Origin of the sequence: Bacteroides caecigallinarum, assembly GCF_016902295.1 — a bacterium.
GTDB lineage: Bacteria > Bacteroidota > Bacteroidia > Bacteroidales > Bacteroidaceae > Phocaeicola > Phocaeicola caecigallinarum_A.
In genome coordinates this window covers 57,672-109,648 of record NZ_JACJLQ010000006.1, presented here as the reverse complement: position 1 = coordinate 109,648, position 51,977 = coordinate 57,672, and the positions used below count along the sequence as shown (strand labels likewise).

General features: G+C 37.1%; 49 protein-coding genes and 2 pseudogenes (1 of these 51 only partly in view). 43 read left to right on the top strand and 8 right to left on the bottom strand.

All coding sequences use genetic code 11. The features are described from left to right. Positions 1 to 121: 121 nt before the first annotated feature. From H6A27_RS03325 to H6A27_RS03235, 19 genes are all read left to right on the top strand, one after another. Positions 122 to 565 carry a hypothetical protein gene (locus tag H6A27_RS03325; protein WP_204507665.1) on the top strand — a complete coding sequence of 148 codons (444 nt, stop codon included), beginning with the start codon at positions 122 to 124 and terminating at the stop codon, positions 563 to 565. Positions 566 to 636: 71 nt separating this feature from the next. Next, complete coding sequence (locus H6A27_RS03320) at positions 637 to 882, top strand: hypothetical protein (protein WP_204507664.1); 246 nt, start codon at positions 637 to 639, stop codon at positions 880 to 882. Positions 883 to 1,066: 184 nt separating this feature from the next. After that, complete coding sequence (locus H6A27_RS03315; protein ID WP_204507663.1) at positions 1,067 to 2,215, top strand: DUF3696 domain-containing protein; 1,149 nt, start codon at positions 1,067 to 1,069, stop codon at positions 2,213 to 2,215. Continuing rightward, entirely contained in the window at positions 2,212 to 3,147 is a 936-nt protein-coding gene (locus tag H6A27_RS03310) for a hypothetical protein (RefSeq protein WP_204507662.1), read from the top strand. Before H6A27_RS03315 ends, H6A27_RS03310 begins: the two co-directional genes overlap by 4 nt. 2 nt (positions 3,148 to 3,149) lie before the next feature. Then, positions 3,150 to 4,655, top strand: coding sequence for a DUF262 domain-containing protein (locus tag H6A27_RS03305; RefSeq protein ID WP_204507661.1), 1,506 nt, complete (start codon positions 3,150 to 3,152; stop codon positions 4,653 to 4,655). Positions 4,656 to 4,765: 110 nt separating this feature from the next. Further along, a complete protein-coding gene (locus tag H6A27_RS03300) occupies positions 4,766 to 5,374 on the top strand; it encodes a hypothetical protein (protein WP_239469551.1) in 609 nt (202 codons plus the stop codon). A 291-nt stretch (positions 5,375 to 5,665) separates the two neighbouring features. Further along, positions 5,666 to 6,709, top strand: coding sequence for a dual-specificity RNA methyltransferase RlmN (rlmN, locus tag H6A27_RS03295; protein ID WP_204507669.1), 1,044 nt, complete (start codon positions 5,666 to 5,668; stop codon positions 6,707 to 6,709). Positions 6,710 to 6,729: 20 nt separating this feature from the next. Continuing rightward, positions 6,730 to 7,785, top strand: coding sequence for a DUF4837 family protein (locus H6A27_RS03290; protein WP_204507660.1), 1,056 nt, complete (start codon positions 6,730 to 6,732; stop codon positions 7,783 to 7,785). 27 nt (positions 7,786 to 7,812) lie between these two features. Next, a complete protein-coding gene (pdxA, locus tag H6A27_RS03285; protein ID WP_204507659.1) occupies positions 7,813 to 8,907 on the top strand; it encodes a 4-hydroxythreonine-4-phosphate dehydrogenase PdxA in 1,095 nt (364 codons plus the stop codon). Next, positions 8,897 to 9,889 (top strand): lysylphosphatidylglycerol synthase transmembrane domain-containing protein, encoded by a 993-nt coding sequence (locus H6A27_RS03280; protein WP_204507658.1) that lies wholly within the window; start codon positions 8,897 to 8,899, stop codon positions 9,887 to 9,889. The genes pdxA and H6A27_RS03280 overlap by 11 nt, the downstream gene beginning before the upstream one ends. Before the next feature lie 7 nt (positions 9,890 to 9,896). Next, positions 9,897 to 10,832: a CDP-alcohol phosphatidyltransferase family protein gene (locus tag H6A27_RS03275; protein ID WP_204507657.1), complete on the top strand. Its 936-nt coding sequence runs from the start codon at positions 9,897 to 9,899 to the stop codon at positions 10,830 to 10,832. After that, positions 10,829 to 11,536: an IspD/TarI family cytidylyltransferase gene (locus H6A27_RS03270; protein WP_204507656.1), complete on the top strand. Its 708-nt coding sequence runs from the start codon at positions 10,829 to 10,831 to the stop codon at positions 11,534 to 11,536. The genes H6A27_RS03275 and H6A27_RS03270 overlap by 4 nt, the downstream gene beginning before the upstream one ends. 38 nt (positions 11,537 to 11,574) lie before the next feature. Beyond that, on the top strand, positions 11,575 to 12,267 hold the full coding sequence (locus H6A27_RS03265) for a CDP-alcohol phosphatidyltransferase family protein (RefSeq protein WP_204401121.1): 693 nt from the start codon (positions 11,575 to 11,577) through the stop codon (positions 12,265 to 12,267). A 101-nt stretch (positions 12,268 to 12,368) separates the two neighbouring features. Continuing rightward, the gene (locus H6A27_RS03260; RefSeq protein ID WP_204507655.1) at positions 12,369 to 14,999 is read left to right on the top strand and encodes a DUF5686 and carboxypeptidase-like regulatory domain-containing protein; all 2,631 of its coding nucleotides are present in this window, start codon (positions 12,369 to 12,371) and stop codon (positions 14,997 to 14,999) included. A gap of 69 nt (positions 15,000 to 15,068) precedes the next feature. Then, positions 15,069 to 16,397, top strand: coding sequence for a sigma-54 interaction domain-containing protein (locus H6A27_RS03255; RefSeq protein WP_204507654.1), 1,329 nt, complete (start codon positions 15,069 to 15,071; stop codon positions 16,395 to 16,397). Position 16,398: 1 nt separating this feature from the next. Continuing rightward, positions 16,399 to 16,914 carry an LPS assembly lipoprotein LptE gene (gene lptE, locus H6A27_RS03250; protein ID WP_394800027.1) on the top strand — a complete coding sequence of 172 codons (516 nt, stop codon included), beginning with the start codon at positions 16,399 to 16,401 and terminating at the stop codon, positions 16,912 to 16,914. A gap of 12 nt (positions 16,915 to 16,926) precedes the next feature. Further along, positions 16,927 to 17,754, top strand: coding sequence for a tetratricopeptide repeat protein (locus tag H6A27_RS03245; RefSeq protein WP_204507653.1), 828 nt, complete (start codon positions 16,927 to 16,929; stop codon positions 17,752 to 17,754). Positions 17,755 to 17,760: 6 nt separating this feature from the next. Then, complete coding sequence (secG, locus tag H6A27_RS03240) at positions 17,761 to 18,123, top strand: preprotein translocase subunit SecG (RefSeq protein WP_204401131.1); 363 nt, start codon at positions 17,761 to 17,763, stop codon at positions 18,121 to 18,123. 78 nt (positions 18,124 to 18,201) lie between these two features. Further along, positions 18,202 to 19,383 carry a DUF418 domain-containing protein gene (locus tag H6A27_RS03235; RefSeq protein WP_204507652.1) on the top strand — a complete coding sequence of 394 codons (1,182 nt, stop codon included), beginning with the start codon at positions 18,202 to 18,204 and terminating at the stop codon, positions 19,381 to 19,383. Positions 19,384 to 19,474: 91 nt separating this feature from the next. Here H6A27_RS03235 and H6A27_RS03230 read toward each other — a convergent pair whose 3' ends face one another. Continuing rightward, positions 19,475 to 21,214: a glutamine--tRNA ligase/YqeY domain fusion protein gene (locus H6A27_RS03230; protein WP_204507651.1), complete on the bottom strand. Its 1,740-nt coding sequence runs from the start codon at positions 21,212 to 21,214 to the stop codon at positions 19,475 to 19,477. Positions 21,215 to 21,734: 520 nt separating this feature from the next. On the opposite strand from H6A27_RS03230, the gene H6A27_RS03225 reads away from it, so the two are divergent. From H6A27_RS03225 to H6A27_RS03215, 3 genes are read left to right on the top strand one after another with little or no spacing between them, the layout of a single operon-like run. Beyond that, positions 21,735 to 23,009: a replication-associated recombination protein A gene (locus tag H6A27_RS03225; RefSeq protein ID WP_204507650.1), complete on the top strand. Its 1,275-nt coding sequence runs from the start codon at positions 21,735 to 21,737 to the stop codon at positions 23,007 to 23,009. A gap of 29 nt (positions 23,010 to 23,038) precedes the next feature. Then, complete coding sequence (locus H6A27_RS03220; RefSeq protein ID WP_204507649.1) at positions 23,039 to 23,998, top strand: D-2-hydroxyacid dehydrogenase; 960 nt, start codon at positions 23,039 to 23,041, stop codon at positions 23,996 to 23,998. Between the two features lie 2 nt (positions 23,999 to 24,000). Further along, complete coding sequence (locus tag H6A27_RS03215) at positions 24,001 to 24,465, top strand: C-GCAxxG-C-C family protein (protein WP_204401141.1); 465 nt, start codon at positions 24,001 to 24,003, stop codon at positions 24,463 to 24,465. A 216-nt stretch (positions 24,466 to 24,681) separates the two neighbouring features. Here H6A27_RS03215 and H6A27_RS03210 read toward each other — a convergent pair whose 3' ends face one another. The 6 genes from H6A27_RS03210 to H6A27_RS03185 all read right to left on the bottom strand — a co-directional run bounded on the left by H6A27_RS03210 (position 24,682) and on the right by H6A27_RS03185 (position 31,295). Next, positions 24,682 to 25,410, bottom strand: a complete 729-nt coding sequence (locus H6A27_RS03210; RefSeq protein WP_204507648.1) for a LytR/AlgR family response regulator transcription factor — start codon at positions 25,408 to 25,410, stop codon at positions 24,682 to 24,684. 7 nt (positions 25,411 to 25,417) lie between these two features. Then, on the bottom strand, positions 25,418 to 26,473 hold the full coding sequence (locus H6A27_RS03205; RefSeq protein ID WP_204507647.1) for a sensor histidine kinase: 1,056 nt from the start codon (positions 26,471 to 26,473) through the stop codon (positions 25,418 to 25,420). Positions 26,474 to 26,693: 220 nt separating this feature from the next. Further along, complete coding sequence (locus H6A27_RS03200) at positions 26,694 to 27,914, bottom strand: ABC transporter permease (protein ID WP_204401147.1); 1,221 nt, start codon at positions 27,912 to 27,914, stop codon at positions 26,694 to 26,696. Between the two features lie 26 nt (positions 27,915 to 27,940). Beyond that, a complete protein-coding gene (locus tag H6A27_RS03195) occupies positions 27,941 to 28,687 on the bottom strand; it encodes an ABC transporter ATP-binding protein (RefSeq protein ID WP_204401149.1) in 747 nt (248 codons plus the stop codon). A gap of 25 nt (positions 28,688 to 28,712) precedes the next feature. After that, on the bottom strand, positions 28,713 to 29,927 hold the full coding sequence (locus tag H6A27_RS03190; RefSeq protein WP_204401151.1) for an efflux RND transporter periplasmic adaptor subunit: 1,215 nt from the start codon (positions 29,925 to 29,927) through the stop codon (positions 28,713 to 28,715). 24 nt (positions 29,928 to 29,951) lie between these two features. Beyond that, entirely contained in the window at positions 29,952 to 31,295 is a 1,344-nt protein-coding gene (locus tag H6A27_RS03185; protein ID WP_204507646.1) for a TolC family protein, read from the bottom strand. Positions 31,296 to 31,454: 159 nt separating this feature from the next. On the opposite strand from H6A27_RS03185, the gene H6A27_RS03180 reads away from it, so the two are divergent. The 3 genes from H6A27_RS03180 to cydB are packed head-to-tail and all read left to right on the top strand — an operon-like array spanning position 31,455 to position 34,400. Beyond that, complete coding sequence (locus tag H6A27_RS03180; RefSeq protein ID WP_204507645.1) at positions 31,455 to 31,676, top strand: DUF4492 domain-containing protein; 222 nt, start codon at positions 31,455 to 31,457, stop codon at positions 31,674 to 31,676. A 32-nt stretch (positions 31,677 to 31,708) separates the two neighbouring features. After that, complete coding sequence (locus H6A27_RS03175) at positions 31,709 to 33,211, top strand: cytochrome ubiquinol oxidase subunit I (RefSeq protein ID WP_204507644.1); 1,503 nt, start codon at positions 31,709 to 31,711, stop codon at positions 33,209 to 33,211. Between the two features lie 37 nt (positions 33,212 to 33,248). After that, positions 33,249 to 34,400 carry a cytochrome d ubiquinol oxidase subunit II gene (gene cydB / locus H6A27_RS03170; RefSeq protein WP_204507643.1) on the top strand — a complete coding sequence of 384 codons (1,152 nt, stop codon included), beginning with the start codon at positions 33,249 to 33,251 and terminating at the stop codon, positions 34,398 to 34,400. 102 nt (positions 34,401 to 34,502) lie between these two features. On the opposite strand, the gene trxA is transcribed toward cydB, so the two are convergent. After that, a complete protein-coding gene (gene trxA, locus H6A27_RS03165) occupies positions 34,503 to 34,862 on the bottom strand; it encodes a thioredoxin (protein WP_204401161.1) in 360 nt (119 codons plus the stop codon). A 77-nt stretch (positions 34,863 to 34,939) separates the two neighbouring features. Between trxA and H6A27_RS03160 the strand changes: the two genes are divergently transcribed. The 18 genes and pseudogenes from H6A27_RS03160 to H6A27_RS03075 form a co-directional block, all read left to right on the top strand. Next, a complete protein-coding gene (locus H6A27_RS03160; RefSeq protein ID WP_204507642.1) occupies positions 34,940 to 35,605 on the top strand; it encodes a LysR substrate-binding domain-containing protein in 666 nt (221 codons plus the stop codon). A gap of 299 nt (positions 35,606 to 35,904) precedes the next feature. After that, a complete protein-coding gene (locus H6A27_RS03155; protein WP_204507641.1) occupies positions 35,905 to 37,113 on the top strand; it encodes a tyrosine-type recombinase/integrase in 1,209 nt (402 codons plus the stop codon). Between the two features lie 623 nt (positions 37,114 to 37,736). Beyond that, positions 37,737 to 38,306, top strand: a complete 570-nt coding sequence (locus tag H6A27_RS03150; protein ID WP_338083591.1) for a transcription termination/antitermination NusG family protein — start codon at positions 37,737 to 37,739, stop codon at positions 38,304 to 38,306. A gap of 10 nt (positions 38,307 to 38,316) precedes the next feature. After that, on the top strand, positions 38,317 to 38,754 hold the full coding sequence (locus H6A27_RS03145; protein ID WP_204507639.1) for a BT0820 family HAD-type phosphatase: 438 nt from the start codon (positions 38,317 to 38,319) through the stop codon (positions 38,752 to 38,754). A gap of 109 nt (positions 38,755 to 38,863) precedes the next feature. Beyond that, on the top strand, positions 38,864 to 40,408 hold the full coding sequence (locus H6A27_RS03140) for a lipopolysaccharide biosynthesis protein (protein WP_204507638.1): 1,545 nt from the start codon (positions 38,864 to 38,866) through the stop codon (positions 40,406 to 40,408). Between the two features lie 74 nt (positions 40,409 to 40,482). After that, a complete protein-coding gene (locus H6A27_RS03135) occupies positions 40,483 to 41,583 on the top strand; it encodes a Coenzyme F420 hydrogenase/dehydrogenase, beta subunit C-terminal domain (protein ID WP_204507637.1) in 1,101 nt (366 codons plus the stop codon). Then, positions 41,583 to 42,752 carry a polysaccharide pyruvyl transferase family protein gene (locus tag H6A27_RS03130; protein ID WP_204507636.1) on the top strand — a complete coding sequence of 390 codons (1,170 nt, stop codon included), beginning with the start codon at positions 41,583 to 41,585 and terminating at the stop codon, positions 42,750 to 42,752. Before H6A27_RS03135 ends, H6A27_RS03130 begins: the two co-directional genes overlap by 1 nt. A 75-nt stretch (positions 42,753 to 42,827) precedes the next feature. Next, positions 42,828 to 43,676 (top strand): glycosyltransferase family 2 protein, encoded by an 849-nt coding sequence (locus H6A27_RS03125; protein WP_420867839.1) that lies wholly within the window; start codon positions 42,828 to 42,830, stop codon positions 43,674 to 43,676. Then, entirely contained in the window at positions 43,667 to 44,635 is a 969-nt protein-coding gene (locus H6A27_RS03120; RefSeq protein ID WP_204507634.1) for a glycosyltransferase family 2 protein, read from the top strand. Before H6A27_RS03125 ends, H6A27_RS03120 begins: the two co-directional genes overlap by 10 nt. Beyond that, positions 44,632 to 45,564 (top strand): glycosyltransferase family 8 protein, encoded by a 933-nt coding sequence (locus H6A27_RS03115; protein WP_204507633.1) that lies wholly within the window; start codon positions 44,632 to 44,634, stop codon positions 45,562 to 45,564. The genes H6A27_RS03120 and H6A27_RS03115 overlap by 4 nt, the downstream gene beginning before the upstream one ends. Positions 45,565 to 45,633: 69 nt before the next feature. After that, on the top strand, positions 45,634 to 46,626 hold the full coding sequence (locus H6A27_RS03110) for a hypothetical protein (RefSeq protein WP_204507632.1): 993 nt from the start codon (positions 45,634 to 45,636) through the stop codon (positions 46,624 to 46,626). Between the two features lie 503 nt (positions 46,627 to 47,129). Beyond that, positions 47,130 to 47,228, top strand: a pseudogene (locus H6A27_RS03105) (IS66 family insertion sequence element accessory protein TnpB); the annotation flags it as partial. Between the two features lie 5 nt (positions 47,229 to 47,233). Beyond that, positions 47,234 to 47,626: pseudogene (locus H6A27_RS03100) on the top strand (hypothetical protein); the annotation flags it as partial. An 80-nt stretch (positions 47,627 to 47,706) separates the two neighbouring features. Next, positions 47,707 to 48,609: a glycosyltransferase family 2 protein gene (locus H6A27_RS03095; RefSeq protein ID WP_204507631.1), complete on the top strand. Its 903-nt coding sequence runs from the start codon at positions 47,707 to 47,709 to the stop codon at positions 48,607 to 48,609. Between the two features lie 31 nt (positions 48,610 to 48,640). After that, positions 48,641 to 49,615: a glycosyltransferase gene (locus tag H6A27_RS03090; protein ID WP_204507630.1), complete on the top strand. Its 975-nt coding sequence runs from the start codon at positions 48,641 to 48,643 to the stop codon at positions 49,613 to 49,615. A gap of 35 nt (positions 49,616 to 49,650) precedes the next feature. Then, on the top strand, positions 49,651 to 50,679 hold the full coding sequence (locus H6A27_RS03085; RefSeq protein ID WP_204507629.1) for a glycosyltransferase family 2 protein: 1,029 nt from the start codon (positions 49,651 to 49,653) through the stop codon (positions 50,677 to 50,679). Continuing rightward, positions 50,672 to 51,652, top strand: coding sequence for a glycosyltransferase family 2 protein (locus H6A27_RS03080; RefSeq protein ID WP_204507628.1), 981 nt, complete (start codon positions 50,672 to 50,674; stop codon positions 51,650 to 51,652). The genes H6A27_RS03085 and H6A27_RS03080 overlap by 8 nt, the downstream gene beginning before the upstream one ends. A gap of 108 nt (positions 51,653 to 51,760) precedes the next feature. Continuing rightward, positions 51,761 to 51,977: the 5' end (the start) of a hypothetical protein gene (locus H6A27_RS03075; protein WP_204507627.1), read on the top strand. Its footprint extends 986 nt past the window's final position; the window shows 217 of its 1,203 coding nt (coding positions 1-217); it begins with the start codon at positions 51,761 to 51,763; its stop codon lies beyond the right edge, outside the window.

Here is a 51,977-nt window from a genome sequence, read left to right as displayed (position 1 = left end):
GAAATGAACGGATATACTCCGTTTTTCAGGCACTTTTCAAGGCCATTTTAGCAATAATTGTGGGTGGATTAAGCCGTTCTGAGTGGGTGGGTATGCTCCGTTTTCGGCAGTAGTTGATTATGTGCCGGGTAGACCACTTAAGGTTAGTCTCTCCCGTAAACGTAATATTGATGAGATATTGACAGATGCGGTAGAAATTAAACCTGACCCTATTGTCGCACATCGTTCTAATGGTCCGCAAAAAGCAAAGAAGGAGGATATTGCCCCAAAGACTCTGTTACGTGTTACAATGCCGGATGGTACTGTAATAGAGAATGCGAAAGCAAAGGATACTTTTGTTGAAGTAATTTGCCGTTTAGGAATCGAACGGGTTCGACAGCTTGGCTTGAAGTTTTGTAAAGTGCCAATCATATCTAACACAAGGGATGCGAAATATGGAAAAGCACAAGTACCGGTAGATGGAGGGTGGCTTATACTGACTCACAGTTCAACTAATGACAAGAAAAAACAACTTGACAAAATAGCCAAAGCGTTGAAAATAAAGATGAAAGTTGAAATAGTGTAACCGGTAAATTACTTTGATAATTCTCATTTCCAAAATCGGGAATAGAAGAAGTGATAAAATGCGATTTGGAAATGAGAACTACTAATGATGATATAGTGGAAAGCTGTTATCCCGGATATCCGTTCTCTAATGATGAAGCAAGACTGGAATGTCTGTTCAAATTATATGAGAAGATGACAAAAACAAAACCCGATAGCTTGAAATTGTTCAGAGGCTACCGGGATTCAACAATGCAAATATATGAAATAATAATTGATAAACAAACAATTATACAATCAAACAAGCTTTTGCAAGGCATTTGCAACACCGGTCAGTGAACGCATAACGAACGGTTAGTGAACATAGAGTGAACAGATTTGATTACAACATTCAACCAAAATCAGGAAAAGGCATTATGATTGATTTTGACAAACAATTGAATTTATTTCCCGAAGTTATTATTTTAATGAAGAATTTCGCTAATTTTGTATTTAGATGTTTGATACATAATGTAAAAGGAGTATGAGTCAGATAAAAAAAATATCATTTAGAAATTACAAGGCTTTTGGTGGTGAACTTACTGAAATTGATATTAAGCCGATTACATTGTTTATAGGTAAAAACAGTAGTGGCAAGAGTTCGATACTTAAATTGATTTCTGTTTTGGGAAGTTTGACATCGGAATATGCTATCGGACCTATGATATTGGGGAATAAAGATGTGTCATTGGGTGGAAGATATGAGGATATTTTCCATAATAACCAAATGACGGATTTTTCTATAGGTGTAGAGTTCGAGAATGGTATTAAGGTTAATGTCTCATATTATATTGATAAAGGAAATCTTTATGTGTATAGATATTCTATTGAGAATGAGGAAAATAACAAAATAGAAACATTAGGAACACCGGATAAGGTATTTAATGGACTTGTACATGAGGAAAGTTTGAAGTCTCTGAATATATCGAAGGTTGGTCTGGCTTTTAACACTGCATATATTGGTCCGTTGAGAGTGCAACCTGAGAGAAATATTCAGCTTTCTTCTGATCAGGCTGTTGTAAATGTTTGCTATAATGGTTCTAATACTTATTCTTTGTTATTGAAATCTTATTTAAGTGATAAAAAAACATTGTTTAATAATGTGTCATCATGGCTGGAGAAAAATCTGGAAGGCCAGGCAATTAATTTTGAACGAAACAGCCCTACGTCCGGTACATATAGCTTGTATATCAAACATGGTGATGCAAAAGTTAATATAGCGGATGTTGGACAGGGTTTACCTCAAGTCCTACCAATTATAACGCAATCTTTTGTAGAAGATAAAGTTGATATTATTCTTGTAGAACAACCTGTCTTGCATTTGCATCCTGCGGCTCATGCAGCAGTGGCATACAGACTGGCTGATATGGTCAAGAAATATAACCGTAAATGTGTTATAGAAACTCATTCGGAGAATGTTTTGCTTGCTATACGAAATTTAGTGGCAGACAGCGAGTCTGATTTGAAGCCGGAAGATGTTGTTATATATTTTGTTGATACTGATGATGATAATGAGGCTTATTTACAGACGATAACCATAGATGAAGATGGGCAATTGTCAACGTGGCCGGAAGGTATTTTCAGTGAAAGTTTTGATTTATTGGCACAAATTATGCAACATAGGAAAAAATGATAGCACATATAACAAGCGATTATGCAACCCGTTGTGATAGTAAATGGCTGTCACGTATATGTTGCAGGATAATAGAAAATGGTCATTATATATCATGCGACGTTACTACACAGGAATATCTTCTTGAAGTAGTAGATAAAGAGGGTAGCAGTTGGGAGAAAGAACTGATTCGTAGAAGCAAACCCTTTGATTTTACAAGGGAGGAGCAGATATATATGACAACTCTATCTTTGGGTGATTTTACAGATAAACAATGTGAGGTTCTATTTGGAGAAAAATCTTTATTGATTTTAGAGAATGCTGTTTATGAATGGAGTGTGTATAAACATATCATAGATACATATAAGCACGACAAGCAGCATCCTAATCTGATTAAAAAGCTTTTATTGGCAATCAATAATAATCGGTTGCTTCCATATCATGGAGGTGGATGGACACAACATCAGCAGCATATCGAACTGCAGGAGGCATCTCCTTATTTAGGAGTAGGTCGGCATAAGATATGTGCATTGCTTGATAGTGATTCCGTATCAGAGAAATGTATTCCTAATGATAGAGCAAAATTGTACTGTTTTTTATGTGGTGAGGATAGTGAATCTTTTGGAGGATATGAACTTGATAAAATTTATACATTAAACCAACCTTTATATGTCTGGCACATGTGGTATAAAAGATGTATTGAGAACTATTTCCCAAATGAAGCATACGAAGAAGCAAAAATGAATACTTCTAATATAACGGAAACTGGTGTTGATAGGGATTATCTGAAAATAAGTGAGAAAATAGCTGGCTATAGTAAGGATAAATTACCGTCATTGACTTCTAAAATGTCACGTAAGAAATATGAAAGCGGGCTTAAGCACTTTTATGTAAATGGCGAAGATTTGTCTGAATTACAGCTATTCTTATTGAAACTTGTTCGTATTATATAGTTATGGCAGAGATAAGCATAAAACCGGAACGTGAATATTTGCACGAGATTGTAACAAAAATAAAAAAAGGAATTTATGGTGTACCTTCTTTTCAGCGCAGTTTTGTCTGGCGTAAAGAGCAGGTATTGGATTTGTTTGACAGTATCCAACATGGTTATCCTATAGGTTCTATATTATTATGGAAGCCTGAACCGAAACAGTTTCCATTGAAATCACGTGATATTATTACTGATGAAATAGATGAAGAAAGCAAACCGGAATATTATATTCTTGACGGAAGGCAGCGTCTGACTTCGTTTTATTGTAGTGTTTTGCATTATGATGACAAAAAAGATATATTCAATATCTGCTATAATCTTGAAAAAGAATGTTTTGAATATGTCAAGAAGCCTCAATTGCATATCTTGAAAGTGTCTGATTTGTATGATACATTTCTTATGCTTGAGAAACTGCAGCAGATAATGGACTATTATAAAAATGATCAGGATAAAGCTCAGACTTATGTTAACAGAGCACGTAAGATAAACAGTGTATTGCAAAGTTATCAGATTGGAGAAATGCTTTTGGAAAATTGTGATATAAATGAAGCTAGTACTGTATTTTCACGTTTGAACTCAAAGGGAACTGATATTTCAAAAGTATCAATGCTACAGGCCGTATTTTATAAAAGCAAGGAGGATGTATTAATATCTGACAGTATTAATGAATTTATAAATTCGCTTGCGGTATATGGCTTTGAAACATTGAAGTCGGATGATATTCTTAATTGTTGCTATAGATATGTTGGCAAGAATTTTTATGATACACAACTTTTAAAGGATTTGGATAAGTTGGATTTTACACCTCATTGGAATGAAATAAAGGAGGATATATCTAATACAGTAAAATTCTTGCATGATGAATGCTATGTGATTTCCAGCAAGTTATTGCCTTATGTGAAGCAATTGATAGCTTTGGCAGGATTCTTTAAAGAGCATAAAAATCCAACATACGAACAGAGACAGGAATTGAAGAAATGGTTTTTTTATACTACATATAATCAGTCATTTCTTAATGGCTCTCTGACAATAGTCAGAACTCTTTTCAGAAGGTTTGAACGATTTATTGTTGGTGATGAGAAAACTGCCATAGAGTATGAATCTATTGAAATAGGGAGTGATTCTTTGAATTTTAGGTATGCTACTGGTTCCGCTTTATCGAATTTCATGGTTCTTTCTCTTGTTTATAAATACATTTCATTAAATCCAAATGCTGATATTGTTTTTTGTGACCCAATTAAGATGTATAGAAATGACCCGAGAGGTGTCATTCCTTATTTCAGAACAGAAGACAGAATAAAAGTGATAAATTTGCAATCGGCAGATTCTCATTTTTATGAGTCGTATGCGATATCGCAAGAAATGATAAAGAATGTAAATGACAAAGAATGTTTTTGTAAACTCCGAGAGAAAATAATTTTGGAAATAGAACGAGAACTATTAAAATATGTAGGTCTGGAATGTTCATGAGAATTGAAATGTTTTTAAAATTAGAAGCTTGGGGAATTAGGATTGTAAATGTTGATGAATAATTTTTATTTGCAATACCGATGATATAATGTAATAGAAATTAAAATATCATGAAATCAAAACAGATCCTTAGAAGAATGAACGAAAGGGAGTTGCTGGAACAAGCATACTACCTGGTTATAAGTTTCCCTTTTCATGAAGAAATGTGTAAATATACCGATTCTTTATTTGGAGAATTGTGTGAGGATAAATATCCTTTGGTTTCGAAGGGAATGTGGACCGGTATAATAGAACTAAGGTCGCATAATCTTTTAAACTGGCCTGAGGAATATGGAAATATTCTTTTTCAGGCTAAGGTGAGTGATAGTGGCACTTATTTCCTTCTCGGCAAAGACAATAAAGCGTTATGTAGAATTTCGGGTTATGTTCCCAACAGGCTTATTCCGGATGCTGACGGATGTGGGGATTACATAAGGTTGAGAATAAAGAGTAATGGAACGATAGAAAATTGGCCGGATGTTCCTGATTTTTCTGAATTCATTGATGGTGCTATGGTTGTTGACAGGATTGATGGTAACATAAAGGAAGAACCTGTATTTAATGTCTGTATGGATTTGACGTATGACGAGCTGATGGATAAGCTATTTCGACTGCCTAAACATTTACAAATGGAGATTGGAAAGGCTTTGATAGAGAATGCATCGGGGAATAATCTATAGATTCTTGTGTATGCTTTGCAAACATGTTTAAAACCTTTTGCAAAAGGTTTGAAATACCGCTCAGCCGACGCTTAACGAACGGTTAGTGAACTGTTTAAATATCTTCTATCGGTTTGAATATTGAAGCAAAATGCCTTTGCTTTATTATTGCATGTATTATATCAGGTCTATTGGTCATTTCGTCGGATAATATTGTTCATTATGTCGGTAATTAGTCATTATTAGGATAATTATAGATGGTTTATCCTATTTTTTGGCTAACTTTGTACGCTAAATGTATATAACTGAATGATGACTGATATAAAATCACCGCTTTTGGGTAAAACTTTGAATGAACTTCAATCTGTGGTTTTGGATTTGGGTATGCCAAAGTTTACCGCAAAACAGATTGCATCTTGGCTGTACGAGAAGAAAGTTTCCTCAATAGATGAAATGACAAACCTGTCACTGAAAAACCGTGAGCTATTGTCGCGGAAATATGAGGTTGGGGCAACTCCTCCTGTACACGAAATGCGTTCCGTAGATGGAACTGTGAAATATTTATTCCGTACCCCGGAAAATGATTATATTGAGGCTGTTTATATACCTGACGATGACAGGGCGACATTGTGTGTGTCATCACAAGTGGGATGCAAGATGAACTGTAAGTTTTGTATGACGGGCAAGCAGGGATATACCAACAGTCTGACAGCCGCGCAGATTCTTAATCAGATATATTCCATTCCTGAGAGGGATACATTGACAAATGTAGTGTTCATGGGTATGGGTGAGCCTTTTGATAATCTGAATGAAGTACTTAGGGCTTTGGAAATTCTCACTGCTGATTATGGGTATGCGTGGAGCCCGAAAAGGATAACAGTGTCAACTGTAGGGCTGAAAAAAGGATTGGAAAGATTTCTTGAAGAAAGTGACTGTCATCTGGCTGTGAGCCTGCATTCTCCGTTTCCGGCACAGAGACGTGAACTTATGCCTGCCGAGAAAGCTTTCTCCATAATGGAGATTATAGAGATATTGAAACGGTATGATTTCAGCAAGCAGAGACGTCTCTCGTTTGAATATATTGTTTTCAAAGGAGTCAATGACAGTCTGATATACGCCAAGGAGCTTGTCAAGATATTGAAGGGACTGGATTGCAGAATGAACCTTATTCGTTTTCATGCCATACCGAATGTGGATCTTGAAGGTACTGACATGGATTCGATGGTGCTATTCCGTGACTATCTGACACAGCATGGAGTGTTTGCCACAATAAGGGCTTCGAGAGGTGAGGATATATTTGCGGCTTGCGGAATGCTTTCCACTGCCAAGCAGCAGGCTGAGAAAAATAATGTGTAAACCAATAAGAAATTGATAATATGAAACGTATTGCTTTTTATTTTAGCTTCGTGATGTTGGCTGTCGTGTTGGCATCATGCCGTAATGATGGTAAAAGTATTATTACTCCGGTTTCAAGCGGAAGACCATACGAAGTGATGGTTGTAGCGGACGATAATTGCTGGATGAGTCCGGACAGTGCGCTCTATCATGTGCTTGATACAGATGTGCCGGGCTTGCCTCAGGCGGAACGTTCGTTCAGAATCTCACGTATCCGTCCTGCGAATTTTGACCGTGTGATGCGTATTTTCAGAAATATCATAATAGCTGATATTCAGGATATTTACACTCAAACCAAATTTAAGTATACGCGCGATGCATACGCTTCTCCACAGATGATAATGACTATACAGTCGCCAAATCAGAAGGAATTTGATGAATACGTAAGTAAGCACGGACAGGTGATTGTGGATTTCTTTACACGTGCTGAAATGAACCGTCAGATAAACCTTTTGCGTGAGAAACATAATGCTGCCATTTCGGCAAAGGTGGGAAGTCTGTTCGATTGTGATATATGGATGCCTAATGAACTGAACTCGTTTAAGACGGGCGAGGATTTCTTTTGGGCTTCAACCAATCTTAATGATATGAATTTCGTGATGTATTCTTATCCGTTCAGGGACAATAATACGTTTACAAAGGAGTATTTTATCAACAAACGTGATTCTGTAATGAAAATCAACATACCGGGGTCAATGGAAGGTATGTATATGGAGACAGCAGACTCAATCTTTGTGGATGTAAAGAACATAGCTGTTAAAGGTGATTATGCTTTTGAGGCGAGAGGATTATGGGAAATGAGAAACGATGCTATGGGAGGTCCTTTCGTATCGCATGTCAGGGTTGACAGGGCTAATGCCAGAGTAATAGTGGTGGAGGGTTTTGTCTTTAAACCTGACAAATTGAAGCGTGACCTTATGCGCAAGCTTGAGGCATGTCTTTACACTCTGAAATTACCTGCACAGAAAGAAGTATTCGAATTGCCTATAGGGGCTGGTGTGACTGAAATTACCATCACAGGTGACTCTATAAAATAAAATATACATTATATTATAAGTATAGACATGGAAAGACGTAAAATAAGAGTGGGAATCACCCACGGTGACATCAATGGAGTAGGTTATGAGGTTATATTGAAGGCCTTTTCCGAACCGGAAATGATGGAATTATGTACGCCGGTAGTGTACGGGTCGCCAAAGGTAGCGGCTTATCATCGTAAAGCGATGGATATTTCTGCCAATTTCAGCATAATAAATTCTGCAAAGGAAATACAGGATGGCAGACTGAATGTCTTGAATTGTACTGCAGAAGAACTTAAGGTGGAGCTTGGCAAGCCTACAGCAGAAGCCGGAAAGGCTGCACTGGATGCTTTGGAAAGAGCGTTGGCCGACTATCGTGAGGGTGGAATTGATGTGCTGGTAACAGCTCCTATCAACAAGCATACCATACAGTCCGAAACATTTCATTTCCCTGGTCATACAGAATATATAGAAGAACGTGTGGGAGACGGCAACAAGTCATTGATGATTCTTATGAAGAATGATTTCAGGGTGGCTTTGGTTACAGGTCATGTTCCTGTAAGGGAAATCCCGTCTATACTTACCAAGGAATTGATAGAAGAAAAAATAGAGATATTCCATAAATCGTTGAAACAGGATTTCGGAATAGGATGTCCGCGCATTGCTGTGTTCTCACTGAATCCTCATGCCGGTGATAATGGTCTTCTTGGTACAGAGGAACAGGATGTCATTATTCCGGCAATGGAAGAACTGAAAGCAAAAGGAATACAGTGTTTTGGCCCTTACCCTGCAGATGGATTTATGGGGTCGGGTAACTTTACTCATTTCGATGGTATCATGGCTATGTACCATGACCAGGGATTGGCTCCATTCAAAGCTTTGGCCATGGATGAAGGAGTGAACTATACAGCAGGTTTGCCTATTGTAAGGACATCGCCGGCACATGGTACGGCGTATGATATTGCCGGACAAGGGGTTGCTTCGGAAGATTCGTTTCGTCAGGCTATTTATATTGCTATTGACGTATTCCGTAACAGATGTATGGAGAGAGAGATAAGTGCGAATCCGCTTCGCAAACAGTATTACGAGAAACGCGATGATAGCGATAAATTGAAACTTGACGCTGAATATGAAGAGTAAGTTCAGGAATATATTTTTCATAGTAGGAGTTGTAGCCATAGTAATAATGCTTTTTGGAATGGACATGACATACGAGGATGTAGTGTCATGCTTGAGAAAAGCCGGTATATGGTTTCCTGTATTGTTGTTGCTATGGATGTTTATATATGCTATAAATGCGGGAGCATGGTATGCTATTATTTGTAATGGGTTGAATGGGGTTAAAGTTCCTTTTTTGAAAGTCTTCAAATATACCATTACCGGTTTTGCATTGAACTCTACTACGCCGGTTGGGCTGATGGGAGGCGAACCTTACCGTATAATGGAGTTGAAACCCTACGTAGGTATAGAAAAGGCATCTTCAAGTGTGATATTGTATGCGATGATGCATATTTTCTCTCACTTTTGTTTTTGGCTGTTCTCGCTGCTTATTTATATATTGTCATACTATAACCAGATAAACAGGACTTATGTGATAATCATGAGTATTTTTGTTGTGGCGTGTATGATAGGAATTTACTTTTTTATTAAAGGATATCGTTCGGGAATGGTAATGAAGCTGATGCGTTTTTTGCAGCGTATGCCTTTTATAAAGAACAAAATAACCAGATTAATAGAGAGAAAGGAAGAAACTTTTGTGCAGATTGACGATCAGATAAAGGATTTGTATAGGAATAATAAATATACTTTCTTTACTTCATTGTCACTGGAATTTGTAGCAAGAGTCGTATCTTGTCTTGAGGTATATATCATCTTGTTGATATTCTCTACTGACGCAAGTTTCTTCGACAGTATATTGATATTAGCGTTTACATCATTGTTTGCCAATCTGATGTTCTTTTCACCAATGCAGCTTGGCGCTCGCGAAGGTGGATTTGTGATGTCTGTTGCGTTACTGTCTATCCCGTATTCTTATGGCGTATTCATGGCGCTTCTTATAAGAATTAGGGAAGTGGTGTGTGTAATCATTGGTATAGCATTGATGAAGATAGGTAATAAATAAAAGGACCATGGATTTAGTTTCATTTAAGAAAGGACTGAAATCAACATTAAAATCAGAAGATACAGAGGGATTTTTTGAAATATATGTAACCCGTTCAAGCGGCTATTTATGGGCGTTGTTTTTTAAGAAATTAGGAGTTCATCCTAATGTCGTCACCATTATATCCATAATATTGGGCATGTTGGCGGGGTATATGTTTTATTTTGAAGATCTACGTCATGGATTGTTGGGCATTTTTCTTTTGATATGGGCAAACTGGTATGATTGTGCCGATGGGCAATTGGCCAGAATGACTGGCAAGAAAAGTCTGTTAGGACGAGTACTTGACGGCTTTGCCGGTGATTTATGGTTTTTTTCTATATATTTCTTTATAAGTTTACGACTTACGGACACTTGGGGAATATATATATGGTTGTTGGCTGCATTCTCTGGCTTTATTTGTCATAGCAAGCAATGTGCATTGTCGGACTATTACCGAAATATTCACATGTTTTTCCAAAAGGGTAATGCAAATTCGGAATTTGACAAGTCGTCAAAGCAGATTGAAAAGATGAAATCCTTGAGCTGGAGAAATGCATGGTTTGAAAAATTGTATTTGATATTCTATATAAGATATACTAAAAGTCAGGAACGTTTGTCGCCATCATTACAGAAATTGTTGCGTGGCGTAGAAAATACCTGGTTGAGTAAAGGTGTAGATATACCTTCGGATTTCAGAGATGAGTATAGAAGGAATAGTAAACCTTTGATGAAATATACCAATATTCTCACATTTGATACGAGGGCTTTCGTGCTTTTTGTCTCCATTCTTGTAAAAGAGCCATGGATCTTCTTTATTTTTGAAGTTACAGTTCTTAATATTTTATTTTTCTATATGAGATGCAGGCATGAAAGTTTTTGTAAGAAAATGTACAAGGATTTTTGTTTAGATAAAAGTCTATGAGCAGAAAAATAGCTTTTGTAATGGCTGGAGGATATGGTGACAGGATGCATAAGGAAACTCCAAAGCAGTTTCTGGATTTGCTTGGTAAGCCTGTTATTATTCATACTTTGTTGAAGTTTGAACAAAGCAATGATATTGATGTTATTATTGTAGCTTGTTTATCTGGTTGGATAGATAAACTGAGAAAAATGGCTGCAATTTATAATATTACAAAACTAAAGGGAGTGGTTGAAGGTGGTTGCAATAGCCAGGAATCCATTTCTAATGGTATTGAATATATGCTGTTAAACGGTTATAATGAAGACGATATAGTCATGGTTCATGAATCGGTAAGGCCTTTCATCACGGATAAGATAATATCAGATAATGTCAATTCGTGTATGTTAAGAGGCAATGCTGTTACAGCTATTAGAGGCAATGAATCGTATCTGTATAGCGAGAATGGAATTTCGTCTGAACAGCATTTCATGAGAGAAAATATGTTTATGGTACAGACTCCACAGACATTTAAACTTGGATGCATAGCTTCAGCTATAAACGAGGCAAATGAAAAAGGAATAGTTTCGCAGTCTTTGTATATATTAATGTCGCAATTGGATTATACTCCATTATATATGGTCGATGGTGACAGATTTAACTTGAAACTGACTTATCCTGAGGATTTGAAGATTTTTGAGATATTGTTAAAAATGAATATACGATAAAGATATAATAAAGTAATATATAAAAAGAAGAGAGTGGTATGGGAAAAGAAGAGTCAAAAAGAATTCAGACATCAATACTTAACAGAGCAGAAAAAGTAGCCTTGATTTGGCTGGCACAGAGACAGCCACGTTGGGTAACTTCAGATTTCCTGACTTATATGGGAGTTTTAGGCGCCATAGTTTATGCTATAGGGTGTGTGTTGGCTTCGAAAAATATTATGTATTTATGGCTGGCCTCATTGGGTATGGTTATAAATTGGTATGGAGATAGTTTGGATGGAACATTGGCCAGGGTACGAAATCTTCAGCGTCCTGTTTATGGTTTTTTTATTGACCATTCTTTGGATGCCATTACGATATGTATTATGTGTATAGGTGCAGGATTATCTCCTATGTTTAGATTTGACATTGCATTGTTGGTTTTGGCAGGTTATCTTGTTCTGTCTGTATATACATATATTATTACAATTATTAAGGGAGAATTTCGTCTGACATATAGCTCTTTTGGACCAACTGAGTTTAGACTGGTTATCATATTGATTAATACTATATGTATGTACACACCTTGGGATGAAATATCTTTAGATATATATGGTCAGCATTTTGGAGTATATGATATTGTTGGATTGGCTATCGCGGTTTTCCTTTTTGTGGCATATTTTATTCAGTTTAGTAAGGATAGGAAAGCTTTATCAGTTCAAGATCCAATAAAACCATATAAAAAGCAGTAACTGCTATTAAAACACAAAATAAACAGAACTAACTTGTTTGTCTATATTGTTCCGGATATACGGATTACGTTTTTAAATTTGAATATAAATATATAATTAATATGGTAAAAAGATTACTCGTTGTGATAGCTTTATGGGTTTGGGCTTTAGGTATGTATGCTCAGATTCATGGAGTTGTTGTTGATTCGGATACCGGTGAACCTATCCCATATTTGAATATATATTATGACGGTAAGGGAGTGGGTACTATTACTGATATTGACGGAAAGTATTCTATCCCATATCGTTCAGGCTGGAACAAACTGACATTCTCTATGGTGGGTTATACAAGGCAGGATATTAAAGTATCGTCAAAAACCACGGAACTGAATGTGAGCATGAAGTCGGAACTGGTTCTTGATGAGGTCGTGGTTAAGCCCAAAAAAGAAAAATATTCCAGGAAGAACAACCCTGCTGTAGAACTTATGAAGAAAGTAATTGAGTCGAAGGGAAGAACAAATCTGGAAAATAAAGATTATTATTTCTATAATAAGTATCAAAAGATTACATTAGCTGTAAATGATATTACACCTGATTCTCTAAGAGAATCATGGCTTTTTAAGAAGTATCCGTTTCTACGCGATCAGGTAGAGATATGTGATGTTACTCAGAAACGAATTTTGCCTGTTTCTGTGGATGAGACTGTTTCGCAGAAAATATATAGAAAGGAGCCACGTTCCGAAAAAACAATTATCCAGGGAATTGATTCAAGAGGAATAAACGAACTGTTTAGTACTGGCGATATGCTTACTACTGTATTGAAAGATGTCTTTCAGGATATAGATATTTATGAAGACCGTTTCCGCTTCTTGCAATATCCTTTTGACAGTCCTGTTTCTGACGCAGGGATAAGATTTTATAAGTATTATATAATGGATACTGTATTTGTAGAACGTGACAAGTGTTTCCATTTGACTTTTGTTCCTAATAATTCGCAGGACTTTGGATTTACAGGACATCTGTATATATTGGCGGATTCAACATATAGGGTGAAGCAGTGTAATATGAATCTTCCTAAAAAGACTGATATAAATTTTGTCGATCACATGATTATAAATCAGAAGTTCGGTGAACTGCCAACTGGCGAATGGTCGTTGATGGAAGATGATATGCTTTGTGAATTGTCTTATCTGAAAAAGATACTTGGGTCGTATATGGTAAGGCGTACTACGCGTAACTTTGATTTCTCTTTTGAGCCATTACCTGACAAGCTCTTCAAAATGAAAGGTTCAGAAATAAAAGATGTTAATGCCATGATGCGTGACGATGATTTTTGGAAGAAGTACAGACAGGAAGAACTGACAGAATCGGAAACACGTATGGGAAGCTTTCTTGATGATTTGGCAAAAATCAAAGGTTTCAAATATATAATGTTTGGACTCAGAGCTATCATTGAAAGTTATGTGGAAACAAGTAAGGATAGTAAGGTTGATATTGGTCCGATTAATACAATGATTACATCTAACTATATTGACGGTTTGCGTCTGCGTGCGTCTGCACAAACTACTGCCAACCTTCATCCTAACATTTTCCTTAAGGGGTATTATGCTTACGGATTTAAGGATAGGAAGTCAAAATATATGGGAGAAATTGAATATTCTTTTGATAAAAAGGAATATTTGCCAAGAGAATTTCCTAAACATTCTATGACATTTACATACCAGTATGATAACATGCTTCCGTCAGATAAGTTTATCAATGCCGACAAGGATAATGTTTTTACTGCTCTAAAGGTATGTCAGGTTGACCAGTATAATTACGAGCGTAAGGCTACTATTAAATATGAACGTGAACGCGAATTTGGTTTCAAGACAACCGCTATGCTGAGATATGCCAACTATGAGCCTTGTGGAGAGTTGTTCTATCGTACTATGGCTGGAGAGTCCAAACTTCAGTCTGCAATTGCAGATGGTTCTGTTTCTGGTAATAAATGGGTGAAGTCTCCTTTCAATACTCATGACATAACAGTAACTGAGGCTTCTTTGGCATTGAGATATGCTCCAGGTGAGACTTTTGTAAATACAAAACAGAGGAGATTGCCGGTAAATCTTGACGCTCCGGAATTTGTTCTTCAACATACGGTGGGCTTGAAAGGCGTTTTAGGAAGTGACTACACTTATAACATGACAGAGGCCAGTGCCTACAAACGTTTCTGGTTGAGTTCATGGGGTAATGTTGACATATATCTGAAAGGCGGAATACAGTGGAACAAAGTTCCTTTCCCGTTGTTGATTATGCCTGCTGCAAACTTGTCGTATATTATTCAGGATGAAACTTTCAATTTGATTAATAATATGGAGTTCCTTAATGACAGGTATGCGTCGTTGGATTTTTCATGGAACATGCAGGGAAAACTGTTCAATAGAATACCTTTGATAAAGAAATTGAAATGGCGTGAGTTTATCGGAGTAAAATGTTTGTGGGGTACTCTTACTGACAAAAACAATCCTTTCCTTGAGAAAAACAGGAATGACGAAACGCTTATGATGTTTCCAGGACATTATGATGCTACAGGAAAGTATAATTATTCCAGTCATGTGATGGACCCTAAGGTGCCATACGTTGAAATTACTGCAGGTATTCATAACATTTTCAAACTTTTACATATTGAGTACGTAAGGCGACTTAATTATAACCATCTTCCTACAGCTAATAAATGGGGCGTGAGATTGATGATACGTACGGTATTCTGATGTAATTTCGTACCATATATTAGTCATCTTTCCAAAGATTTTGTAAATTTGGCAGACAATTTGTGTTTTATGGTAAAATCAGATATTCAGAATATAAAACTTCGTTTTGGTATTATAGGTAATACCGAGGGACTAAACAGGGCGATAGATATAGCCATGCAGGTGGCTCCTACAGATCTTTCGGTACTTGTTACCGGCGAAAGTGGAGTAGGTAAGGAAAGTTTTCCACAGATTATACATCAGTTCAGCAGAAGAAAACATGGACCTTATATAGCTGTCAATTGTGGGGCTATACCTGAAGGAACTATTGATTCGGAATTGTTCGGTCACGAGAAAGGAGCGTTTACTGGAGCAATTAGCGACAGGAACGGTTATTTTGCCGAGGCCAATGGTGGTACTATATTTCTGGATGAAGTAGGTGAATTGCCATTGTCCACGCAAGCCAGACTTTTGCGTGTGCTTGAGACAGGTGAATATATAAAGGTAGGCTCATCTAAAGTACAGAAAACAGATGTAAGAATTGTAGCTGCCACAAATGTGAATTTTGCAGATGCGATAGCGGAAGGACGTTTTCGCGAGGACCTCTATTACCGTCTTAATACAGTACCTATTAAAGTCCCGCCTTTAAGGGAGAGACCTGGTGATATTGCATTGCTTTTTAGAAAGTTCGCTGCCGATTTTGCGGAAAAATACCGTATGCCATCAATTCAGTTGAATGAAGAAGCAAAGCGTATGCTTGTGGAATATCCGTGGCCTGGTAATATAAGACAGTTGAAAAATATTACAGAACAGATTTCAATTATTGAAACAAACAGGGATATAACTCCTGAAATACTTTCTACATATTTGCCTGACTTTGCAAGCAACTCGAAATTGCCGACTTTTGTCGGTTCAAAGGGAACTGCCCATTCTGGTGGAAAAAGTTTTGAAAGTGAAAGAGAAATATTATATCAGGTTCTTTTTGACATGCGGCGTGATGTTACAGAACTGAAAAAGTTAGTACACGAGATTATGGCTGAGCGTGATGCGGGGCGTCATGGAACTCATCCGGTAGAGAATAAACCTCATTTCCTTCAGGATTCTACAATGGACGTCATTACTGATATGCCGATGGTAGTTCCGCATGTTCAACAATATCCACAGGTGGGACAAATTCAACCGGTGACACCGACATCCATTACTCCTGTACCAACTACAGTGGTAAAACGTGACGACTCGTCCGATTATCAGGATACAGAAGTTTATGTAGAAGAAAACCTTTCTTTAGATGATGTTGAAAAAGAAATGATAAAGAAGGCTCTTGAACGCCATAATGGTAAGCGCAAGAATGCGGCAAGTGATTTGAAAATATCTGAAAGAACTTTGTATAGGAAAATAAAAGAATATGGGCTTGAATAAAATGAGTAAATTTAATATTTTTTCTGTATTGACGGTATCGTTATGCCTTTTGGCAGCCTGTACCGTATCGTATAAATTTAATGGGTCTTCAATAAACTATGATAAGGTGAAGTCTATTTCTTTCGAGAACTTCCCAAACAGGTCGGCTGCATTTGTATGGGGACCTATGGAGTCTATGTTCAATACTGAGCTTCAGGACAGGTATATGCAGCAAACTCGATTGAAACAAGTGAAACAGAACGGCGATTTGGAGTTGTCAGGCGAGATAACAAACTATGATGCATACAATAAAGGTGTAGGCTCTGACGGTTATTCAACAATGGCCGAACTGAAAATGACTGTCAACGTGAGGTTTGTCAATAATACAAATCATGCTGAAGATTTCGAACAGCAGTTTTCTGCAAGTAGAGAATACAACTCTACTCAACAATTGTCTGCTGTTCAGGAAGAACTTGTAAACCAAATGATTGACGAGATAGTAGAACAGATATTCAATGCGACGGTAGCCAACTGGTAATATTTCTTGACTATGGAAATGCAGAAATTAAATGATTGGATTAATAATCCTGAACTTTTGGGGAATGAAACTCTTGACGAGTTACGTTCCATTATATTGCGTTATCCATATTTTCAGACTGCTTGGTTGTTGTTGCTCAAGAACCTTTATTTACTTGACAGTCCTTCTTTTAAAGATGAATTGAGACGCGGCGCACTATATGTAGCCGATTTGAGTATTTTGTTTTATTTCATTGAAGGCAGTAAATTCTCTGCTCCAAAGCATGAATTTGATGGCTCTGAAAAACATGTTGTCCACGATAGAACTCTTGATTTGATAGACAGATTTCTGTCGGAAATTCCTAATGACAAGGGATTATCTCCAGAACTATCTCTTCCGGCTGATACTGTAATGGATTATTCATCATTGTTGTTGCTTAAATCAAATGATGGATATAAAGATGAAACTGTCAGCGAAACTCTTCCACTTAAAGGACAGAGTCTGATAGATGACTTTATTGAAAAATCTGAAACAGGAATGCTGTCTTCATATAATAGAAAGAGTGAAAATACAGAGGATGTGGATGAGTTTTGTGATGAAGAGCTTGAAGCGACGGAAGACGATTATATGGATGTCACTACTGAAGCAACTGATGAGGCAGATGTCAAGACTGTGGAAGATAGTGGTGATGACAAATATCTTACTGAGACATTAGCCAAAATATATGTTAAACAGCAAAGATATGATAAAGCTCTGGAAATTATTAAAAAATTAAATTTGAAATATCCAAAAAAAAATGCTTACTTTGCAGACCAAATAAGATTTTTGGAAAGATTGATTATTAACGCTAAATCAAAATAAAAGAAAATGTATTTATTATTTATTGTATTGATTGTGCTTGCAGCATTGTTACTATGCTTTGTTGTAATGATACAGAATTCTAAAGGTGGAGGCTTGGCTTCCAGTTTTGCATCATCAAACCAGATTATGGGTGTTCGTAAGACAACTGATTTTATTGAAAAACTGACATGGGGACTTGCTGCTTTCATGGTAGTAATCAGCATTGCTGCTACTTATGTAATACCACAGGCCGCTGAAAACTCTTCAGTTATCATGAAACAGGCTGTAGAAGAACAGAGTACTAATCCTTTGAATGCACCTGCAGGTTTTGCTGCTCCTCAGGCTGATGATGCGGCTGCTGCTCCTGCAACAGGTGATTCTGCACAATAATATCGATTAAGAAAGAATTAAATCATAATGTCATTCATGAACATGTAAAGTTTGTGGATGACATTTTTTTTGTAATATATGAAAACACTTAATGACAAGAGCCGTAATGTGGCAATAGATGCATTGCGAGGTTTTGCCGTGATGGGAATAATACTTCTCCATAACATTGAACATTTCAATTTTTATTCATTCCCTGATGCTGCAAATGAAACTACAAAGGCTTTGGATACAACTTTGTGGGATATGATGTTCTTTGCTTTTTCGGGTAAGACATACGCTATTTTTGCATTGTTGTTTGGCTTTACCTTTTATTTACAGAGCCGAAGTTCGGAAAAGAGGGGAGAAGATTTCAGAAACAGATATATGTGGAGACTGTTGCTGCTTCTCGGTTTTGGATTTATCAATGCGGCATTTTTCCCGGGGGAGATTCTTGTACTATATGCTCTGGTTGGTTTGGTCTTGGTCCCGGTCAGGCATTGGGGTAATAAAGCTCTTTTTGCTATGGCTGTGTTCCTCATGCTTCAGCCTGTTGAATGGGTAAAGGTATTATATTCTGTATTTAATCCATTGGAAAATCCTCAGCAGATGATATTCTCTTTAGGGGATGTTTATCCTCAGCTTGGAGGACATTCCTTTTGGGAAATGGTTAAGGTTAACTTAGTAACCGGTCAGCTTGCCAGTCTTAACTGGGCATGGTGCTACGGTCGTGTGTTCCAGACTGCATCATTGTTTATGTTGGGAATTCTTTTGGGAAGACTTGGATATTTTGATGCTTCATCGGATGATTCTCTGCGTAAGTCAAGGGATTTTTGGGTTAAAGTTTTATGTATCTCATTGCCTTTAACATTGGTAATGTATTATTTCAAGGAATTTGTTTATACTCAGATTGAAATCAAGTTTATGCTTTCTTCGCTGAAGACAGTATTGAACTCTTGGTATAATTTCTTCTTTATGTTATGTATTGTGGCTTCATTCCTGTTACTTTATTGGACATGCGGTGGAAAGGTTCAGAGAATACTTGCTCCATACGGAAGGATGAGTCTTACTGATTATGTATCACAATCCGTTATAGGTAGTTTCCTTTATTTCGGTTATGGTCTTGAGCTTCATAAGGTGTGTGGTACGACATATAGTCTTTTGGTTGGAATTGTTTTCCTGGCTTTACAGGTTACTTTTGCCCACTGGTGGTTCAAGCATTTTAAGAGAGGTCCGCTTGAAACTGTATGGCACAAACTTACATGGATAGGTAAAGCGAGATAAGATTTATATACCAGTAAAAAATAAAGAGTAATATCATTTTCCGTTCCTGACGGTTGAGATATTACTCTTTAATATTTTTATCAGTTGTTGACTACTTGTTTATCTTGCTCCAAGTGTCTTTCAGTGATACTGTTCTGTTGAACACTAAATGTTCAGGAGTAGAATCCTTATCCACGTTGAAGTAACCGATACGTTGGAACTGCAGATAATACAATGGTTTGGCTTCGGCAAGGAACTTCTCTACATAACATTCGTTCAGTATTGTCAGAGAGTTAGGATTTATCATTTCTTTCATTGCCTCAAGTGGAGAACAATCTTTTGCCTCGCGGATAGCTGCCATTTCATCGCGTGGATTTTCTACTTTCCACAAGCGGTCGTATAGTCGGACTTCAGCTTTCAGGCAGTGGTTGCAGCTTACCCAGTGGAGTGTTCCTTTTACTTTACGATTTGCTTCAGGCATACCGCTCTTTGTGTTTGGATCGTATTCGGCATATACTTCTATGATGTTGCCATTCTCGTCTTTCTTGCATCCTGTACATCTCACGATGTAAGCATTTTTCAGTCTCACTTCCTGTCCTGGAGTCATACGGAAATATTTCTTAGGAGCATCTTCCATAAAGTCTTCACGTTCCATCCACAGTTCACGGCTGAATTCGATGATGTGAGTTCCTGAGTTCGGATCTTCAGGGTTGTTGATGGCTTCCATTTCTTCTACCTTCCCTTCAGGATAGTTTGTGATAACCAGTTTTACAGGATTAATCACGGCAGAAACACGTGTCGCGCGGGCGTTCAAGTCTTCGCGTACGGCACTTTCAAGCAATGCGAAGTCGTTTAGTGCATCGTATGTAGTATATCCGATTTTATCTACAAAGTTTCTGATGGACTCAGGAGAATAACCACGGCGACGGAATCCGCAGATAGTCGGCATACGTGGGTCGTCCCATCCGTTTACCAAACCTTCCTTAACCAATGTCAGGAGGTTACGCTTACTCATAAGTGTGTAACTCAGATTAAGTTTGTTGAATTCATATTGGTGCGGACGGTGGTCGTCAAGGTCTTTTCCATCTTTTACCCAATCAACAAATAAATCGTAAAGCGGACGGTGTACTACAAATTCCAGTGTGCATAATGAGTGAGTCACTCCTTCGAAGTAGTCGCTCTGTCCGTGAGCGAAGTCATACATAGGATATGCCTTCCACTTGTCGCCAGTACGGTGGTGAGGAGTTTTCACCACACGGTAAATGATAGGGTCGCGGAAATGCATGTTAGGATTTGCCATGTCAATTTTGGCACGCAGAACCATCTTTCCTTCTTCTATTTCGCCGTTGTTCATTTTCATGAACAGGTCAAGATTTTCTTCGATAGGACGGTCGCGGTACGGACTATTGGTTCCAGGCTGAGTCGGTGTACCTTTCTGTGCCGCTATTTCTTCAGAGCTTTGTTCGTCTATATATGCTTTTCCTTCTTTAATCAATTTGATGGCGAAATCCCAAAGCTGCTGGAAATAGTCGGATGCATAATATTCGTTTCCCCACTGGAATCCCAACCATTGGATGTCTTCCTTTATAGCCTCGACATATTCTACATCTTCTTTAGTCGGATTTGTATCATCAAAGCGAAGGTTACATACACCTCCGTATTTCTTTGCTATTCCGAAGTCCATGCATATTGCTTTGGCATGTCCTATATGAAGGTAACCGTTTGGTTCCGGTGGAAAACGTGTTTGAATTCTTCCATCGTTCTTACCTTCTCTCAAGTCTTTTTCTACGATTTGTTCGATGAAGTTCAGGCTTTTCTTTTCTGAACTTTCGGTAGCTTTTATTTCAGTCATAGTTGTTGTTTTACAATAATGTGCAAAAATAGTGATTTCTTTTTATATTAAGTGTTTTATTGGTTTATAATTCGGATTTTGATGGAATCTTTCTTCGATAAGGAGTTGGTTATAATAGTATCTTTTGCCTCTATATTAATAAGGAATGTTATGTCCTAAAAATATTTTGTTTAATAATTATATATGATATTTAAAATTAATATAACAGATTTTGGTTTATTCGTAAAATCTTATTATCTTTGTCAATAAGCAAAAATGAGGGTGAAATGTTCTTGAAATGCACTGGATATGCGGTAAAAACGCAAAATATGTTTTATGACATCTTTTTTTATTTGGTCAATCCAAAAAAACGCCCCATCTTTGTGCCGTTATCCTGAAAACAATCTTTTTACCTTAAGAAAAAAAAACTAATACCTATTGAAAACTTGAAAAAGGCTCTTTGTGAAAAGGGCCTTTTTTTATGCCTTCTTCTATCCTTTTTCATTGTAAATATGTACTTTTGTAAAAAATATCAATAAATATGTCTCAACCATTAGCAGAACGATTGCGTCCAAGAACTTTGGATGAATATATTGGTCAAAAACATTTGGTAGGTCAAGGGGCGGTCCTAAGAAAAATGATTGATTCAGGACGAATCTCATCGTTTATATTGTGGGGACCTCCCGGTGTCGGTAAAACTACTTTGGCGCAGATTATTGCCAATAAGCTTGAAGTTCCTTTTTATACTCTGAGTGCAGTTACTTCTGGAGTGAAGGATGTGCGTGATGTGATTGAGAAAGCAAGCAGTAGCCGCTTCTTTTCACAACAGAGCCCTATTTTATTCATTGATGAAATCCATCGTTTCAGCAAATCGCAGCAAGATTCATTGTTGGGAGCAGTCGAGAGGGGAGTAGTTACGCTGATAGGGGCTACTACTGAGAATCCGTCATTCGAAGTTATACGTCCGTTACTTTCACGCTGTCAGCTTTATGTGCTGAAATCGTTGGAGAAAGATGATTTGTTGGAGCTTCTGCACAATGCTGTTGAACGTGACAATGTACTGAGAGAAAGGAAAGTCATATTCAGGGAAACAGATGCCATATTGAGATATTCAGGAGGAGACGCCAGAAAATTGCTGAATATTCTGGAACTTGTAGTTGAGGCAGACAGCGATACACCTGTCGAAATTACTGATGAGAAAGTAATGGAGCGTCTGCAACAGAATCCTTTGGCTTACGACAAGGAAGGCGAAATGCACTACGATATAATATCCGCATTCATAAAGTCTATACGTGGCAGCGATCCTGATGGGGCCCTTTACTGGCTTGCCCGTATGGTAGAAGGTGGCGAAGATCCGGCTTTCATAGCCAGACGACTGGTTATTTCCGCTTCTGAGGACATTGGATTGGCAAACCCAAATGCGCTTCTGTTGGCAAATGCTGCTTTCGATGCCGTAATGAAAATAGGATGGCCCGAAGGTAGAATTCCTTTGGCTGAGGCAACTGTATATCTTGCCACAAGCCCGAAAAGTAATTCGGCATACGAAGGTATAAATTCTGCTATTGAAATGGTACGGCAGACAGGTAATCTCCCTGTTCCTTTACATTTAAGAAATGCTCCAACAAAGTTGATGAAACAGCTTGGATATGGTAAAGACTATAAATATGCACACGCTTACAAAGGAAATTTTGTCAAGCAGCAGTTCCTGCCGGATGATATGAAAGATACTCGTATCTGGCATGCCCAGGAGAATCAGTCCGAGCAGAAGTTAAAGGAAAGGATGATTCAATTATGGGGAGACAGATTTAAAAACTGAATATGTAATTAATTTTTTAATAGAAGATAATGAAAATAGTAGTATTGGATGGATTTACAATGAATCCCGGAGATTTGTCATGGAATGAACTGGAAAAGTTGGGCTCATTGAGTGTTTATGACAGAACATCTGCCGATCAGGTTGTAGAACGTTCTGCTGATGCTGAAGCTGTTCTTACAAACAAGACAGTATTAGACGCATCTACATTGCGTTCGCTCCCAAAATTGAAATATGTAGGAGTCTTGGCAACAGGATATAATGTAGTCGATATAAATACGGCTAAGGAGTTGGGCATTGTCGTAACAAACATTCCTGCATACAGTACAGAGTCTGTAGCACAAATGGTTTTTGCACATATTCTGAATATTACACATCGTGTAGGACGTTATGCCGATGAGGCTCATTCCGGTGTATGGAGTAGGAATCCTGATTTTTCATATACCAACAGTCCTCTAATGGAGTTGGCCGGAAAGAAAATAGGTATTATCGGATTTGGTAATACAGGTTCTGCGACAGCACGCATAGCATTGGCTTTCGGTATGGAAGTATTGGTATATACCAGCAAACCACAGTCAGCTCTTCCTCATGGCATGATTAAAGTTGCTTCTATAGATGAGATATTCAGTAAGTCTGATATTGTGAGTCTGCATTGTCCGCTTAACAATGAGACATCTGAGATTGTCAACTCAAGACATCTTGCTTTGATGAAGAAAACGTCAATCCTTATCAATACTGGACGTGGCGGACTGGTGAATGAAAACGACTTGGCTGAAGCCTTGAAATCAGCCCGTATTAAAGCTGCAGGAATTGATGTTATGGTTAATGAACCGCCAATGGAAAACAATCCTTTGTTGGGAATTGAAAATTGCTTCATAACCCCTCACATAGCTTGGGCAACATACGAGGCGAGAACACGCCTGATGAATCAGACAGTAAAGAATCTGGAAAGTTTTATCGAAGGTAATGTTATAAATAATGTAGCAAAATAATTATGACAAAAGAAGAAAGAATAGAAAAAGCTGTATCACTTTTCAAAGAGGGATACAACTGTTCGCAGTCGGTTGTAGCAGCTTTTGCGGACATGTATGGATTTACTCCTGAACAGGCGCTTAAGATGTCGGCGGCTTTTGGTGGAGGAATAGGACGTATGCGCGAAACTTGTGGCGCTGCTTGCGGTATGTTTATGCTTGCAGGTCTGGAAAAAGGAGCTGTTGTAGGTGCCGATCGTGAAGGAAAGGCTGCGACTTATGCCCTTGTGCAGGAACTTGCCGCAAAATTCAAGGAAGAGAATGGCGCTTTACGCTGTGCCGACCTTTTGGGGTTATCAAAGAGAGAACCTATTGTTTCTACTCCGGAGGCAAGAACCGACGCATATTATGCCAAACGTCCTTGTGCAAAGATGGTCGAGACGGCTGCACGTATCTGGGCAGATTATATTTATTCTCAAAAGGATTAATACATATAAAAAAAAGATACTCTTACCAATCGCTATTGATAAGAGTATCACAACACAAAAACTAAACTAGACTTAACTAAACTATTTAAATGAGAAGTTTCACAACTTCTGTTCTTTATTCATTTGCAAATATATGTTTTTTAATAACAAAAACAAAAAAAAGAATGGTTTTTTTACCCGGATTTCTGTAAAAAAGTTGAAAGTGTAACTATTTCTTTAGATTGTATGTTTATTAACATAATCCTGTAGCATCGTTTTGTAAGTTTCAGAAATCGGTATATATTCTTTGCCGAAAACAATCCTTCCTTTGTCTATTATTTTTATCTTTTGTTTTTGTACTATAAACGAACGGTGAACGCGTAAAAAACGCTCTGCAGGTAGTCTCTCTTCAAGTGCTTTCATACTTATTAGCGATAGTATAGGACGTGGATTGTCTTCAGTATAGATTTTTACATAATCTTTCAGCCCTTCGATATATAGTATTTTATCCAGCTCAATTTGTATTAACTTATAATCACTTTTTACGTAAATATATTCAGAACTTTCCGGTTGAAGGTTTGTTTTTTCGCTTTCTGCTTTTAGTTTCAAATTAAACCATTCTATTGCTCTTCCTACTGCTTCACTGAAATCAGCATAGCTTATAGGTTTAAGCAGATAGTCGAGTGCATTTGCCCTGTAACCGTCTATAGCGTATTGTTCGAAAGCTGTTGTAAACACTATTCTTGTTTTCTCAGGAACCATTTTCGAGAACTCTAAACCGTTGAGTTCAGGCATCTGTATATCCAGGAACAGCAAATCCACTGGATTGTCTGGCAGCATCTTCATAGCTTGAACAGCACTCGAATATGTTCCGCACAGTTCAAGTGTGGGAGTTTTCTTGACGTATCCGGCTATCAGACCCAATGCCAAAGGTTCGTCGTCAATGATTGCACATTTTATTGTCATGTTTTCTTTAGTTTTTTGGTGTTATTGATATATGTGAATTGTAAACTGTATCGTTTTCGCTGAGCCAGCATTCCCATTCGTATTGTCCAGGGTAAAGCAGTTGCAGTCTTTTTCCTACTTGTTCCAACCCGATTCCTGATCCGCTTTTATCTGTAACGTTTTTAGGATGGTTACTGTTCTGGATATTGCAGATGATTTTATTGTCGTCTTCTTCGATGTTAATCTTTATGAAACTGTTTTCGGTTGGCGAAATTCCGTGTTTGAAAGCGTTTTCAATCAGTGAGATGAATATCAGTGGTGCTACAGGTGTCTGGCTGTTCTCCTTTATTTTGAAAACAGTCTCTATCGTTACATCTTCCGATACTCTTATCCTCATCAGCTCAATGTAGTTTTTAATGAAGTCTATTTCCTTTTTCAAGGGTACGTACATTGACTGGTTGTCATATAACACATATCTCAAAAGTTTGCTGAGTTCCTGCACTGCCTGTTGTGCCTTGTCGGAATCTATCGCAATCAGTGCATATATATTGTTAAGTGTGTTAAGCAGGAAATGAGGATTCAGTTGGTTTCTCAGATTACGTAATTCGGCCTCTGTCATACTCTTTACCGCTTCGCGTCGTGCCGCCTCGGTTTCGTTCCATCTGATACTTAGTCTGATTGCTACACTAAGCCCTGCCGAGAATATCATGCTGGCTACATCTCTAATAATGAATATTATTTTTGATGGAGGGTTGTGTCTTATCATTTCAGGTGGAGGTGGTTGTATATGCATTTCGTTCCACCATCTGATCACTACAGAGAAGGCTATGATTATTATCAGATTTGAAATGAGAAACTTCTTTTTATGTTCCTCAAACAATAATTTTGGTATGAGTATGAAGTAGTTAATATAGAATATACTGAAAAGAGATGCCGGTACGATAATGAATCGCATAAAGGCGCTCCAGTTTATGCTTCCGCTTTCACTTTGTGCCATTATTATTGGAAATCCGAAAAACAGTATCCAGCAGAATACATGTATAAATATTTCCAATAAACGGTAATTCTGGTTCTTGGCTGTCATAAATCATTAGGTTTATTCGGTTATACAAAAATAATTGAATATTACTTATTGTGCAACCCTGAATTTTGTAATTTTCATAGTTATATTTCTTAGTAAGTACTTAGAAAGCAGTACTGATGCACTTCAGATGGAGTACATTCAGTACTGCTGAAAAGGAAACCAAAGTTATGAAGAACAAAATTGTTCCAGATGATATAGAATGAAGTTGTATTATATACTTTTATTCGTATCTTAACGCCTCAATTGGGTCGAGCGACGCAGCTTTCTTGGCTGGATACCATCCGAAGAAAACCCCGGTTAAGGTACATACGGCAAATGAAAGCAGTACGCTCCACGGCTGGATGAATACAGGCCAGTTTGCAACTGTCTTTATTATGAAAGATGCCCCACAGCCTAATATTACCCCTATAAGTCCACCTGTTATACTTATCAGAACAGACTCGATAAGGAACTGCGAAAGAATATCTATTCCTCTTGCTCCAACGGACATACGCAAACCTATTTCTCTGGTACGTTCTGTAACAGATACGTACATGATGTTCATGATACCGATACCTCCGACTACAAGCGATATTCCCGCAATGCAGGCTAACAGTGTAGTCATCAAATCCGTTGTTGTGTTAAGCATGGAGCTGAGTTCCTGTTGTGTTCTGATTGTGAAATCATCGTCATCCTGTTCTTTCAGTTTGTGCTCTCTGCGTAAGATGTTCGTTATTTCATCCACAGCCTCCTCAGTCATATCCTCTGTCAGGGCAGACGCGAATACTCCGCTTAGGTAGGTTTGTGCAAGAAGTCGTTTCATAACGGTGGAATATGGTGCAAGTACTACGTCGTCCTGGTCCATACCCATAGAGTTGTATCCTTTCGATTCAAGTACTCCCACAACTCTTAGTGGTACCTGATTACATCTTATTACTTTTCCTATTGGGTCTGTTCCGTCAGGAAACAGGTTTTCGACTATTGTAGAACCTATTACACATACCTTAGCTGCTGTACGGATGTCTTCTTCCGTAAACATTTCTCCCTGTTCTATCTTCAGCTGACGGATGTCTAAGTAGCCTATGCTAACTCCGCTTACAGACGACGGATAGTTGTTTGCCCCCGAAATGAGTTGTCCGCTTGCAGAAACGTTAGGGCTTATTGCTGACAGATAGACACATTCGTCTCTCAGTGTTTCGTAGTTTTCAAGTTTCAGTGTCTGCATAGATGATGGGTCCTGCCTTACACCGCCACGCATTTCTCCTCCCGGGTGTATCATTATCATGTTCGAGCCCATCTCGGAGATTTGTTTCTGTATGCTACGTTTTGAACCCTGACCTATGGCAAGCATGGCAATTACGGATGCCACGCCTATTATTATACCAAGCATCGTAAGGAAAGCCCTCAGCTTGTTATTGGCCAGCGCCCTGATAGCTATTTTAAAAAGATTAGTTCCGTTCATTATAAATTCTTTTTATTTGTTAGATATCAGTCTTCGTCGTTTTTCGGCAGTGCAGCCAAAGCTTCTGCCGCCGAAAGAATATTATTGTTTACGGTATCTTCTATGACATGTCCGTCGCGCAAACGAATATTGCGGCTGCTGTACATTGCCAGTTCCGGATTGTGGGTGACGAATATGATAGTTCTTCCTTCGGCATGAAGTTTCTGGAAGAGTACAAGAATCTCGAATGATGTACGAGTGTCCAGGTTACCTGTCGCTTCGTCGGCAAGTATTACTGCCGGGTTGTTTACCAGTGCTCTGGCTATTGCTACACGCTGCATCTGACCTCCCGACATCTGGTTTGACTTATGTTCCAGTCTGTCGCCCAGACCTACTGCTATCAATGCTTCGATGGCTCTTCGGCGTCTCTCTGCTGCCGAAACAGCCGGATTGTACATAAGAGGCAATTCAACATTTTCTACAGCCGTGGTTTTTGGCAGAAGGTTATAGTTCTGAAATACGAAACCGATTTTTCTGTTTCTCAGGATAGCCCTTTGAGGCTTGCTCATTGTCCTTACTGATACGCCGTCCAGCAGATATTCGCCGCTGGTTGGCGTGTCAAGACATCCTAATGTATTCAGTAATGTTGATTTACCGGATCCTGATGTACCCATGATGGTGACAAACTCACCTTCTTCGATGCTGAAAGATACTCCTCTGAGCGCATGGACAGTCTCGTCTCCCACCTGGAAGTTACGTTTTATGTTTTGCAATTCTATTACTGTTTTGCCCATGATGTTTTGTCCTTTCCAATCAATGTTATTTCTTTTTGTTGTTTCTTCCCGGAGGGCCTGGCATGAATGGGTTCTGTTCTCCTTCACCGCCTTCTTCAGGCATCATCTCAGGCATTTCGCTTTTTACTACAGTTTCGGTCACTATTTCTGTGCCTTCGGAAATTCCTGAGATAATTTCAGTGTTCGAGCCGTCGTTCATTCCGGTCTTGACCGGGTGTGCTGTGAATGATGTAGCGTCCATCGTCCATACTTTCTTTGGCGAGTCGCAGTCCTTTATGGTTTTGCCACCGGCAATTTTCTTGTCCGGATTGAATCTGAGGGCTTTATTAGGAACTACAAGTACATTTTCGCGTGTATCTGTGAAGATAGTCACATTGGCTGTAAGTCTTGGCTTAAGCTTTAGTTCAGGGTTGTCAGCTGTTATGACCACCTCGTATGTCACTACAGTCTCAGAAGTGGTGCTTGTAGATGAACTGCTGTTAGTGCTTCCTAAGCGGATTTGTTTTACTCTTCCTTCGAACACATCGTCAGGATAAGCATCTACAGTAAATGTAACTCTTGCGCTGTCTTTCACTCCTGCTATGTCGGCTTCGTCCACATCGGCTACAACCTGCATCTTGGTCAGGTCGGCGGCAATGGTGAAAAGGGTAGGAGTTTCAAATCCTGAAGCCACAGTCTGTCCGGCTTCAACTTCGCGGCTTGTCACAACTCCGTTGATAGGCGATGTGATTGTGGTGTACGACAAGTTTCTCTGTGCTTTTGCCAGTGCTGCCTTGCTTTGGTCGTATGCGCTTTTGGCGCGGCGGTAGTTGTATTCGTATTGTTCGTATTCGGTGTCGCTTATCAGTTGCTTGGAGTATAACTTTTTGTTTCTTTCGTAAAGTTTTTCCTGATATATATATTCAGCCTCTGCACCGTCGTATGTAGCTTGCGCTGACTGTAAGTCGCTTATTAATGTTACCCGGTCCATTTCGGCAATTACCTGTCCCGCCTTAACTTCGGAGTTGTAGTCAACATAAATCTTATCGATTATACCGGATACCTGCGTACCTACTTCCACTTCAGTTACAGGTTCAATGGTTCCGGTAGCTGTTATTGAATTGCTGATTGTGCCTTTTTGAACTACAGAAGTGGAGAAGCTGATTGTCTGGCTTGCTTTCTTTCCACCGAATATCCACATTCCGGCTCCTGCCAGCACTATTACAGCAGCTGCGCTGATGAAAACTTTTTTCTTGTTCATATTATATCTTCGTTTACCGTTTGTTTATAGATTGATTTCATTTCCTGCATAAAAATCGAGCAAAGTTCTGTTCAGTATAGCCATGTATTTTGCCTGTACCCTTTGCTGTTGTGCGCTGAGCAGGTTGTTTTTTTCTGTAAGCAGTTCCACTGTATTTTTAATGCCGAGGTTGAACTGTTCGCTTACCATGTCGAAACTTGTCTGACTGCTTTTCAGTTTGCTGTCGGCGGCTTCATACTGTTGCTGCGCGTTCAGTGCGTCCAGCCATAGTGTTTCAATGGTGGAATACAATTCTTTTTGTTTGTTTATTAAATCCAGCTGTAAAGAGCTGTAGCTTATCTGAGCTTTTTGAACAGCGCTTTTTGTTTGTCTGTTGTTGAATATTGGTAAGCTCAGATTTATACCTATCATATTGTTCCAGCCGTATTTCATCTGCTCTGCCCAGTTGTTGGTACTGGCATTGTTTGTCATACTCGATGTAGAAGCCGAAAGACTGATTGTAGGGAAATATCCGGCTTTTGCGGTCTTGATATTAAGTTTTGCATTGTCGATGCTGAGCTTGCTGCTTTGAATTTCCGGACGTGTAGTCAGAGCGGTGTTATATACATCAATCTGGCTTGGCAGTACAGCTAACACATCTTTGTCGTCAAGTTCCGGCAAGTCGAGAATCATTTCCGCGCTGCCATCAAGTTCAAGAAGCTGTTTAAGCTGGAGTTTATAGTTCCTCAGTGAGCTTTCTGCAGTTACCAGCTGATATTTGTCGTTGCTGGCCTGAGCCTCAAGCTGTGCAAGGTCGGCTTTCGACAGACTACCTTCGTTGAATAGCTCTACACCACGTTTATATGTGGCCTCGCTTACTTCAAGTGTGTTTTTGTTTATCTCCACCGATTCGTCGGCATAAAGAATCTTTACGAAAAGTTTTGTTATTTCCTCTCGCAGCATATTCTCTGTTTCGGCTACGGTCAATCCTGCTATTTCCTTGTTTGATTTTTGCAGTTTGATATTATTCAGTCTCTGACCTCCGTTCCACAGAGTCCACTGTGCATTCAGGTTGTAGCTTCCGTTGTATGTAGTATTGTTGTCGCTGGTAATGATTTCAGTTCCGCTTACCGTTGCGCTTGTCTCCTGATACGGACGGTTTACGATGTTATGTCCTGTAGAAAATGACAGGCTTGGGAATAGCGATGCCTTTGCCGATTTCACGTCAATATCCGTTTCTTCCAGTGAAAGTTTGTTCTGCTGCAATTGAATATTTTTTTCCAAAGCATAGTCAATGCAGTCTTTCAGAGTCCAGGTCTTACTCTCCTGTGCCTGTATGGCAAAACAGGATGATAAAGCTGCGATAATTAATAAATCTCGTTGTCTCATTTTTACTGTATTCTTTATTTTTCACTATGCAAATGTATCTCTATTATATATTTATGGCAAAAAAGATATATTTAGGTCCGATTTCTATGGATAAATACTTGATTTTTCACGATAAATCATTTACTTTGTAATCATTATAAAAATATACGTTTGTTAATTATGAATATAATAGGAATTTATAGATTTTATGCGGATGGTTTCAGGTCGATGACTACAGGTCGTATACTATGGATTATAATCCTGGTGAAACTGTTTGTGATGTTCTTTATAATCAAACTTTTCTTTTTCCCTTCTTTCCTTAAAGACAAATCAACGGAGGAAAAACAGAATTATGTAGGCAATGAATTGATTATGCGATCGTCAGACTTTTATGCGAAATAATTAATCAAACTAACTTAATAAAACTTTATTTTATGATTGAAGCTATTGACACTTCTTTGATTGATTGGTCGAGGGCACAGTTTGCCCTTACGGCCATGTATCACTGGCTGTTTGTTCCTCTCACACTCGGTCTGGCTGTGATAATGGGAACAATGGAAACCGTTTATTACCGTACGGGTAATGAGTTCTGGAAGCGTACAGCCAAGTTCTGGATGAAACTTTTCGGTATCAACTTTGCCGTAGGTGTTGCTACCGGACTTATTCTTGAGTTCCAGTTCGGAACCAACTGGAGTAATTATTCGTGGTTTGTGGGCGATATATTCGGTGCCCCGTTGGCTATTGAAGGAATTCTGGCATTCTTTATGGAGGCTACATTCATTGCCGTTATGTTCTTCGGATGGGAGAAGGTGAGCCGCCGTTTCCACCTTGCATCTACATGGCTCACCGGACTTGGAGCTACGATTTCGGCATGGTGGATATTGGTTGCCAATTCGTGGATGCAATATCCCGTAGGCATGGAGTTCAATCCTGATACCATGCGTAATGAGATGGTAGATTTTATGTCCGTAGCATTCTCGCCTGTGGCAGTAGTAAAATTCTTCCATACAGTGATAAGCAGCTGGATTTTAGGAGCTGTGTTTGTGGTGGGAGTGAGCTGCTGGTATCTGATAAAGAAACGTGAGAAAGAGTTTGCCAAGGCAAGCATAAAGGTAGCTTCTGCCGTAGGTCTGTTTGCGTCTATTGTTACGGCAGCAACAGGCGACCAGTCGGCATATCAGGTGGCGCAGGTACAACCTATGAAACTTGCGTCAATGGAAGCACTTTATGATGGAAGCTCGCATGCTCCTCTCACTGTGGTAGGTCCGGTAGAAATACCCGAAATGCTTTCCGTACTAGCCACACATAGTGCAGACGGTTTTGTTCCCGGTATAAACGATATCATGAAAGGCGGATATAAACTTTCCGATGGTACAAAGGCACTTTCTGTAGGTGAAAAGATTGAACGTGGAAAGATGGCAATCAAGGCATTGGCTGATTATAGAGAAGCTAAAAAAGAAGGCAACTCTGAGGAGATGGAAACATCGCTGAACATACTTAACGAGAATATGCCATATTTCGGTTACGGATATATCAAAGATACATCCACGCTGGTGCCAAATGTAAATCTAATGTTCTGGTCATTCCGCGTGATGGTAGGTTTGGGAATGTATTTCATTGTTCTGTTTGCTGTCATGATGTTCCTCACATGGAAGAAGACATGCAATGTGGATTATCACAACTGGCTGCTGTGGCTGGGATTGTGGAGCATTCCTCTGGCATACATCGCCAGCCAGGCAGGATGGATAGTTGCCGAAGTGGGACGTCAGCCATGGACCATTCAGGATATGCTGCCTGTAGATGCAGCTATCTCAAGGCTTGAAACCGGCTCTGTGCAGACTACATTCTTTATATTCCTCATCATGTTCACCGTACTTCTGATAGCAGAGATAGGAATAATGCTAAAGGCAATCAAACACGGTCCGGAGGAGAGATAACACAATATTGTTTTGATAAATATTATTTACATCTGATATGGAATCTACATATATATTCTTACAGCACTACTGGTGGTTCATTGTTTCACTGCTGGGTGCAATACTGGTGTTCCTGCTGTTCGTGCAGGGAGGAAATTCTTTGATTTACCGCATAGGGCAGACCGAAGAAGAGAGAAAGATGCTTGTAAACTCAACAGGCAGAAAGTGGGAATTCACGTTTACCACTCTTGTAACCTTCGGCGGAGCATTCTTTGCTTCCTTCCCGTTGTTCTACAGCACAAGTTTCGGCGGAGCATACTGGCTGTGGATGATAATACTTTTCACTTTTGTGCTTCAGGCAGTGTCGTATGAGTTTCAGTCTAAGCTTGGTAACTTGTTAGGTAAGCGCACATATCATTTTTTCCTTATACTGAACGGAATCATGGGACCTATATTGCTCGGTATGGCAGTATCAACATTTTTCTATGGTTCTAACTTCGAGGTAACCAAGGATAATCTTACAGAGATGGGCATGCCTGTCATCAGTACTTGGTCCAACGGATGGCACGGGCTTGATGCCTTTGCCGAACCGTGGAATCTCGTTCTCGGTATGGCTGTATTCTTCCTTGCAAGACTTCTTGGGGGAATGTATTTCATCAACAATATAGATAATGAACCGATAAATACCCGTTGTCGCCGGCAGTTGATTTCCGATGCAGTGCCTTTCCTTCTGTTCTTCCTGGCATACGTGATACGCACATTGCTGAAAGACGGATTTGCCGTAAATCCCGAAACTCAGACGATAGTGATGGAGCCGTACAAGTATTTCAACAATTTCGTTGATATGCCATATCTTCTTGTTATGTTCCTGATAGGTGTGGTATGCGTGTTGTATGGATTGGGAAAGAGCATATTGGTTTCAACATATAAGAAAGGTATATGGTTCTCCGGTATAGGAACTGTCCTTACAGTCCTTGCTCTATTGCTTGTAGTTGGATATAAGAATACAGCCTACTATCCTTCACTTACAGATATGCAGAGTTCACTGACTATATCCAACAGCTGCTCCAGCCTGTTCACTCTCAAGACCATGGCATACGTGTCAATTCTTGTTCCGTTCGTGCTGGCATACATAATCTATGCATGGCGTGCAATCGACCGTAAATCGATTACTGCGGACGAGATAAAGAATGACGACCATGCATATTGATGGTTGATAAATTATGAAGTTAAGGGAAGTTAGATAAAAAACATATTGTTTTAACCTCTCTAACTTCTCTTAACTTCCCTAACTTCTTAACTCCCTAACTTCTCATCCAAGAAGCACCTTCTGTATAGCATCCTTCAATGCTGGTTTAGGCATAGCACCCTGTGCCATCTGTGGAGCACCCGTCATAGGCACGAAGAGCAGTGTAGGTACGCTGCGTATAGCGAACAGTCCGGCCAGTTCCTCTTCCTGGTCAACATCTATCTTGTAGATGTCAATCTTTCCGTCGTATTCTTCAGCCAGTTCGTCCAGTACCGGAGCAAGCATCTTGCAAGGTCCGCACCATGTGGCATAGAAGTCAATCAGAGCAGGACGCTCACCCAGGAACTTCCATTCGTTAGGGTTAGCTTCATAGTTGGCTACTTTATTCAGGAATTCTTCTTTAGTCAAATGTTTTGCTTTCATAGATAATACGTCAGGCACAGATAGCCCTGAACGAATCGCAGAGGATAAAGGAACTTGTATCGGACGAGACGGGTACGATGACCGGTAGTCTGAGGATAGGAATACTTCCTACAATAGCCCCGTACCTGGTACCTGACTTCATTCACCATTTCCGTGGCGCACACCCCCATGTAAATCTCTCTATCGACGAGAAAGAAAACGCCTCCCTTGTGCGCGAGCTTCGTTTCGGCAATATCGACATAGCCATTTCCACATTGCCGGAGGATAGGGAAGGAATACTCGAAATACCTGTCTATATAGAAAAGTTTGTGGCATATTTCTCTTCGGAGTGCAGTCAGGCACAAAAGATAATAGCAAGCGGAAGCCTTCCCGCCGAACAGATGTGGATACTGAGGGAAGGACATTGCGTGCCGAACGGCGCGATGAACTTCTGCAAGAACAAGGATATAGGGAACCATATCTACGAGGCCGACAGTATAGAAACACTTGTCAGGATAGTTGATCGTAACGGCGGTTATACCATTATTCCGGAACTTCACATCCCTTTTCTGTCTGAGAATCAGAAAGATAATGTAGTACATCTGAACGTCAATCCTCCCGCACAGCGTTGTATATCCATCCTCATTAAGGACGATTTCATAAGGGAACGTGCGGTAAATGCCGTACTGGAAACATTGAAATCTATTATTCCGGACTATATGATGGAGGAAAGACTCAAAAAACATAAGATAAAACTTCGGTAAACAGTTGGCGTTACACGTTCGTGTTCCGCGTGTGACACGAATGTGTTACTCTCGTTGCACGTTCGTGTTCCGCGCGTTACACGTACGTGTAACTGTAATTATATCTGTATGTATAAATATAGTATTACTAAAATAATTCCTAAAAACTCTTATTACGCTAAACAAAAAGGCGTTGCCACTTTTTTATGTTTATAAACTTATCAAATAAGGATAAGTAAAAAGACTTAGACGAACTAATTTATGCTATATTTGAAATAAATTGATTGTTTTAATTCTATTAAAAAAACAAATTATTAATTATGGCAACGATAAAAGTGAAATTTCGTCCTTCATCTGCTCGTAATGACGAAGGGACAATATTCTATCGTGTAATACATGATAGAGTAGTTAGACAAGTTACTACAGGCTACAAGTTATCAAAGGCAGAGTGGAATATATTGGAAAGAGATATATCACTTTCGGAAAATGAAGAAAAATGCAGTAGCAATCTTTTTTCATTGAAAAAGCATATAAATGATGATTTGGCAAAATTCAAGAGTCTAATATCTGTGTTTGAATCGTCCGGACAGAGCTATACGGCAGATGATATAATATCGTCATACACAAGGAAAGAAAACAACGGCAATTTTATATCCTTTATCCATGATACCATACAGCAACTGAAGTTGGTTGGTCGTTTGCGTACTGCAGAAACATATTCTACAGCTTTAAACAGCTTTTCCAGATTTTGCAGTTTGCGTGGTGATGTTGATTTTAATGATATAGATGCGACTCTCATGATGGAGTATGAGAATTATTTAAAATCCAACGGACTTATTCCTAATACAATATCATTCTACATGCGTAATTTGCGTGCGGTTTACAATCGTGCTGTAGAGAAAGGTATTACAGTACAGCGCAATCCATTCAGATACGTCTATACCGGTGTTGATAAAACAGTAAAGCGTGCTTTGTCTGTAAGTATGATCAGAAAAATCCGTGATTTGGATTTACGGAAGTCTCCTTCAATGGATTATGCCCGCGATATATTTATGTTCAGTTTTTATACCCGTGGAATGTCATTTGTTGATATGGCTTATTTAAAAAAGAAAGATCTTCAGCATGGAGTCTTGTCATATCGGCGTCAGAAAACCAATCAGCAGTTGTTTATCAAATGGGAAAAACCAATGCAGCAAATTATTGATAAATATGATACTTCCCAGACACCTTATTTGCTCCCAATAATAAAAGATGTCAATTCTGATGCCCGTCGTCAATATCATAATGCTTCACACTTGGTTAATGCAAAGCTAAAGAAGATAGGTGTTGACCTTGGATTGCCGGTGGTTCTTACTTCTTATGTAGCTCGTCATACGTGGGCTAGTGTGGCGCGTAGTAAAAACATTTCATTATCAGTTATCAGTGAGGCAATGGGTCACGATTCAGAAAACACAACACGAATATATTTGGCATCTTTGGATATGTCTGTTATTGACAAAGCAAATGAAATAATATTAAAATCATTGTAAATATAAACTAGACTAAGTATAGCTATTTATTTGTGAAAATATGATGCTTTTGCAGCTGTTTTTTGTTCATATTATAAATACTTCTCTTTATAAGAGAAGTATTTTTTTATATTGCAAAGGTAAGTATATTATTCAAATTTCAAGTATTTTTTCTATTAAAATTTGAATATTATCACAGTCTAGGTGAAATATCACATATTTCAGGTTTGCGTTTTTAGTTATGCGATTAAAGGAAAAAGATATGTATAACAATAAAAGGGTTTGAATGATTTTACTTATATGCAAAAAAATATTAAACATATATTATGTAAAATCAAAGCATGGATATGCTTTGAGAAGTATGTAAATAAGTATGTATTTCTCTTATAAAGAGATGGTTAGTAATGCTAGGAAGTGGAATGCGTATATTGTATTTAAAATGTTAAACTTATAATATTTTTATCATTTTACATAGGATGTATGAATCAGATATTCTACTTCGTAATAACATAAAAATGGACAGAGTTTCGATGTCACTGTATAGTTCAGAATCTCTTTCTGTAGCTGGGAAATGGCGATTATGTAACGAATCAGAATAACTGGTACGGAAGAGAGAAATTATACTTAAGTCTAAGAAAATAAAGATGTTACCTTGGTATTACATATATGTGAAAAGTAACATGCAGGAGCATGTTCTAGATATATTAAAACAAAGATTTAATGTTTTTGTTCATAAAACAACAAAATATAAACGTGTAAAGAAACATGTCGTAAAAGAAGATATTCCTACAATTTCAGGCCTTGTATTTGTACAAGGTAATATGGCTGAAATTCAATCAATTTTAAAAGAACGTTGTTTTGGGATTTATCTTGCAAAAGATAAGAGTACAGGTCGTCCTGCCGTTATACAGGATAAATATATGCAGACTTTTATCCGTTTGTCCCAAATATCTCCGTTCCGCATTAGATTTATGCCACATCCATTGGAATATTATTCCGTAGGGCATCCATTGGTCAAGATAACTTCCGGTGTACTTGATGGACTTGAAGGTTATCAGATCCGTATTTCCCGTAACAAATGTCTTATAACTACAATGGGGGGACTTACTATAGCCATTGGAGGAGTCTATAAGGAAAATTTTGAAAACGTAGATGCAAATTCAGATATAACCGGATTGTTGAGTTCGGCAAACAATATAAAAAAAGAAACATAACATCACAAATATGATAATCGCAGTTGATTTTGACGGGACAATTGTAGAACATAAATATCCTGAAATAGGAAAAGAAATACCTTTTGCGATAACTACCTTGAAACGTCTTCAGGCAGAACATCATATATTGATACTTTGGACAGTTCGTGAAGGAAAGTTGCTTGAAGATGCTGTAGAATATTGTCGTGGCCGTGGTCTTGAATTCTATGCTGTCAATGCCAACCATCCGGATGAGCAACCTAATGAAAATCCTTCATGTCCGTGTCGTAAGTTGCGCGCCGATTTTTTTATTGACGACCGTAATGTGGGTTATCTTCCCGATTGGGGAGCTATTTATGAGATGATTACCAATAAGTTAAGCAGCCGCCGATATTATAGGGAAAGGTATCAGGAGTATGTGGAGGATAAGCCGTCTTTTTGGAAGAGGATGTTTGGATGGAAAAAGTGATTATAATAATTGACTATATGATAAATAGTACATATGTTAATTTATTATCTGTCATATTCATACATAAAATTCAAATTCACATTGTTACGACATTTACTGAAAAATCTACATGAATCAGGTTTCAGAAAGAACAAAGCGAATAGCGAAAAACTCTGTATATCTGTATGTACGTATGTTTTTTACAATGCTCATAGCATTGTATACTTCACGTGCAGTGCTTAAGACACTTGGTGTAGAGGATTATGGTATATATAATGTGGTTGGTGGTCTTGTATCCATGTTTTCACTTATATCTACATCATTGTCGTCCTCAACATCAAGATTCCTGACTTTTGAACTGGGTAGAGGAGATAATGAAAGTCTTAGGCGTGTATTTTCTACTTCACTATGGGTACATATTGTACTTGCTGCTGTAGTAATACTGCTTGCAGAAACAGTTGGCCTATGGTTTCTCAATACCCATATGAATATATCACCATCACGAATGCTTGCAGCTAATGTTATATACCAGGCATCTATAGTATCATTTGCTCTCGGCTTGTTTAGTGTACCTTACTCCGCTACAATATCATCTCATGAGCGGATGGATATATTTGCCGGCATAGGTATGCTTGATTCAGTACTAAAGCTGATGGCTGTACTGTTTCTGGTTTATGTACCATTTATGTATGACAAGCTAATAATGTATTCCATTTTGCTTATGTCAATAGGTATTATGATGCAGAGTATATATTTTATATATTGTCACAGACATTTCCCTGAATGCAGGTTGCAGCATTCGTTTGACCGACAGAGATGGAAGGAAATAAGCTCATTTGCCGGATGGAATTTTATAGGTTGTACAGCAGGGCTTATGAAAGGACAGGGAGTAAACATACTTATAAACCTGTTTTTTGGTACAGCTGTAAATGCAGCAAGAGGTATTTCCGAAACTATAAATATCCATGTGAACTCTTTTGCAGGCAATTTCATGTCAGCCGTTTATCCGCAAATTACAAAATCATATGCAGCCGGCGACTATTCATATACATATTCACTAGTAGAGAGAGGTTCACGTTTTTCATATTATGCCATACTTATAGTTGCTCTACCCATAATATTGGAGACAGATTTTATTCTTCATTTGTGGTTAGGTAGTTATCCTGAACATACGGTCAATTTTGCCCGTCTGGTACTTGTGACGCTTCTTATAGATACTTTATCAAATACATTGATAAATTTACAGTCAGCTACAGGTAGGATACGAAACTATCAGATAGCAATAGGCGGGATGCTGCTTATGAACTTTCCATTTTCTTATATCTGCCTTAAGGCTGGTTTAGAACCTGAATATACTTACGTGGTGGCAATATTTTTTTCCATATGTTGCCTGTCGCTTAGGCTCTATTTTTTAAAGCGTATGACATCATTCTCACCTGCTAGTTTCATAAGAAATGTATGTTGCAATGTAATTATTGTAACTTCAATAGCTTTAATAATACCGGTATTGATACATTATTATATGTCATCAGGACTTTTAAGATTTGTTATCTCTACTATAATAAGTATTCTTTCTACTATTATAACAATATATGTGGTAGGTTGTTCAAACAGTGAGAAAAAATTTTTAAAGGAAAAATTCAGCATGCTTTTATTCAAAAGGTTCAGGGTATGATACAACTGTGCGACAAAAATAAATGTTGTGGATGTTCGTCATGTAAACAGGCTTGTCCAAAACAGTGTATAACCATGGTTCACGATGTTGACGGTATTCTGTATCCACGCATTGACACAACAAAATGTATAAATTGTAAAGTATGTATTAAGGCATGTAGTGTGTTAAATAAAAAAGAGTCACGTTTTCCATACTATACCATCGCAGCTTTCAATAAAAACAACAATATACGCAAAGAAAGTTCATCGGGTGGAATATTTACACTTGTAGCTGAAAAAATTATAAATGAAGGTGGAGTTGTTTTTGGGGCACGTTTTAATAATAATTGGGATGTAATACACGATTATACAGATAATATAGAAAACTTGCAATGGTTCCGTGGTTCTAAATATGTTCAAAGTTGTATAGGTAACTGTTATAGCATTGCAAAAACTTTTCTTGATAAGAATAAAAAAGTATTGTTTACAGGTACACCTTGTCAAATATCAGGTTTGAGGCAATATTTAGGTAAGGAGTATGATAATCTGATTTGTATGGATGTTATTTGTCATGGTGTTCCCAATCAACTAGTTTGGCAGGATTATCTTCGTGAGCACAAACAGATTTTAGGGAATAAAGATATTTCATATCGTGATATTTCGTTTAGAAATAAAGATAACGGATGGAAAGGATATAATATAAGAATGTTGTATGTTCAAAATGGATATAATGTATCAGACAAAGTGTATTCCCACAGTGAGCCTTTTTATAATAACACATATATGACAGCCTTTTTAAATAATCTTTCACTAATACCTTCCTGTTTCTCATGTCATGCAAAATGTGGCAAGTCTGGTAGTGATATAACAATAGGTGACTTTTGGGGAGTAGATGAAATTTTACGGGAATTTGACGATGATAAAGGATGTAGCATTGTTTTATGTTATACAGAAAAAGGAAATAAAATGATAGAAAGTTTAAAAATGCAGTGTAAAGAAGTGTTGTACTTAGAAATTCTGAAGCATAATATGTGTATAGAACAATCCGTTGAAAGACCTTTATACTGGGGGTTGTTTTATAAATTGTGGATTATATTAGGATTTCACAAAGCTTTGAAAATAATCAGGACTAGAAACCTTGTTATACGTATAGTAAGACGAACTTACATTTTATTGGCTTATAAAAACGGTATATAATGAAAATAGCTATACTCACACAGCCGTTAATTCAAAATTATGGTTGTATTCTTCAATGCTACGCATTGCAAACCATTTTACAGAATATGGGTCATGAGGTTGTTGTATTAAATAGGACGTATAACTTTAGTTATAAACAAATAATTTTACAAATTGGGAGTTTCATAAAATCAGTAATTCTGAAATTTATATTGAGGAAGAAAAATAAAAGACTTATTAATCCACTATTGGAAAATTATAGAGAATTATTGGAATATAATAGTCCTGATCCAAAAAGAGTAAATTCCTTCAAAAAACAATATATAAGATTATCTAAAGGATTATGGACAAGTAAAGATTTAGGAAATTATTGTAAACAAAATAGGTTTGATGTAATAATTGTTGGGAGTGATCAGGTATGGAGAGAATTATATTCTCCTTGTATAACAGATTATTTCTTAGGATTCTTGTCAAATAAAGATAAAACAAAAAAGATAGCTTATGCAGCATCGTTTGGAACGAGTGAAAATCCAATAAGCTATGAAGGTATTAAGCTATGCAAAAAACATATCAATAAATTTGATGCCATATCGACCAGAGAAATATCAGGAGTCAAGCTTGTTAAAGAATTATTTAATAAGGATGCCAGTCTGGTATTAGATCCTACGCTATTACTTTCAGCTGAAGATTATATTCAGCTGATAAAGGAAGATGACAGTGTATCCGAAATGCCACATGATACTCTTACAACATATATTCTTGATTGGAGTCATAAGAAAAAGAAATGTATTGACGGAATAGCAGCAGAATTGAAATTGCTAAACAGAAATGATATATATCCAGATGATTCATCTTCTTATTCATTTAGAATGAAATCAATACCTCAATGGTTGGCTTCTTTCAGAAATGCCAGATATGTGATAACAGACTCTTTTCATGGTTGTGTCTTTTCAATTATATTCCGTAAAGACTTTGCAGTTATCATCAATAACGAACGTGGAAGTGACAGATTTACATCACTCCTACGTATCCTGGAACTGGAAGACAGAATCATATCAGTGGATGATAAAGAAAGTATTATGTCAGTTTTAACTACACCTATAGCATATGCTAATGTTGAACGCAAAATAGAAGATATGGGTAATGTTAGCTTATCTTTTTTAAACAGATATATTAACGAATCTAACTGATGGTTAATTCATATGTGTCCGAAAGTATCAATAATAGTCCCTGTGTATAATGCTGAGAAATATCTTAAACGGTGTGTGGACAGTATTTTAAATCAAACCTTCAATGATTTCGAACTAATACTGGTAAATGATGGCAGCACCGACAGTTCGGGTGAAATATGTGATAACTATCATCTTATGGAGCATCGTATAACAGTATATCATGGTGAGAATAGTGGTGTAACTCGTGCCAGATGTATTGGAGTGGAACATTCAAAAGGCGAATATATCTGTTTTGTGGATGCCGATGATTACTTGTTGCCATATTACTTAGAAACCATGCTTGATGGAATAGGACATAGTGGTGATATTGCATATGCAGCTTCAGGAAATGATATTATAGATAATATTACTGCCATTAGAATGTTATTAAGGAATCTTTTTGATTGGGGACTTCCTACAAAACTGTACAAGAAAACTCTGTTGGTGAATAAAGTGTTGGACACACCTCGAAAAATAAATATTGGAGAAGACCTCATAGGGAATATAAAAATATGTCTTAAAGCCAAAAACGTAGTATTTGTCAAGTGTGATGGATATATTTATACCATGAACGATGATTCGGTAACGCATACACGGAAATTTTCATTAGCCTACGAAGAATCTTTTTTAAATGAGGTTGAAAAAGCTCTTAAGGGTAGTAATATAGACTTTACGGATGATTTGTGGGTGTTGAAACTGCGATGTTGGAAGAATTTGGTATTGCATGGTATTAAAGTTGATAGTAACAAGGAATGGGTAAGATGGGTAATAGACAATGCTAGAGGTAAGAAGAAAACCATTGGCGATAAAGTTATTCTGAATATAACCAGTTTTTACCTGGCATATTTAGTACTGAAAGCAATAGAATTATGTAAAAGCGTTATTAAATATAAATGTCATTAATTTCGATAATTGTTCCTGTATATAATGCAGAGAAAACATTGGACAGATGTGTAGTAAGTGCAATTTCACAAAGCTATACGTCTATAGAGATTCTTCTGATAGACGACGGTTCTACCGATAGAAGTGGTGCAATGTGCGATGAATGGGGTGCAAAAGACTCCAGGATAAAGGTGTTTCATAAAATAAATGGAGGAGTTTCTTCAGCACGTAACTATGGATTAAAAAAGTCACAGGGCGATTATATACTTATGCTTGACAGTGATGATGAATTAGTTCAGAATGCATGTGAGGTATTAATACGAAGAATTGAAGATTATGATATTGTAATATTTAGAGCGAAGGGGGATGAACCAATGCTACCAAGCCAATTGTGTTACTGTTCTTTAGCAGAGTTTCGTATTGAATTTTGTAAACTGTTGAACAGTGAATTGTTAAGTAATTCTTGGAATAAGTTTTATAAGAAAGACTTGATAAAAGATGGTTTTCCTGTTGATATGTCATTTGGTGAGGATTTGGTTTTCTCTTTATGTTATTTAAAGAGATGTAATAGAATTCTGATTGTATCTGATGGATTATATATTTATAATACCGATACAGAACAGTCATTATCCCGTTCTTTAAACATAAACAGGATTGATGATATAGAGAAGTGGCAAGAACAGGTTTTATCATTTTATGGTACTGATGTTCCAGAATGCGATACGATGATATATAATAAGTATTTATATGATTCGCTTAATTATGTGAGAGAGTTATATTGTTCCAGAGATTATGGCTATAAAACAAAAGTCTGTAAATTGAAAGAGTGGTACAGCATGTCGTACTTAAAAAATAAACGGTTAATTTATCGGGGTACATTGTTCTATATTGCTTTGTATTTTTGTATTCGTTATCAGTTATGGTTTGTACCTCAAGTGGTATTGTTTGTAATGCGAAAATTTAAATTGAAAAATAAATGAATATCATTCCAATAGTATTTGCATTTGATAATAACTTGGTGCTTCCAGCTTGTGTCTGTATTTCATCATTAATGATGAATGCAAAAGAAGATACCTTTTATGATATTTTTATTCTGCACTCAGAAAGAGTTAGTTTAGAAAAAGACCAACTAGATAAAATACCATTGTATTATACAAATTGTCGTGTTCAATATAGGCAGATAGATAATACTTTTGACTCAGCTTATGAAATAAGAGGTATTACTACCGCAACATATTATCGTTTGCTTATTCCAGAACTAATACCGGAATATGATAAAATTATATATTCAGATGTAGATGTAATATTTAGAGGAGACTTATCTGATGTTTATTTGTCTACAGAATTGGATGATGTCTATTTGGCAGGTGTAAATTCATTATTCTTTCTTATACCTGGATATAAAAAATATTATTCGAGTATACTAAATCTGGATGCAAGTAAAATAATTTATGCAGGTAATATTATTCTAAACTCAAAATTATTATTATCCAAAGGGATAGTGTCGAAGTTTAAAGATTTGATAAAGAATGATTATACCTATCAGGATATGGACATTATCAATATAGCTTGTAAAGGTAAAATAAAACAATTACCACCGTCTTTTTGTCTCACAAATTATCTTAATGAAATAATGGTTTACCATCCGGACAAATTAGAGGGACTTTGGACAAAAAAAGAGATTCATGATGCTTTATCACGTGGAATAGTACATTATAACGGTCAGAAACCATGGAAAGGTTATTGTGTAAATTTTGATATCTGGTGGGAATATTACCGTAAATCGCCGTTTTTTGATGAAAAATTCTATTTTGACTTTTTCTATAGTAAATTGGATGAACTCGATAAATTGACGTTATGGAGACGTATAAAAATACTGGCCAGATGGTTTATTGTTGGTAGAAAATAAATCTTTTCTGATATGGTGAAAATATTTTTATATAAGTTCCCGTTGAAAAATAAATAGTTTACAGAAATTATGAACATAAAAATTTACATAAAGATTTTAAAACGATACTTCTTTCCTAATGGCATTTTAAATGCTATCTTAAATGATAAAAGCAGAATAGATATGTCAGTTAAGTACTATACTGAAATCAATAAACCTGAGGAAATAAAAAGAGGTGTAGTAATTTGTTTTGATGGGCATATTTTACATGGAGGTTTAGCTGATAGAATGCGAGGGATAGTTTCTGTATATGCTTGGTGTAAGAGACATAATGTTCCTTTTTATATTTATCACAATAGTCCTATTGAATTGGATAATTGTTTTATACCCAATAAAGTTAATTGGAGAATTAAAAAATCAGACCTTTTGTATAATAAAGACGTTTCATTGCCATATGTAATGATGGAATGGAGTGAGAGAGAGGTTTATGCCATGCTAGATCTTTTGCATTTTATTCATCCTCAGAAGCAACTTCATATATATACGAATTGTTTTCCACAAACAGTAGAATTTAATAAATTATTTCATGAATTATTCAGATTAGAACCATCTTTTAATAATAGAATAAATGCTTTACAAGAACAGTTGTTTAATAATAAAAGTTATATAGCCATTTCTTTAAGATTTAATCAACTATTAGGTGATTTTAAAGATACTATAGGTAAGCCATTAAAAAACAATGATCAAGAAGTCTTGATAAAAAAATGCATTTATGAAGTTAAAAAATTACGTAATCAAATTTATCCCCAATATAAGGTGTTGGTAACAGCGGATAGTACAAAATTTGTGGAACGCATCTCAAAAGAATTAGATTTTGTTGTTACTATTCCAGGAAAATCTGTTCATATTGATCAAATCAAAGATGAAAATAATGATGCTTATACAAAAGTTTTTATTGATATGATAATGTTATCTAGGGCTCAAAAAATATATTTGTTTAAAACGGGTAAGATGTATAGTGGTGCATTTGCAAAATGTTCATCAATGATAGGTAATGTTCAATATGAAATACATGAATTCTAATAGTAAGCCTCAATTATTGTATTAATTGGTACTTTTTGTTTATGTGGTTTTGTATCAAACTAACTCTTATATTTACAGTTTAAGTAAGCATTTGTCGTTTAACATATTTTTGTGCCGTAACTTTTGAGAACAATGATTATAGTAAAATATAAAGTAAATAGCTAGGAGTATATGACCTCTACCAGTTATGCAGGCAGACCAAGGACCTATGCGAATTCTGTGCTGATTATGGAGTAAATTATAACAAGCTCATGAACTGTCAGCGTCATCAGTTCTGGAGTGAGAAGTTAGGTAAGACGATTCATGTTGAGTAACCGTTGCCAAAGTCTAGATAACCGGCAAACCTTGCAACAGTCCAATCGTGAAGCTTGAAGTGAAACAACCAGAAGGCGAATCTCCGATTAAGTGGGTGAAACAGCAATTGACATCCGGAGCGACACTGTTTCTGAGAAACACAACAGTTTTTGATTAGAGTTTGTTGCTTAATAAAATGATAGGATGATATGCTTGGACTGAGTGCTAACCTGAACTATTACCTGTTCAACGGTAATGTGGAATTGCGGAAAGGCATTTTCCGTCTGTGTGAGAGTATAAGGGAAGAGAGGGTATGATTGATGAAAGAGCATACGAGTTACTCTGCTGCCAGTTGGGGCTGGCGAATGAGGAAAAGGTAGGGCTTCGCAAACAGGTAAACGAACTGATTTCGAGGCTTAAGGCTATTGAAGAATCCTACAAATAGAACCCCAAGGCTCTGGTTGATATAATCAATGACTTCAAAGATTCCCTCGAAAAGCAATCATCCACGGTTGAACATTACAGGAAAGAAATGGAACTTATGAGAAAGCAGCTTGAGGCAAAAGACGAGGTGAACATGATACTGGCAAACGAGATATCTAATCTCAGGCTTCAGCTTGAGGACAGCAGGAAACACCGTTTCGGCCGTACCTCTGAACAAGGAAGAGCGATGAACGATTGCAACATTGACAAGTCCGAATATGACTTTTTTTAATAATAAGCTGGATGAACTAGATAAGTTGACGTTATGGAAAAGAATAAAGATTTTGATACTATATTTTGTTTATGGGAAGAAATAATAGATTAGCTGTCCTGATGACCTGCTATAACAGGAAAGACAAGACAATAAAGTGTCTTGATGCCTTATCAAATGCCATTTCAAAGTGCCGTGAATCTATAAAAGTGGATGTTTTTCTTACTGACGATGGTTCTACTGATGGTACAGCTGAATCTATATGTTCAAATATCTATCCTTTTTCTTTACATCTAATTAAAGGGAATGGCAATTTATATTGGAATGGAGGAATGGTTGCTGCTTGGGAAGCTGCATTACAACAAGGTAAATATGATGGATATTTATGGTTAAATAATGATACATATATTTACCCGAATCTGTTTGATGAATTGTTGGAAGCTGATGACTACTCTTTTAAAACTTATGGAGTTCATGGTATATATGTAGGTTCTACACAAGATCCTATAACCAAAAAGTTCACCTACGGTGGTTTTAACTTTGTCAGTAAATGGACTCTTAGAGATGAATTTGTTCATCCTGACGGTAAATACCATTTATGCCAATGTGCACATGGAAATGTGACATATATCTCAAGTGATGTTGTCGAGAAAATGGGAATCTTATATAGTGGCTATCTTCATGGGGGAGGTGATCATGACTATACATATCTTGCCTATAAAGCCGGATATCCTCTAATCGTATTGAAAAGCTATGTTGGCGTATGTGAGAATGACCATGAAAAAGATGGATATGATGATTTTATGAATATGTCCTTAAGAAAGAGGATAAAGTATTTATATTCTCCTGTTGGGTACAATCTGCATAATACCTTATTATTTCAGAAAAGATGTTTTCCGTATAGATATCCTTTTGTGTGGATAATGGGTTATGTAAAAGCACTGTTCCCAAATATGTATATAAGGATTTACAAATATATAAGGTCGAATATATAGTACAGAATCATACTATATAACAATAAGTTATTTGAATTTTAATAGAGAAATGGGTAAGACAGCGATTATCATATTAAATTATAATAACTATGAAGATACTATAAACTGTATTGAGAGTATTGAAAAATATAATACTGCTGATATCAAGTATGTAATAGTTGATAATAATTCAAATAGGGAGGGGTGTAAAAAAGAATTGATTCATTATTTAAAGAAGTATGGAAAAAATAGTCTTGTCTTAGATAATGATGAACAACAATATACAGAGTTACCTTACATAACACTTATTCTAAGTTCTAAAAATGATGGTTATGCAAGAGGTAACAACAAAGGATTAAAATTAGTAGAGAAAGATAAGGAAGTCTCAGATATTCTTATACTTAACAATGATACTTTGTTTATTCAAGATATAATACCTCATTTGTTGAGATACTATTATAGTTTACCTGATGCAGGAATATTAAGCCCCTTATTATATAATAAAGAAAATGTACCAGATCTACGTTGTGGAAGAAAAAACACCAATATATACAAAGAAATTATAAGAAAAATGTTTAATTACACTTTGGTGTTAACACGTATAGATTTATCAAGAAAAGAATATCTTTTAACAAGTATTGAAAACATACCTGAACTGCTTGAAATTGAATTACCATCAGGATCATGTATGTTGATAAATAAAGCATTGTTTTCTAAGATTGGTTATTTTGATCCGAATACATTCCTTTATGTAGAAGAAAATATTTTATATAAAAAACTCACTTCTATTGGAAAGAAAAATTATCTATGTGGAAATTTAAAGTGTATCCATTTAGGAGGTGCTTCGACATCCACCTGGGAAACAAGTAAATTCTTATTGGAGTGTGAGAAAAATAGTTTTGTCTATTATTGGAAAGAGTATGAAAAGCATTCGACAATTTTGATTCTACTTTATAAATATGCTGCATATCAACATAAAATGTTGCACATGTTGATTAAAAAATATATAAAAGGGAGTAAAAAGTAATCGCATCCATCATTTCGAGTATAAGAACTTTAAAAATGGAAGACTTTAAAATTAATATAAGTATGGTTACAGTGGTAATGGCTGTATATAATTCATCAGGGACATTAGCAAGAGCTATAGAGTCTGTAATAAATCAATCATATAAAGATTGGTTGATGATATGTGTAGATGACGGCTCTATGGATAATTCATTGGAAATTCTTAATAATTATGCTCAAAATGATAAAAGAATAACTGTATTGTCTCAAAAAAATGGTGGACCAGCTGCAGCAAGAGCTGCTGCTTACCAAATAGTACAGACACCATATGTGACCTTTCTGGATTCAGATGATTTATATAGTCCGGATTTTTTGTCAAGTATGATGGATTGTGCAAACAGAACAGATGCTGATACAATAATACCTAATGTGTTGTGTGAACATCCTGATGGCTCTTTTATGAACTGGAATATTGCTTACGGTATATCTGAAGGTACAGAAACAACCGGGGAAGAATGCTTCGGCAAAACATTCATACAGCCAACCATCCATGGAATAAATATGTGGAAGACAGACCTGATAAAGCGGTTTGCTTTAAATAAAAACGCTACATACAATAATATGAATGCGGATGAATACATACAAAGATTATTATTGTTAAACAGCAGCAAAGTGGCTTTTTCTGGCGGAACGTATTACTACAAATGTAATATGCAGAGTATTACTAAGGGGTTTACTATACGTCAATTGGGTTATCTGGAAACATGTCTTAAATTTATTGATCTTATTGAAGAATATCATTTGACAGAGCCTGTCTCATCTATAATAAAGGAATACTATTTCAGACATATTATACATTTACAGATTCGACTATATAAAGATGGAAATTCTCTGTCAAAAAAAGATTATGAGACTATGAGGTCAACTATAAAAGAAGCTTATTTTCAAGCAATGGCCTATAAAGGTGATTTTCATTTTAAAGAAAAGAGATATCCTTTATTTTATAAAGCAACATCAACAAGTGGATACTTATTATTCTGTTTAACATGTTATCTGTTTGCAAAATATAAAAAATGCAATGGCTAAAGTTTCAGTAATTATCCCTATTTACAAAGTTGAAAACTTTATTGTTCGCTGTGCAAAATCACTATTGCAACAGACTTTGAACGAGGTGGATTACATATTCGTGGATGATGCTACTCCAGACAGGAGTATAGAACTGTTGGAAGAAGTAATAGGGCAGTATCCTGAACGCAAAGGGCAGGTCAGGCTGTTGAAGCATCAGACAAACAAAGGACTTCCGGCTGCACGGAATACAGGGTTGTCCGTCGCTAAGGGAGAATATATCTTCCATTGTGACAGTGATGATTTTGTAGAACCGAAAATGCTTGAACGGTTATATCTCAAAGCTAAGTCTGATGAAGCGGATATAGTCTGGTGTGACTGGTGGCTTTCTTTTGAACGGAATGAACGGTATATGAAGCAGCCTGGATATGCTACACCAATGGAAGCCTTGAAAGGACTATTGGAAGGTACTATGAAGTTCAATGTATGGAATAAGCTTGTCAAAAGAACCCTTTATGCAGATTATAATATACAGTTTCCATCCGGTTATGGTATGGGAGAAGATATGACAATGATCCGCCTTTTTGCGAGAGCCGGAAAGGTTTCTTATTTGGCTGAAGCCTTTTATCATTATGTGCAACTGAACACTGGAGCTTTCTGTAAGACTGAAAATAAACAGCATCTCATTGATTTAAGACATAATGTATCATTGGTGGAGGATGACTTGTGGAGTCTTTATGGAAAAGAAATAGAAACAGAACTGGCTTTTTTTAAGCTGAATGTAAAATTTCCTTTTTTAATAACAGATAATCCAGCTAAGTACAAATTATGGGAAGCATGGTTTCCTGAAGCAAATAAATTCATAATTAAAAACAAAAACATTTCCTTGAGAAGCCGACTGCTGCAATTGGCTGCCTGGAAAAAACAATACTGGCTTGTAAAACTGTACTATATCTGCATACACCGTCTGGTATATGGAGTAATTTACCGATAATAATTTATGTTGGCAATACGAATAGTCGGAATAACATTTGCAGTTATTCTGACCAGCTTTTTTTTCTTTCCTTTTGAGTTTACAATTCTTCCCGGTATAAACACAAAGATGGCACTTGCTGGCGTAGGATTGCCGATTTTGGGATATCAGCTTGCTTCTCATCGTACCGGCTTAATTAACAAGCAGGTATTTCTACTTTCCATATGGGCAGGAATAGCTTCAATTATTGGATGTTTCTCTATAACATTCAATAATACACCTGATACTGCATACGCAACCTATATCGTATCCATGTGGGTTTGGCTCAGTGCGGCATATACGGTGA

Excerpts from the sequence above, each read along its gene's own strand:
- H6A27_RS03320 (WP_204507664.1), top strand. The coding sequence starts at position 637 with ATGAGAACTACTAATGATGATATAGTGGAAAGCTGTTATCCCGGATAT.
- H6A27_RS03315 (WP_204507663.1), top strand. The coding sequence starts at position 1,067 with ATGAGTCAGATAAAAAAAATATCATTTAGAAATTACAAGGCTTTTGGT.
- H6A27_RS03310 (WP_204507662.1), top strand. The coding sequence starts at position 2,212 with ATGATAGCACATATAACAAGCGATTATGCAACCCGTTGTGATAGTAAA.
- H6A27_RS03305 (WP_204507661.1), top strand. The coding sequence starts at position 3,150 with ATGGCAGAGATAAGCATAAAACCGGAACGTGAATATTTGCACGAGATT.
- H6A27_RS03300 (WP_239469551.1), top strand. The coding sequence starts at position 4,766 with ATGAAATCAAAACAGATCCTTAGAAGAATGAACGAAAGGGAGTTGCTG.
- rlmN (WP_204507669.1), top strand. The coding sequence starts at position 5,666 with ATGACTGATATAAAATCACCGCTTTTGGGTAAAACTTTGAATGAACTT.
- H6A27_RS03290 (WP_204507660.1), top strand. The coding sequence starts at position 6,730 with ATGAAACGTATTGCTTTTTATTTTAGCTTCGTGATGTTGGCTGTCGTG.
- pdxA (WP_204507659.1), top strand. The coding sequence starts at position 7,813 with ATGGAAAGACGTAAAATAAGAGTGGGAATCACCCACGGTGACATCAAT.
- H6A27_RS03280 (WP_204507658.1), top strand. The coding sequence starts at position 8,897 with ATGAAGAGTAAGTTCAGGAATATATTTTTCATAGTAGGAGTTGTAGCC.
- H6A27_RS03275 (WP_204507657.1), top strand. The coding sequence starts at position 9,897 with ATGGATTTAGTTTCATTTAAGAAAGGACTGAAATCAACATTAAAATCA.
- H6A27_RS03270 (WP_204507656.1), top strand. The coding sequence starts at position 10,829 with ATGAGCAGAAAAATAGCTTTTGTAATGGCTGGAGGATATGGTGACAGG.
- H6A27_RS03265 (WP_204401121.1), top strand. The coding sequence starts at position 11,575 with ATGGGAAAAGAAGAGTCAAAAAGAATTCAGACATCAATACTTAACAGA.
- H6A27_RS03260 (WP_204507655.1), top strand. The coding sequence starts at position 12,369 with ATGGTAAAAAGATTACTCGTTGTGATAGCTTTATGGGTTTGGGCTTTA.
- H6A27_RS03255 (WP_204507654.1), top strand. The coding sequence starts at position 15,069 with ATGGTAAAATCAGATATTCAGAATATAAAACTTCGTTTTGGTATTATA.
- lptE (WP_394800027.1), top strand. The coding sequence starts at position 16,399 with ATGAGTAAATTTAATATTTTTTCTGTATTGACGGTATCGTTATGCCTT.
- H6A27_RS03245 (WP_204507653.1), top strand. The coding sequence starts at position 16,927 with ATGGAAATGCAGAAATTAAATGATTGGATTAATAATCCTGAACTTTTG.
- secG (WP_204401131.1), top strand. The coding sequence starts at position 17,761 with ATGTATTTATTATTTATTGTATTGATTGTGCTTGCAGCATTGTTACTA.
- H6A27_RS03235 (WP_204507652.1), top strand. The coding sequence starts at position 18,202 with ATGAAAACACTTAATGACAAGAGCCGTAATGTGGCAATAGATGCATTG.
- H6A27_RS03230 (WP_204507651.1), bottom strand. The coding sequence starts at position 21,214 with ATGACTGAAATAAAAGCTACCGAAAGTTCAGAAAAGAAAAGCCTGAAC.
- H6A27_RS03225 (WP_204507650.1), top strand. The coding sequence starts at position 21,735 with ATGTCTCAACCATTAGCAGAACGATTGCGTCCAAGAACTTTGGATGAA.
- H6A27_RS03220 (WP_204507649.1), top strand. The coding sequence starts at position 23,039 with ATGAAAATAGTAGTATTGGATGGATTTACAATGAATCCCGGAGATTTG.
- H6A27_RS03215 (WP_204401141.1), top strand. The coding sequence starts at position 24,001 with ATGACAAAAGAAGAAAGAATAGAAAAAGCTGTATCACTTTTCAAAGAG.
- H6A27_RS03210 (WP_204507648.1), bottom strand. The coding sequence starts at position 25,410 with ATGACAATAAAATGTGCAATCATTGACGACGAACCTTTGGCATTGGGT.
- H6A27_RS03205 (WP_204507647.1), bottom strand. The coding sequence starts at position 26,473 with ATGACAGCCAAGAACCAGAATTACCGTTTATTGGAAATATTTATACAT.
- H6A27_RS03200 (WP_204401147.1), bottom strand. The coding sequence starts at position 27,914 with ATGAACGGAACTAATCTTTTTAAAATAGCTATCAGGGCGCTGGCCAAT.
- H6A27_RS03195 (WP_204401149.1), bottom strand. The coding sequence starts at position 28,687 with ATGGGCAAAACAGTAATAGAATTGCAAAACATAAAACGTAACTTCCAG.
- H6A27_RS03190 (WP_204401151.1), bottom strand. The coding sequence starts at position 29,927 with ATGAACAAGAAAAAAGTTTTCATCAGCGCAGCTGCTGTAATAGTGCTG.
- H6A27_RS03185 (WP_204507646.1), bottom strand. The coding sequence starts at position 31,295 with ATGAGACAACGAGATTTATTAATTATCGCAGCTTTATCATCCTGTTTT.
- H6A27_RS03180 (WP_204507645.1), top strand. The coding sequence starts at position 31,455 with ATGAATATAATAGGAATTTATAGATTTTATGCGGATGGTTTCAGGTCG.
- H6A27_RS03175 (WP_204507644.1), top strand. The coding sequence starts at position 31,709 with ATGATTGAAGCTATTGACACTTCTTTGATTGATTGGTCGAGGGCACAG.
- cydB (WP_204507643.1), top strand. The coding sequence starts at position 33,249 with ATGGAATCTACATATATATTCTTACAGCACTACTGGTGGTTCATTGTT.
- trxA (WP_204401161.1), bottom strand. The coding sequence starts at position 34,862 with ATGAAAGCAAAACATTTGACTAAAGAAGAATTCCTGAATAAAGTAGCC.
- H6A27_RS03160 (WP_204507642.1), top strand. The coding sequence starts at position 34,940 with ATGACCGGTAGTCTGAGGATAGGAATACTTCCTACAATAGCCCCGTAC.
- H6A27_RS03155 (WP_204507641.1), top strand. The coding sequence starts at position 35,905 with ATGGCAACGATAAAAGTGAAATTTCGTCCTTCATCTGCTCGTAATGAC.
- H6A27_RS03150 (WP_338083591.1), top strand. The coding sequence starts at position 37,737 with ATGTTACCTTGGTATTACATATATGTGAAAAGTAACATGCAGGAGCAT.
- H6A27_RS03145 (WP_204507639.1), top strand. The coding sequence starts at position 38,317 with ATGATAATCGCAGTTGATTTTGACGGGACAATTGTAGAACATAAATAT.
- H6A27_RS03140 (WP_204507638.1), top strand. The coding sequence starts at position 38,864 with ATGAATCAGGTTTCAGAAAGAACAAAGCGAATAGCGAAAAACTCTGTA.
- H6A27_RS03135 (WP_204507637.1), top strand. The coding sequence starts at position 40,483 with ATGGTTCACGATGTTGACGGTATTCTGTATCCACGCATTGACACAACA.
- H6A27_RS03130 (WP_204507636.1), top strand. The coding sequence starts at position 41,583 with ATGAAAATAGCTATACTCACACAGCCGTTAATTCAAAATTATGGTTGT.
- H6A27_RS03120 (WP_204507634.1), top strand. The coding sequence starts at position 43,667 with ATGTCATTAATTTCGATAATTGTTCCTGTATATAATGCAGAGAAAACA.
- H6A27_RS03115 (WP_204507633.1), top strand. The coding sequence starts at position 44,632 with ATGAATATCATTCCAATAGTATTTGCATTTGATAATAACTTGGTGCTT.
- H6A27_RS03110 (WP_204507632.1), top strand. The coding sequence starts at position 45,634 with ATGAACATAAAAATTTACATAAAGATTTTAAAACGATACTTCTTTCCT.
- H6A27_RS03095 (WP_204507631.1), top strand. The coding sequence starts at position 47,707 with ATGGGAAGAAATAATAGATTAGCTGTCCTGATGACCTGCTATAACAGG.
- H6A27_RS03085 (WP_204507629.1), top strand. The coding sequence starts at position 49,651 with ATGGAAGACTTTAAAATTAATATAAGTATGGTTACAGTGGTAATGGCT.
- H6A27_RS03080 (WP_204507628.1), top strand. The coding sequence starts at position 50,672 with ATGGCTAAAGTTTCAGTAATTATCCCTATTTACAAAGTTGAAAACTTT.